Source organism: Streptomyces aurantiacus JA 4570, assembly GCF_000414115.1.
Taxonomy (GTDB): domain Bacteria; phylum Actinomycetota; class Actinomycetes; order Streptomycetales; family Streptomycetaceae; genus Streptomyces; species Streptomyces aurantiacus_A.
In genome coordinates this window covers 1-57,671 of record NZ_AOPZ01000380.1, presented here as the reverse complement: position 1 = coordinate 57,671, position 57,671 = coordinate 1, and the positions used below count along the sequence as shown (strand labels likewise).

Below are 57,671 nucleotides of genomic sequence, written 5' to 3'. Positions count from 1 at the left end.
GTCGAGGAGTCGCCCGTACACGCCGAACACCCCGAGGGCCAGCGGAATCAGGGCGATGACGCCCAGCGACTCCAGCGCGTCCCCGATCCGGCGCAGCCGCACGCGCACATGCTCGGCGGGCCGCACGGCGAGTACGAGGAGCGGGGCGAGCGCGAGCGCGACGAGCAGCGCCAATGGCCCGCCCGCCGCCCCGGAGTCGCCGAGCCACACCCACGCGAGCCGCCCCACGACGGCCGCCGCGGCCGCGAACAGGGCGACGACCTCGACGATGAGCGGGAACGCCCGCGCGCGCAGGGCGAGGACCAGAGCAGCGACCCCCGCGAGCAGCACCGACCACACGGACACGGCACGCAGGGCGAGCACACCGGCGGCACCGGCGGACACGGCGAGCGCCACAGTCGCGAGGGCGAGCCCACGGTGGGTGGCGGCGAGGGCGCTCCCCACGTCGTACCGGCTGACCGAGGCCCCGCCCGACCGCCGGTCGTCGAGCCCGGAGAGCCCGGAGGCCATCAGGGCAAGTCGCGGCAGCACACCGAGACCGACGACGGACACGACCGCGAGCACGGCACCGACGCGATCGACGTGCCCACCGCCCTGAATCCCGAGGACGCCTTCCCACACCACGGCGCACCCGGCAAGGGCACCACCGCCGACAACTCCGCCCCGCCCCAAGGGCGTGAACCACCCGAGCAGCAACAGAGCAACAACAAGGACCCCGACGACACCCGCCAACTGCGCGCCCCCGGACCACCCGTTCGCGCCCCCGAGCGTCCACGCGCCGAAGGCCCCGAGCGCACCCGCGACCCCGATGAGGGTGGCGGCGACGCTCTGCCGCCGAACCCGCCCGAGCACCGCACCACCCACTGCGGCGACGGCACCGACGCCCAAGGCCGCCACCCCCACCCGGGAATCGTCGAACTCCCCCCGGGCAAGCACCGCGGCGACGAGAGCCCACGCCCCCACAGCAACGCCGCACACCACCCGCCGGGCCCCGGCACCCCACCGCCAGGCCCGCACATCCAGATCCCCGGCGGCCTCGTCGGTGACGTCGTGCACCACGGGCGCGGAGGGCGCGTCCTCGGCCCGCACGAGCCGCAGCACAGCTCCATCGGCGACCCCGGCCGACTCAAGCGTGCTGTCCTGCGCGAGCGCGGACCCATCGGCGGCCACGAGATACCGCAACTCGGGCCGCGCGCCCACCCGATCGTCGAGCAGCCGCATCACCTCGGGCAGCAACAGCCCGACCGGCTCCTGAGAAGGCAGTACGAGATCCACCCGCCGCCGCTCCCCCACCAAGGTCACCCGGCTCAACGCCACTCGCCCTTGGCTACGGCTCATTGCCCCCGCAGATATCACAAGTTCGAACCTATCACCGAGAAGTAGCGGACACGGAGGGCGATTCGGACACGCCAAACGGCAAGGAAGTGCGCGCACCGAACGACGAAGACCGAGGCCCATCAGTCGGCGACTCTCCCGGCTTCTTCTCCTCCATCACCCGATGCGAAATGAACGACCATCCCACGCATCCGGCACACAACACAGCGGCGATCACCATCCCCCCGACAAACTTCCCCAACCGCTCATCCCACCCCCGCCGCTGCCGCGCCCCACCAAACACCACCGCATCCCGAAGCCGCCGCCGCCGAACGGAAACGGACTCCAACAACTGACTGTCGTAGTCCTGAGCTGCCACCCCGCTCATCCCCCTTCCGGAGACAGTCAAGCAATCTCTCAGGTCTCGAACTCGCCAAGCCAGCTCCGCTGCAAGAGATGCTTCGGCAGGTAGTCCGACTCGACCTCTACAGCCATGCCTGCGTCGTGAGCAAGACATGCAACGGCCAGTGGGCCAATGGCCACCGCGCCGTCCGTACTTAGCCTGCGATCCTCGGTCTGCGTCCAGTACTCCTTGTGCAGCGTCAATGCTTCCACGAGCGCCGCGTTGAAATTCTCTTGGTCCCTCTTGACGAACTGCAGGAACAGGTTGAGCGGCGGGTAGAGGATTTTCAACATCAGCTCGCGGTCCGCGACGCGAAGGGTCTCGGGGTCAGTGCCGTTGAATGCAGCGATCAGCTTTTCACCCAGACCTGGACGCTCCATCCAGTACGTCTGCAGGGCATCCACCCAAGAGTAGATGTATTCGTCGTAGACGGCGTCAGATTCGCGGAGTAGTTCCACTGGCACGTTCGCCAGCTCGGTCATCCGCCCCTGCTCGCGGCAACTGACAGCAAGCCAGAAGGCGGTAACCCAATTTCCCGCATCGGTAAAGTGCTGGGCACCGGTCGCCGGCAGCACCCACTTCTTGTGCGCGATCACACACTCCACGGAGGCTTGCGTGGTGCTGGCGGCAGCAAACATGGCAGATCCGACCTGCATCGCCGCAACCCAGGCTTCCCAGGTCTCCGATTTACTCACAGCGCCGTCATGAATACAGTGCAGTTGGGCCGTGCTCAACACACTGCCGAAGGTCAGCCCGAACGATTCGGGCGACTCCTGGAGACCTTCAATGTCCTCGAGCGCCGCTTCGTCGCTCATTTCCAGGATCCGCGTCGCGTCTCCACCGGGAAATTCGTGGCGCGCCACTCGTGCAGGCATCACTTACTCCTGGGCTTGCTGATGTTGAACTCCTTCATCTGGTATCCAGCATACTTGCCGTTGCCGGCGGCCTCCGCCTTGACCAGTATGTACTTCACACTGCCTCGCTTCAGGGAATTGCGAAGATCCCGCACGAGCGCCGCCTCCGCGGTATCGTTCTTGGCCTTCGCCCGCTTGTCCATCTCGCGAAGGATCGTTTCGAAGTACTCGCGAGTTCCCTGTTGAACCCGATTGCCCAAGTGACTCGTTCGTTCGCCGAGACCCGCTCGGAGAGAGCCCTTGGCCTCGACGACCACAAAGCTCCCGTCGGGATTCCGATAGACCTGATCGAATCGATTGTTACCAAACTCCCCGTCGTCGACACGCCTGGCATTCGGGAAATGTTCCGGAATGGCATGGCGCTCGGCAACAGCCTCACCGAACAGCTCGCTCTGCCTGCCCTGGTCACCGTGCAGCGGGGAGTGCGCGCTCTCAGCCGCGTCGCGTGCGGCTTCCGTCTCCGCGGTCGGATTCTTCTGGTGCGCACGTTCGGCGTCGGCCAGGTTCTGCTCGGCTTGCCGATCGGCTGCTATGGCATCGTGCCGGAGCCTTGCCGACTTGTCGAGTTCGCCGAGCACATCATCCCCGAGCCGGATTCGGTGGCCTGTTAGGGGGTTGGAGTCGACGTACTTCGCCGGGATGGCGGGGGGCAGATCGGTCTTCGCGATCCACCGGCTCGGGTCGGAGGGGTCGCGCACCAATTGGGGCAATCGCTGCCCCCAGAACTCCCTGTTCGTAACCCGCCGGTATCCATTGGATCTGTAGTGCTCCTTGAACCAGGACGGATCCGAATTGGCTCGCTCCACGTGCCGGCGCAGAATCTCCTTGGGGTCGGGCTCAGTACCACCGGCTCCGGCCCCTCTGCCTCCCGGCTGTCCGGGGACATGGTCACCGGGACCGCCCGTCCCCCCGCCCGCTCGGCCAAGGCCAGTCACACCGTCGACCGATGAGCCGCCCAGGGACGCGTGGCTTCCCGAGGGGCCAGGGCCATGCGAGCCGTTGCCCGGGGAAGTATCTGCCGCACGGCCGACGGGTTCAGCGGCGCCGTCGCCTGCCTTGACCCCCGCAAGAACAGGTTCTCCTGCGGGGTTGCGAGGCGCGGGGGTCTCGTTGCGGACCGCGGTGGCCCGCTCCCGCGCCGAGAGTTCCGGCCGAGCTTGGTCGGACCTCTGCAGGACCGCACCGTTCGAGTCCAGGATCGCCCCCTCTTTCGTGAGGTAGACCGATCCGCCCTCGTTGTCGACGTACCGCACCGCGTCGTCCGGCACAGCCGCAGGACGCGCGGGCATGCCCGCCCCCTCGTCCACCAGGCGGTAGGGCCCGTCCGCCAACCCCACTCGCGCGCCGGCGCCGACGTTCTTCAACGGCACCAGCAGATCCCCCACCTTCGACACCGCGAAGGTAACGCCCTTCGCCGCATAGGTGAACGGATCGATCCCACGGCCCACCCTGCCGGTCACCGAGACGACCTTCGCCATGGCCCCGCCCTTGACCGCGGCCCCCGCGCCACGTGTCGCCACGATGGTCACGGCGTTGAAGCTGACCAAGCCCGCCGCCCGAGCCGGGTTCTTGCCCCACTGGTCGTAGGCGATCAACCCCTTGCCGGTCTCCACCACCGCCCGCCGGGAATCCCGCAGCCAGCCCGGAAGGTGCTCGTCCTTGGCCGTCCAGAAGAGGCCCGCGGCCGGAGACATGGTCAGTGCCAGGCCGGTGCCCAGCTTGGCCAGGTTGGTCCACGCCTCGCCGGCCGCGCCCCAGCCGTCCTTGCCCGCCAGTGTGCCGATCGCCTTGACCGTGCCGACGATGCCGTCCACGACGACGCCCTTGCCGAAGTCCACGGCCTTGTGGGCGAGCCATTCGATTCCGTCGTAGTCCCGCTCGGCCTTGGCGCCCCAGGGCAGTTCTTCGGCCTGGTCGAGGACTTCCTCGGTGTAGCCATACGTACCGCAGCTGGTCTGACCGTCGCTGCTCGGCTTCAGCTGGATCCCGTCCACCAAGGCGGTGATCCTGTTGTGGCAGGCGATTTCGGCCGCCTGGAAGGCCAGGGTGGCGGCCTCGACGTCGTCCATCAGCCGATTGTTGTGATCGACCTTGTCCTGGTCCTTGCGCCATTCGTCATCGGTCGAGACGTCGTCGATGACGAAGGCACTGGCCTCGATCCGCAGCTGCTTGAGCTTCTCCGCCAGCGGCCGCACCTCGGTCGCGTAGTCGTTCAGGGCCTGCGCGACCTTCTCCAACTGGTCGGCGAACGCGTCCGACCGCGTGGCCACCGGCTTGGTCGTCGCGAACAGGTCCTCCGCCTCGGGAGCCTCGTAGAACGCCGAGAGCCCCTGGAAGATGGAGTGCACCTGGCCGCCGCCGAGGCGGAACAACGACGCCTCCATGCTGAGGTCCGTCGCGTCCCGCTCGAGCTGTTCCAGGTTGCCCGTGAACTGCGGTATGCCATTGGGGTCAATGAGCTTGCTGCTCACTTGCCACCGCCTCGCGCGCCACCGCCGGCTCCACCGCCACCGCCGACACCGGGCATGTCGGGCACCGTCATCTCCGCGAGTGCGTTGCCCTGCTTCTTGGCCGCCATGTCCAGGTCACCCTTGATGTACTCCTCGGTGGCCCGGTGGGCGCCGTTCAGCGAACTGCCCGCCCGCTCCGCGATGTACGTGAGGTTCTTCGACCACTGGTTGAAGAACACGCCCAGGGCCGACCCCACCGGCCCCGGGGTCCCCTGCCCCTCGTGTCCACCCTCAACAATGGTGCCCGCGTGCTTGGCCGCTTGCGGCAGCGTCTTCTGCATCTGCTTGCCGGCGGACGCCATGGTCTCGGCCGCAGTGCCGGCCCGCTGGAGCACTCCCCGCACGCCGCCGGGTTCGATGTCCCACGCCGTCATCACACGCCCCCCATAACTCTGGTTACGTTCACGTCTTGATCACACGATGTCGACCCCGTACACCAGGGCGGCGACCGGAGCCCTGGACTCCCTGGCCCCCGCTCAGCGCTCCACAGCGACGGTGTCCGCCGCCTTGTCGTGCAGGCACTGCTGCAGCGGCTTGTCCCAGCAGCACCACAGCGGGTCGAGCAGGCTCAGGACCGGTACGACCATCCCGAGCAACGAGAAGGACTCCCGCCCCATGGCCCGCCAGAATCCGACCGGCCCTCCGGTCTCACGCCGCACGATCCGCACTCCACAGATCCGCTTGCCCAGCGTCGAGCCGAATCGGGCGATGCACACCGGGAAATACAGAACGAGCGAAGTGACCAACCAGACGATCAGCACCACCTGCGACAGTCCACCGCCGGACTCGTCGATCCACACCATGATCGGAGCACCCGGCGCGAAGTAGCCCAAGAGCCAGAAGACCAGGTCGAGCAGGCGTGCCCCGAAGCGGGAACCCCGGTCCGCGAGCACGGGGCCGACAGAGGCGTAGTGCGAGGGCCCCGGATACGGCTGATACGGCTGATAGGGCTGATAGGGCTGATAGGGCTGATAGGGCTGATAGGGCTGAGAAGACGTTGCCTGCGGGTAGGTGGGCAGTCCCTGGCCGGGGCCAGAGCCAGCGTCTCCGCCCGGCGGGGTGGGAGGGGTCGGATAGGACATGGTGCGTGCTCAGCCGATGTTGTTGACAGCGGCCCGCGCGCGGGCGAGCGTCGTCTGCGCCGTGCCGTCGTTCTCCTCCAGCGTGGAACGCACCAGCCGGATGATCTCCCGGACCTCGTTCGCCGCCTTGTTCCAGCGCACTTCCTTGCCGTGGTACTCGTCCGACACCCCGTCGGCCTGGTAGTCGGCCATCGCCGCCTTCACCGCGCGGTCGCGGTCGCCGAGCACGCGCTCGAGATTCCCGATGATGATGTGCAGGCTGCTCTGTACGTCGGCGGAGGCGCCGGTGTCGTACGAACGCCGGTCCTGGTTGCCAGCCATGACAAGACTCCCCGTGTCGAGTGGAAGCGAAGTTGGTGGGCGGGGTTGCCCCCGGAGCCCGTTGGACAGTGGCGGTCAGCCCGAGAAGCGCGCCGCCTGGAAGTTGGCCGCGCCCATGTTCTTGTGGGCGTTGTCGGACTGCTCCTGCGTACCCGTACCGAACGCCTCGTCCATCCCCGCCTGGCCGCCCAGAATCGACGCCAGCGAACTGTTCAACGCCGCCGTGATCTCATCCGCCCGCAGCTTGAACGAGTCGAACGTCGCCTTGCCCGCGCCGTTGAACTTCCCCTCCAACGGCTCCGCCGACTGCACCAGGGCCCGGATCAGCGTCCCCAGGTCGTCACTCGACCCCGCCGTGTTCTTCCCCAACACGGCAAGCGTCGTCTCACCCATGTCGAACTTCACAAGCCACCCCCGCCGAGAACCCCCGTCGGCCAACCGGTAGTTGACCAGCGCAATGACATCACTCCATACGCATGCGGCACTCACGTCACGTAACGCATCGAACATACTCCCCCACAGGACATTGCAGGCGCAACGCAGTTGGGAGCTGGGTCACACAATCCCGCCACCGGTCGCGGGAGCCCGCCCGGCCCGGCCAGTCCAGCCGCGGCCTCCGGAACTCTTCGCCCCTCGCACGCCCCCCGATCAGTGCGGGTACCTGGCCATGATGCGGCACGGTGAGACGGTGCCCGGACCCAGGAACGTGCACTGCCCGCTTCCCGCCACAGGACGCCACTCTGGCCGGAACTGTGCGATCGGAACGGGTCGCCGGGCGACCGGCGGCCTCGCCCACGGCATGGCGGCCACCGGCGCCGGGTAATGCCTCTGCCGTGCTGTCATTACCCGAGTACACCCATGCCCTGCGCGACCGCTTCACCGCCGACGGCTATCTGCCGCTCCCCGCCCTGATGCCCCCGGAATTGCTGACGGTCATCGACAGCGAGGTACGACGACTGGAAAAGCTGTCTGCGCGGCGGGACTTCGCCATGGAATGCACGGATCACTCCCCCCGCCATATGACCACTCTCGGCGGCCACGTCATCGCCCAGGAATCCGTACTGATTCCACAGCTCTACCGGGACGAACATCTCCTCGGACTGCTCGGCCGCATCGCGGGCTTCCGGGCCGTTGCCGTGAGTGACCCCCTCGAACGGCACGTCATCAACAGCCTCCACGAGCAGGGGGACACCCACGGCGCCCACACCGACGACTATCCCCTGGCCCTGGTGCTGTTCATCGAGGCCCCGGCCGACCCCTCCCACGGCGGACTGCTCGAGTACGTCCCCCACATCGCCGACCTCGCCTCGCTACGGACCGACAAGGTCCACAGGGCTCACCACCGCACCGGCGACGGCTACCTGCTCCGCAGTGACACCACCGCCCACCGCGTCACCCCGCTCCGCCACGCGGGCCTGCGCCGCACCGTCCTCAACTTCGCCTACACCACCCCGGACCGGCAACGGGCCGTGACCCCCTCCGCCTCCCAGCTGTACTGATCGCGGCGGAGGATGGCCGCCACCGCGCGGCGCGCGATCGCCGGGCTCGTCACCGACGCGGGCAGCGTGAGGCTGTAGGTGAGGTCGTTGGGGGTTGGCGGGCGGTCCGCTCCTTGCGTATGTACATCGTCCAGCAGACTGTCGGGGCAAGTGGCCGCTGCGAGCAGCGGCATAGTCAACCTCCGGTGAGGGCAGTTGCGTTGAGGGTTGCGCCGCCATCAAGGCGGGCGAGGCCGACCATCTCCTGTGAGCCGCCGCACCCGACTCACGCCGCCTTGGGGTGAAGGTCGCGGCGCCGCGGGACGCCTTCGGTGCCGGGCTCCCGTGCGAGCACCGCTGGCCCGCGCACCGCACCTCCGTCGGCGGCTGAGGCCGGGCGTCAGCGGCCGCCTTCCGCCGAGGGGGCGCTTGCACCGCCCCGCGGGAACGACACCTCCACTCGCCGGTTCTTCTTGCGCCCCTCCTCCGACCCGTTGTCCGCGATCGGATAGTCCTCGCTGTAGCCGCGTACGGCGTACGTGACGTCCGGGCCCAGGTGGTTCGCCAGTTCGTCGTGGACCGCCTCGGCGCGGTCCTTCGACAGCTTCTTGCCGTGGCCGTACGAACCCAGGTTGTCCGTGAATCCGAAGACGCGTACGTCCGTGGCCTTCTGGGTCTTCGCCTCCTCGGCGATCGCCTTGATGCGGGCGCTCGCCTCCGGGTTCAGCTTGGAGCTGTCCTTCGGGAAGAGGACTTCTGCCTGGAGCGCGAACTTCACGTCCGTGTTGGTGTCCTCGCGGCGTTCCTCTCCGCCCATGTCCTCGACGACCGACTTGATGTCCAGGACCTTGGCGGGGGCGAGGGTGGCGCCGTCGGCGAGCTTCAGTCCGGGACTGTTGGAGTCGACCTCGGGGGGTGGGGAGGTGGTGGTGCTGCCCGGGGGCGCGCTGGGGTCTTCGTCGTCGGCCCAGGCCGCGGAGGTGGGGGCCAGGAGGAGGAGCGCAGTGAGGGTGGTGGCTGTGGCGGTGGCCAGGGATCGGCATCGGGAGCGGGTCATGGTTACTCGCCCTCGGAGATTTCGATCGGCGCGGGGGGCATCGCACCGACCTGGAAGGTCATCTCGGTGGTTCCGTCCGGCGGGGCGGGGAACTGTGCGTACCAGTCGCTGGTCTGCCCGGGCTTCACTCCGCCGGTGAACTTCGTGCACAGGCAGCGTCCCGAGGTGTCACGCAGCACGAGGTACCGCTTCTTGCCCTTGCCGTCGACAAGGTTGGCGCCGGCCACGGACGAGCCGTTCTTGTTCAGCTCGCGCTCCTCGCCGCGCCAGTTGGCCGCCGCGAAGAACCGGCTGCCGTTGTTCGTGACGGTGCCGGAGACCGTGACGAAGCCTCCCTCGTCGCGCACCGCCGACTTGACCGTCAGCGTGATGCTCTCCTCGCCCTTGACCTCGGCCAGCACGTCGTCGGAGGACTGCGGCTGCTCCTCCTGCTGTGTCTCCTCACCGCCCTGGTCGTTGTTGGGGGCCGCCGACGACGTGTTCTCCTTCTTCGAGTCGTCGTCCCCCCCGTCCCCGCCGCCGCAGCCGGCCACCGCGAGGACCAGCCCAGTCGTGATCGCCACCGCGGTCATTGCCCTGCGGGCCTTCATGGTGCGCCGGAGTTTCATCGCTACGGCTTCCTTTTCTCTTTGCTCGCTCATCAGTTGGCCAGATGTACGGAGAAGAGTGTCGACGCGTCCGGGAGGTCGTCCAGGTCGAAGTCGTCCGGGTCGATCTCGATGGGGGCATCATCGCCGTCGCAGACGAACTCCACGTCCTTCTCCGGGTCGGCTGACTGAGCCAGCTCGCAACGGGGCTTGATGACGGCGGTCGCGTCGGCCTTCGCGTGCTGGTTCTCGGTGCCCGGGACGATCGAGTCTCCGACGGTGTAGTTGGTGGTGACCTCTACGTCGTAACCCGGGTATCCATTGACCTCGGCCGCCCCGAATCCGCTCACGTGCGCGTCGTTGTCGGCAGCCAGGGCATCGGCCGCTGCCTCAGCGCCCTCGCCGGTCACCATGTCTCCCCCGAGCCAGTCCACCCACTCGGCACCCTCACCCGCGGCGATTGCTTCGCCCAGACCCTCGACCAGTTCGTCGCGCGCGTCCTGCGCGGCCGCCAATGCCGCCGCGTCAGCGGCCGATTGGGCTCCGTTGCGCGCCAGGGCAGCCTGGGCGAAGGCGAAGAACGCGAGTGAAACGAAGAGGAGGATTCCCGTCAGCCAGATGTATATCGGCAGGGTGCTGCCCGCGTCACTGTGGAGGCGGGCCCTTCTCAGCCGCCAATGACGTCGGACACGGCGTCCTGAATGGCTCCGGAGATCTGTCCGTCCAAGCCCAGGCCGTCGATGAGGACGAAGATCCCCGCAATCAGAATCATCAACCCCGCATACTCCACGAACCCCGCCCCCCGGTCCCGCTCGCTCCCCCGCATCCCCCGAGCCCGGGAAGCCACCGTCAGCGTCCACGTCACCCACACTCCCAGTACGCGATCCTTCAGCATGACGGACGACCTTTCTTTCCCACCCGAAACCGACAACTTGACCCATCTGAACCAACTGCCTGATCTGGCCGATCACGCGCACGCGCGCACCGTACGACACAACAACTGCCCCAACAGGCTGTCCGCGCAACCGGCTTGCGCCTGCGCACGCAGGTTGGCGTATTCGCCTCGGTGCGGCCCGCCGCCGCGCAAAGCTCTTCGTGGCGCTCTCCGTGAGTTGCTTCAGCGAAGTCATTGACGACCGTCACCGCCCCAAAATCGACCCGAAGTCGGACCCCGACCCCAAGAACATGCCCGACGCGATCAGGATCATCGTGGCCGGGAGCATGAAGACGAGGGTCACCATCGTCGCCTTGGGGATGGTTTTCGCGGCGCGGCGGCGGGAATTCTGGGCGTCCGTACGGCGCATGTCGGTCGCGAGTTGGATCAGGGTGTCGGCGATCGGGGAGCCGAGTTCCTCGCCCTGTTGGAGGGCGGAGACGAACTGGGCCACCTGCTCCGAGGAGTTGCGTTTGCGCAGTTCGTCGAAGGCTTGGCGGCGGCTGACGCCCATGTCCATCTGGCGGAGCGTGATGCGGAGTTCGTCGGCCCACGGCCCCTCGTACTTCTCGGCCACGCGGTCCAGCGCCTGGCGGAAGCCGAGGCCGGCGGAGACGACCACGGCGAGGACGTCGAGGAAGTCGGGCAGGGTGCGGTCGATGACCTCGCGGCGTTCGCGGATGGCCTGCCAGATCAGGGCGTCCGCGGCCACCGCGCCGAAGACGAAGGTCAGGGCCGCGAAGAGGGGTTGGGAGTTCGTGAGGAAGATCAGGCCCAGGACCGCGCCGAAGACTCCGTAGACCGCGCGGCGAGCGGCGTAGCGGTCGATGGTGAGGCCGCCGGGGTTGCCCGCCATGTCGATGCGGCGGCGTTTGGCCGAGACGCGTTTCGGGCCCATGAGGCGGAGTACGAGTGGCGCGAAACGCATGCCGAGACGGTCCACCGCCCCGCCCGCCACCGAGACGCGTGACGCGCCGACCTCCAGCGCCACGGCCAGGTCGGCCGGGAGCTTCGCCTCCGCGCGGTACATGCGGATGCCCTGCGCGGCACCGGCCACGGCCAGTCCCATCAGTGCGGCGAGCAGCAGAGCGGTCACGTCACACCTCGATCTTTCCGAGGCGCCTGATGACGAAGAAGCCCACGGCGTAGAGGCCGAGAGAGATCAGGATCAAGGTCTGGCCGAGGGGGGAGCCCGTCACGCGCTCCAGGGTGCCCTCGTTCGAGGAGTTGATCAGCAACAGGGAACCGAGCCCCAGGAGGGGGACCGTGAAGGCCGTCGCGTGGACCTCCGAGAGCATCGTGCGGACCTCGCGCCGCGTCTCCTTGCGGTCCTCCAGGGTCTGCGTGAGGTTGCGCAGGGAGTTGACGACGGATCCGCCCGCCTTGTTGGACAGGACCAACGTGGTGACCAGCACTATCAGTTCGCGGGACGGGAGGCGTTGGGCCAGTTCCTCCAGGGTGTCGTCGATGGAGCGGCCCAGGGTCAGCTGGTGGGCGACGTGGGAGAGTTCCTCGCCCGCGGGGGCCTCCAGCTCCTCCGCCGCCATCGCCAGGGACGTGCGCAGGGCCAGGCCCGCCGCCGTCGCGTTCGCGAGGATGCGGGCCACGTCGGGGAGCTGGTTGATGAACGCCTCGATGCGCTTCTGACGCTGCCAGTTGAGGAAGATGACCGCGCTCCAGACCGCCACCACCCCGGCGATGGGGCCGAAGAAGGGCGCGAGGGACGCGGCCGCTATCAGCCAGAGGGCCGCGACGACCGCCATGACGTACGTGAAGAACTCGCCGGGGGTGAGGTCCAGGCCGGTCGCGGACAGGCGCAGCTGGAGTTCCCGGCCGAGACGGGTGCGGCGCAGGCGGCGGTCGACGGCCGTGAAGCGGCGGGCGCGGCCGCCGCCCTCCAGGGCAGGACGGGACCCCTCGCCCGCCAGGCGGTCCTCCAGGGCCCGGCGCTGGGCGCGCCCGGACGCGTACGTCTGGAGCCCGGCGACGGCCAGCGTGCCGGTGAGGAGCGTGGCGCCGAGTGCCAGCGCGGTGGGGTGGTTCATCAGCCGATCGCTTCCCTGGTGTTCAGTACGTCGATGGCCTCGGCCACGCCGTACGCCGGCGGCACCGGCTCCCCCGCCACGTACAGCCTCTCCGCGACCGGGCGCGGCAGCGGCAGATGCTCGAAGTAGCCGTGGACGACACGGTCGGGGCCGGCCGGGCGCGGCACGAAGCGGGTCACGGGCGCGATGCGGAACTGCTGGCGGCCGTGGCTGACCAGGAGCACGATCTCGGCGACCTTGCGGGAGCCGTCGGCGTGCCGGGCGAGCTGGACGACCACGTCCACGGCCGAGTTGATCTGGTCGCGCAGGGCCTCGAAGGGGACCTGGACCTCCGACATCGAGCCGAGGGTCTGGAGGCGGGTCAGGGCGTCCTCGGCCGTGTTCGCGTGCACGGTGGCCAGGGATCCGTCGTGGCCCGTGGACATGGCCTGGAGCATGTCCAGGGTCTCGCCGCCGCGGACCTCGCCGACGATGATGCGGTCGGGGCGCATGCGCAGGGAGTTGCGTACGAGGTCGCGGATCGTTATCTGGCCCTTGCCCTCGACGTTGGGGGGCCGGGATTCGAGGCGGATCACGTGGTCCTGCTGGAGCTGGAGTTCCGCCGAGTCCTCGATGGTGATGATGCGTTCGTGGGCGGGGAGGAGGCCCGAGAGGGCGTTCAGGAGGGTGGTCTTCCCCGAGCCCGTGCCGCCGCTGACGATGATGTTGAAGCGGGCCCGTACGAAGGCGGCCATCAGCATCAGCATGTGCTCGTCGAGCGAGCCGAGGCCGATGAGTTCGGGCAGCGTGTACGCGCGCGGGAAGCGGCGGATGGTGAGGGTCGCGCCGGTGAGGGCCAGCGGCGGGATGATGACGTTGACGCGTTCGCCGGTGGGCAGGCGGGCGTCGACCATGGGGTTCGACTCGTCGACGCGGCGGTTCACGGTGGAGACGATGCGTTCGATCGTCTGCATGAGCTGGTCGTTGGAGGCGAAGCGGAGGGGGAGCTGCTCCACGCGGCCCGCGCGCTCCACGAAGATCGAGTCGGGGCCGTTGACCATGATCTCCGTGATGGAGGCGTCGGCGAGGAGCGGTTCGAGCACGCCGAGGCCCAGCGCCTCGTCGACGACACGGCGGACCAGGTGGGCGCGCTCGGACGAGGAGAGGACCGGGCCCTCGCGGCTGATGATGTGGTTGAGGACGCGCTCCAGGCGGGCGCGTCGGTCGGGCGCCGTCAGGGACGACATCTCGGCGAGGTCGATCTCTTCGAGGAGCTTCGCGCGGTACGTCGCCACGAGGCTGTCGTCGCGGTTGGGGGCGGCGGTGTCGGCGGGCGAGGCGATGCGGGATCGCAGGCTCATGGGGGTCAGCCTCCTGCGTCGGGGTCGTCGTTGGGCATCGTCGCGGACTTCTCGACACTCCAGTCGGTGTCGACGAAGGGGAGGAGGGTGGGGACCTGGACGGTGACGGTGGCGGTGGTCGTCTCGCCGCTTCCGTCGCCGACGCTGACGTCCGCGTCGAGCCCGCTGTCCATCGCCGCGTGCCCCGCCGCCTCGCCGCTGCCCTCCCCCTGCGAGGCCACCCGGGCCGCCGCCCGCGCGCCGGAACCGGCCTGGTTCGCGGCGTAGCCGACGAGGCCGAGCTGAATGGCGGCCAGGCCGATGATGAGGAGGATGGGGAGGAAACCGGCGAACTCCAGCATGGAGACGCCTGCGTCGTCGTAACGGCGGCGCCTTGCGGCACAGGTCCTTGCGGTACGGAGCCTTGCCGTACGAAGCCGTGCCGTACGAAGCCGCGCGGCTCGCCGCAGCCCGCCCCTCACGGCGAGTCCTCCCCCTCACTCGCCGCCCCCGCCTTCGCGTCGACGGACCACCCCGTCTCCACCCCAGGGAAGAACAGCGGCACGTCCACCTTGACGGTGGCTTCCACCACGTCGCCCGCCGGCACACAGGAGATCACGGCGTCCTGCCAGGCCCCGGGCAGATGCTCCTTCCCGGCCGCCTCGCAGGCACCCTGCGCGTCACCGGACACGGCGTACGCGGCCGTGGCGGCCCGAGCCGCCTCGTCCGCCGCGTTCCCGGCCAACGAGTACGTGTATCCGTACAGAGCGCACTGCCAGAGAATCCCGACGACCGTGAGCACCAACGGGAACATCCCGGCGAACTCGACGGTGACCGCGCCGCGGTCGGACTTCCCGAGCCGCCGCGTCCCGCGGCTCCCCTTGCGCGCGTGCCCCGCCGACTCCGGCTCCACAAGGCCCAGCTCCCCCGCGAGCCCCCACAGCGCCTGCTTGACCGTCGACTTGCTGTCGAGGTCCTGGAGGCGGCCCGCGTCGACGGGGGCCTGGAGCTCCTTGGGGGCGTCCGGGACCACACTGCGGGCCTCCCGGGTGCCGGTGACGCGCGCGACGAGGGACGGCTGGATCTCCGTGCCGCGCGCCGCCCGGTTGACGACCGTCACCGTCTCCTCCGCCTTGCGGATCTGGAGCCGGTCCCACAGCCGCACCATGCGCTTGGCGGAGCGCACGGCCACGACGTCCGGGGTCACCAGGAGCACGGCCTGGTCAGCCATCTCTATGGCGGTGGCGGTGGCCGTCGTGACGTACGTACCGCAGTCGACGACCACGACGTCGTACCGCCCGCGCAGCGCGTTGACCGTCTGCCGGGCCACGCGGTCGGTGATCTCCTCGCCGCGCTCGCCGTCGGCGGGCGCGAGGAGCAGGCCGACGCCGGACTCGTGGGCGTACACCGCGTCCTGGACGACGCGCGGCGAGATGTCGCTGATCGAGGCGAGGTCGGCGACGGAACGGCGGAACTGCACGTCCAGGTACGAGGCGACGTCGCCGGACTGCAGGTCCAGGTCGAGCAGGGCGGTGCTGCGGCCGGACGCCTGCGCGGCGAGCGCGAGCTGGACGGCGGTGAGGGTGGTGCCGACGCCGCCCTTGGCGCCGGTGACGGCCACGACCTGCCCGCCGCCGGGCACCGCGGCGCCGGGCCCGCCGCCGTACAGCTCCACGGCCGTGCTGCCCAGGTGCCGCCGCATCCCCGCCGACCAGGCGGACGCGGCCTGTACCCGCTCGGCGAGGGCGTCGTAGGCGAGCGGGAAGGTGACGATGCCGCGGGCGCCGCTGTCCATCGCGGCGGTCAGGAGCGCCGGGCTGGTGTCGGCGGTGACGAGTACGACGCCCACCGCGGGGAAGCGAAGGACCAGGTCGCGGATCAGGTCCAGGGCGGGCACGGGCGCGATGCGTTCGTGTACGAGGACGACCTCGGGCAGCTCGTCGAGGGACTCGGCGGCGAGGCGGGCCAGGGTGTCCAGGAGCACGGTGGAGTCCGGCACGGGCGGGGCGGGTTCGGCGTCCGGCAGCTGCGCGGCGAGGCCGGTGAGGGTGCGTGCCGCGTCCATGTCGCCGACGGCGGGCAGGATTCGGGTGGTCACGCGCGGCCTCCCTCGGCCCGGGGAACGTACATGAGTGGCCCCCTACTCGTGCTCACTTGTCTTCGTCCAAGGTGTACGTGCGGTCGCCGCGCGGCACGTCCGCCTCGCCTCCCTGCCCGACGAGGGCGAGCCGCACGTGCGAGGCGAACGACTCGGCGTACGCGACGCGTTGGGCGTCCTTGGTGTCGAGGGCGAACGTGATCGGCACGGCCTCGCTCTCGCGGCGCCGGGAGCGGTCGTCGCCGGGGTCGGCGTCGAGCGACGTCAGCTTGCCCACGTCGATGACCTTCGCGCTCTCGACGATGACCTTCGACTGGTCGGTGCCCTTCTCGTCCTCGGCCTTGAAGGTGGCGTAGATGTTGACGGTCGAGCCGGGCGTGATCTTTCCGGCGACACCGGTCGCGGCGTCGATCATGATCGCGATCTCCTGCTGTCCCGGCTCCAGTTGGGGCCGCTTCACGATCATGTCGGTCTGCAGCAGCGAGCCCTTGCGCAGCTGCGTGACGGCGATCTTGCCCCGGATCTCCCGAAGATTGGTCACGGCGTTGTCCGACAGCCACCGCTCGGGCATCTCGACCTTCTTGAACTGGTCGGGTTCCAGTTCCTTGTAGGGCGCGACGTCCGTCTTGAGTTCGTACGCCTCGACCTCGGGCCCGACCTTGGAGTTCACGTCGCGGATCACCGAGAGCACGCCGGCGAACGCGCCGAGCGCGCACAGGACCGACAGGACCAGCAGGATGACACCGCGTCGCTGGCGTGAATTCATGGGCCGGACTACCTACCTCGATCGATCGTGCAGCGAGTGCGTGTGGCTACGGACAGTGAGCGGGCTGGTGCGTGAGTCTTCGGATGCGTACGTGCGCGGGGAGGACGTTCTGTCTATGTCGCGCCACGAGGCAGGGCGCGTACTGCTGATTCGGCCGCCGTGTTCATCGGCGCGGCGCAGAAGGCGCAGCGGTCACCGATGAGTTCGAGACCGCACCAGTGGCAGTCCTCCCTCCGCACGGACGACACGAGTTGGTAGAGCACGGAGATGTCCGGGATGGCCGCGGCGAACTCGACGAGTTTGCCGGTGGCCCACCAGCGGGCGGACTCGCCGGGCAGCGGTACGTCCGCGGAGCCCTGCACGTTCCACGCGGGCGCCAGCTCGCCGAGCACCCAGTCGGGCGCCAGCTGCCCCGTCGCGTACAGCAGTTTCGTACTGAACCCGGGCCCTCGCAGCAGCGCGTCGCCGCCGCCGCTCACCTTGACCAGCTCGGGCCGCGGCGTCGCGAGGACCGCGAACTGGGCGCCCGGCACCCAGGACTTGGCGTGCGACCGGAGCGTGACGGGCACGCGGTCGAGCTTGGCGACGGAGCCGAGGAGCGCGCCCGCGTAGATGTAGTGACTGAGCAGCCGGGCGGCGCAGGCCAGGACCCCCGGGCTGAAGTCGCATATCGACAACTGCCGTAACTGGAGGGCGAGGACGGAGAGCCCGAGCGGCGGCAGCTCACTGCGCACGAGCGCGATCCGGTCGCTCTCAAGGACCGACCGGATGGCGTGCAGCCGATGCCGTACGGAGTCCGGGGCGGAGGCCGGGCACAGCACGATCACGTACCCGTGGTACTCGATCAGGGCGTGCATCTCGGTGAGCGCCTCGTCCAGCGAGTACGTCTTCGGCGACTGGACTGCGCTCTGCAGGACGGCGGCGGTGGGGGTGTGACGGTCGGGCGAGGGCAGCACCAGCTCGGGGCTGGTGACGGCTATCGCGGTCGGCATCCGCACACCCCCGGTCCCGGTCCTCACGCCCACGTGGCCGCCCTGCTGGTCGCCGTGGGCCTCCTGCCTGAGCACCATATCCAGGCAGGGGCCACCTCAACACCCAACTTCCCACTGTTCACCTATGGGTTGTCGGGATGGCTATCGCCTCGCGGAGTCCTCCAGCTGTCGCGGGCCTCGATCCCGGTCAGCGATCAACATCGTGCGCGCGCCCGCAGTCAGGGGCTCTGCGGGACGCCGACAGGGGTAACAGGAGGGCGGCAGGGCAGGTCTCAGCGAGGCTACGCCCCGCCTTCCAGCCAACGCGAGAACGGCGTGACCTCCGACAGCTCGGAGTTGACCCCTTGAGCCCTCCAGCGAAGTCTTGGGCCAATTTTGAAAGCATGGCTACTAGCTCGCAAAGCTCAAGGCCCTCGACATCTGGGTCCGCGATCCACTCAGTTCGCGACTCACATCGAATGACTACCCGGCTCTCAATCGGACGAAATATTAGAGTCCTCTCGACGCCCTGCGAATAGAGATCCACTTCGACTTCGCGGCGCTCACGAAGACCTTCCAGAAGCGACGGAAGTTGCTCCATGAAAGCAGAAAGGTCATACGCGACGTCGAGCGGCCACTCATCGCTCCCGAAGCCGCTGACATGGAATCTGAACCCGCCAGCGGCAGAAAGGATTTCACACGCCTCCATGATTACAGTGTCGTAGTCTTCTGCCAATCTCTCCCGAATCACTGATCTGGAGGATTCGACGCCAGGCGCCACAGTCGATTGAAAAGACACAGAAAAGGACATGCCTCCGGCCTTCTACTTCGGACCAACAACTGGAAAGGCAGTCTTGTACAACCCATTTGGACTGGGAACGATAGTAGCCGCTCTAGCCTTAACGACGCTTCCAGCGTGGACGCTTTTCAAGAACTCCGCAGCAGCGTCATAAGCGTAGTTTGCTGGTCCGGTGAAGTGCGTGGGCGTTCGTGGTTGTGCGGGGTTGTTGGCGTCGCTACTGCCGTCAGACGGTTCAGCCCAGGTACGGATTTTCGCGCTGTTCCAGGAAGTGTTGGAGCCTGAGTCGTTGGGTGTGGTGCATCGGCAGCTGCTCAATCTCTTCCGGCGGCACGAACCGGAGCTCGGTGGACTCGTCGGAAAACTCCAGCCGACCGCCGGTGATGCGGGCGGTGAAGCAGACGTTGAACTGTCGCCGGACCTCGCCGTCGGTGTAGGCGATGATGTGTTTCGGGTCGGTGTAGGTGCCGACCAGGCCGGTGATCTCGACGTCGAGGCCGGTCTCCTCTTTGACCTCACGAACGGCTGTGCCTGGCAGGGAGTCGGTGAGGTCCATGCCGCCTCCGGGCAGGGCCCACAGGTCGTTGTCGCGGCGGCGCTGGAGGAGGATGCGTCCGTGGTCGTCGGTGACGACGGCGGAAGCGGCGACAACCATGCTGTTCGGCTTGGGCGCGTTGGGGTCGTCGTAGTACTCGGTGCGGGCCACGGTCAGTCTTCCTCTCGTATGGGGGTTGCGGTCGCCCACACGGCGTCGAAGCTGTCGGCGTAGGTGTCGAACATGCCGCTCTCCTGGTGTCGACGAAGGTGCCACACGGGGGCTGCGTAGGCGTTGACGCCCCAGACGTGTGCGTTGACGAGTTCCTGGTCGTCGGCGCGGTAGAGGGAGTTGTAGAGCGTGGTGCCGTGGGTGCGGACTTCGATGCCGGGGGTGTCGGCGAGCGGCTTGTAGTGCATAAGGGCGAGGCGGCAGCGGGATTCGATGCCGTGGCCGAACCGCTCTTCCTGGCCGCGGGCTTGGACGTTGTCGCTGTCGGGGTCCCCGATCGCGATGCGGACGGTGCAGCCTTCGGCGGCGCGTTCGGTGAGGAGTTCGTTCAGCCGCGGGTACGCCTCGTGGAGGAAGACTGCCGCGTAGACGAGGATGTCGATCCGTTCCCGGGCTTGGGCCATCAGGTCGGTGAACGTCGAGACGGGGATATCGGCCCGCCGTTCGTAGAGCGCGACCAGTTCGGGGCTGACGGCGCGGGCGGGGCGGGCCTGGCGGAGCGCCGGCCAGAGTGCGTGCACGTCTTCTCCCAGGGCCTCGGCCGCCTGGAGGGCGGTGGCACGACGTGGGATTCGCCCGAGGTTCACCCAGCGCTCGACCGACTTGGGGTCGACCTCGACCTGCTGAGCGAGTGCGGCGTACGTCCAGCTCCCGCCGCCATGAGGGCTCGTAGTCTCTCGTTCGGCACGAGTCGCCCCCTTCGTCTCAGGACGGCACCAGGGACGTTCTACACGGTGCAGGACGTCCCGAAGTGGGGTTTGGTGGAGGTTCCTTCCTGCGGCACCAACAGGCCCAGGGGCACGCATCAGCGCCGCCGAGGAGCGTCACCGTGCGAATGAGTGCCACCTCACATGTTCCCGCCCTGCGACTGGACGCCCGGTCCCGCGCCGCCTCGCCGGGGTGGTCACGATGACGGCCCCCAACCCTGATGCCCACGGGCACACCGTCTCGCGCGATGTCGGCGCCCTGGTGGTCGACCGGCGGAGCGGCAAAGTGGGCGTGGTGATGGGGCATGTGGGGACGTACGTGCAGCTTCGGCCGCCGCGCGGTGGCCGGGAGTGGGACGTGTCACCCGAGGACGTACGTTCGCCGACTCCGACGGAGGAGTTGAGCGCGAAGGTGGCCGTGGCCAACCGGAGGTGGGGACGGTGACCCCGCGCTCGGTCCTGCGCTACGAGACCTGGACGCTCCAGCCCGACCGCGAGCCGGACGCGGAGCCGGTCCTTTACGCGATGCAGTGCGCCGTGGACGGAGAGACCTCGCCGACAAGCGAGGACTTCGCCGAACCGCAGGGCTGGGTCCTGCGGCACTGCGGCCAGAACCCGTCCCACCACACCTACCGGGAGATCATCACCCGCCCCTGGCGGACCTGGCGCCAGACGTGACCCGCCTCGCTCGCCCAGGCGCCGCACCGCGCTGACCCACCCGACTCCGTGCGTGCCGTGCTCTTGGTGTGGGGTTCTGGCCTCTGCCACAGAAAGTCAGCCACGACGGCGGGCGCGCCGACCGACCACCCGCCACGTGTGTCTCGCTCAACCCCGCACCGGCATCAGCCCAGTTATCTCCATCGTCACGGCCCCCAGCCAGGCGGGAAACATGGGCCGTCGGGACGGCGCGAGCCCGCCGGGCGGCCTCTCAGGTGCCCGGCCAGTCTGCTGCTGAGCGGTCGGACCGGGGCTTCTGATGGGTAGTCCGGCCTACGCTCCCGGGCTCTGCGCCGAGTGGTCGGCGGCCGTCGCCAGCGGGGCGGCAGACAGGAGCGGACGGCGGTCGCCGACCGCCGGCGCGCGGCGGCCCGCGTCAGCGGGGCGCCCTTGATCAAGTAAGGAAACTCTGAACAGCTCACCCAGTGTCCGAGCTGTCAGACTGGCGGTCGGGGGCGCTGCTGCCGACGCTTTTTCGATTCGGCCAGTGCGGTCTCCAGCTTCTCGCTCGGCGGCATGTCCGGCTCGGCGGCGTCGTCATGGACCCCCGAGCTCCGTTTCCCGTTCCAGCAGCTCGTCATCGCTGAGGTCGGCGAACTCGGTGGCGGCTGCGCGGGCCTCTCGGTCGATTTCCTCCCTCAGCAGGTAGTTCGTGATCGGCCCGTGGTACTTGCCCGGCTCCGGCTCCTGGCGCACGAAGACGCCCCGCCCTTGACGGCATGCACAAGTCCTGCCTGCTTGAGGCTGCGGTAGGCGTTCTGGGCGGTGGAGTTGGCGACTTGGAACCGCTCTTGGATCTCGCGGGCCGGGGGCAGCTGCGAACCGGGAGGGTAGACGCCTTCCACGATCTCTCGGTGGAGGGCGTCAGCCACCTGAACGTACGGCGGCCGGCCGTCTTCGCTACGGATGGCATCGACCGGCCAGTCCGGCTCTCCGGTTTCAGCCTCGTCGTGCTCACTGTCGGTCGGCTCGGCGCTTCCGTTCGCTGACATGCTGACGAAGCTGCCCCGGCCGAGCTGGGAATGGACCAGCCCTTCCTGCTTGAGGACCCGCAGAGCGGTTTGGACAGTGGAGCTGGAGACACCGAGCCTCTCCCCCCAGCACGTTGGCCGAGGGCAGGCGCTCACTGGGGCGGAATTCGCCGTTCAGGATCGCGTCCCGTAGAGCTTCGGCCGCAGCCAGGGACTGACCGCCCTGAACACCAAGACCCTGGCCTCCGAGCGGCGCATCGCCCTCCCCACCGAATGCATCAACTCCCTCGGCCACGCCCACATCGGCGTCACCGCCGGCGTCTACGCCCACGTCCGACTCAAACGACCGGGAGCCCCACCAAGCACGCGCCTGGTGGAGGCTCCCATTTTGTACGCCGCCCCGAATTTAGGTAGTCGGGGTGACCGGTACTTGATGGCGCTGCCGAGAGGCCGCAAGGACTGCCGATCACTCCTATGTCAAGTTATGCCAGGCGTGGCTGCAACTTCCTCGACACTCCAGCTCTCTCCGCCGCGTATCCGCCACGACGAAGGTGGAAAGGAGAACACGAAACGCCTTCACATACTCAGCTTCAGGAAGATTAATAATCTTTCCCATTTGCTGGAGTAGCGGTTCCCTGACAATCAGAACAGCGGGATTCGATGTCGGCTTCACTCCGGATCGCGAAACGCCCTCTCGACCGTCCTCCGCCGTTGCGTGGGCCTGCATGGAATGGCGAACCACTTCATGCAGTACCGCCTTTTGCTCGACCCGCTCCAGGGCAGAGAACCAGCTCACCCCCTGCTCCAAGCCAAGGAGACCCTGGGCAACCTCGTTGATGATTCGCTCCGACGCTTTCAATTGATCACCGACTCCGGGGCTCGAATATGACATAGGGCTTACTCGGGTCCAATTCTGCATAGTCTGGCCGACTTGGATTGTAGTTCTGCCAGAAGTCGCGCCCTCGGCCGCTTCCTTCGCCATCCCCGGTCCCCCTCGGCAGGGAGTTCTGCTGACTATGCCGAGACCTCGACGGGCCAGACAAAATGTAATCCCAGTCCGATGCCGGGTTAGCGCTGCCGTTCGCGCGGCTTCCGACTACGATGACCGGCTGGCCGGCCTTATCGGCAGCATTTTGGATACGCCGCGCATCGTTCGGGCTGATCCCGGCTTGTGATGCAGTTCTGAACCCCGGCCCACACGGGCCGCTCGAATTGTGAACGAGAACCGGCGTCCCGCCCGCCATCACATAGTACGTGTGGACATCCGCAACCGTGAGGTTGTACGTCCGCACCTGCCTGGTGAACTCGTGGTTCTTCGTCACCACGACCGTGTCGCCCTGGTCCGTCCGCAGGGTCATTCCCGGCTTCAGGTTCCTGGCTTCGATCCAGCGGCGTTCGGACGGGGACCAGAAGGGGTGTTCGTGCGTGGCGGTGAGGGTCGCGATGCCGTCGTCCGTGGCGATGGACAGGGTGTTGAAGTACCTGTCGTCGTCGGTGACGATGAGGCGCGTGACCTTGCGGAGGCTGGTCCTACCGGTCTTGGGGTCGGTGGCGACGACCTTGTCGCCGGGGCGGATGTCTTCGATGTCCCTGGTCTTGCCGTCGGCGAGGAGGACGTCGGTGCCGGCCAGGAAGCACTCGCAGTCGGGCCGTTTCCGCCCTCCCTTGCCCTTCTTGGTCGCCTCCAGCCCCTTCGCCAGCTTCTTCCCGAGCTTCTGAGCGAGCTTGGCAGCGCGCCCCCAGGGCATGAGCTCCAGCCCGGTGGCAACGCACTTGCCGCTGCGCCCCCGCTTTTCCACGCATTCCTGCGCCGAGTCCACGTCCGGCCCGAAGAGGTCCATCGCCCCCTTGCCCGCGCCCTTGGTCAGGCCGAGGATCTTGTCCTGGAGCCATGGCGTCGAATCGCTGGGCCCTCGGTTGAAGCCGCAGGGAATGCCCATGACGCTGCACGACTTGGGGCTCGTGGTGTAGCCGACGCTGCTCACGTGCGACGTTCCGCCGCCGCTCGGGTAGTTCTTGTAGGTCGACTCCCAGGTGGCGCCCGACCCGAAGTCCGGAGCGGCGAACGAGTCCTGGAATTCCACTTCGGACCCGCACGACGAGCCACTGCACGTGAACGTCGATCCCATGCCGGACGGATCCGACGCGGTGACGGGGTTGTTCTCCGCGTAGCTGTACCCGTTGAGGCTCCCCGGCTTCGCGGCTTCGAGCAGCGGGTCGACGCTGATGAACTGGCCGGTGGTCGGGTCGTACTCCCGCGCCCCGATGTGCGTGAGCCCGGTGCCCTTGTCGACCGGCTTGCCCAGGAAGCCCTTGTCATCCGGCCATTTCGGCGTCTTCTCGCCGCGCGGCGCCCCGAACGGCGACGTGTAGCGCTTCGTCACCTCGTAGGTCGTCGCGTCCAGGGCGATGCTCGACGTGCCGTGGTGATCGGCGGCCAGGAAGCTGAGTTCCGAGTCCGCGGCGCCACCGGCGGCCGTGCGGACCGCGATCGTCTGGTCGTTGGCGGTGTAGTAGCGGGTGCCGGAGAGGGTCTTCCTCGTGCCCTTCGTCGTCAGGCGGACTTCGGTGGCGCCGAGGTAGAGGACCGTGTCCCCGTCGCCCTTGGCGCGGCGGATGAGCAGTTCACCGTCGGCGTCGTAGAGATAGGAGGTCTCGGCGGTGCCTTCGAGGGTCTTGGCCAGCTTGCCCTCCGTGTTCCACGCCAGGTTCTGCTGGGCCTTCGGCCCGGGCCGCTTCGTCGTGTTGCCGGTCTTGTCGTACTCGTACGTGGCCGCACGGGCCCCGGTGGTCTTCGCGAGAGGGTGCGGCTGGCCCGCGGGGGTGCCGTAGTCGTACTTCGTGGTCTCGTCGCCCGACGTCTTGTGCTGGGTCTCGGTCGCGCGCTGGCCCGCCGCGTTGTAGGTGTACGAGGTCCAGTAGGGGGCCGCTCCATCGATGTTCGCCGTCTTGCGGCCCGAGGCCGCGCAGTCGGCGGTCTTCGGGGTCCATGCTTCGGTCAGGCGGCTGTAGCCGTCGTAGGCGAAGCACTGGTGGTCGGGCTTCTGTGTGCCTCCCTGCGTGGTGGCGTCGAGGATCGACAGGACGTTGCCCGCGTCGTCCTGGGTGTACTTCAGCTCCTGGGGCATGTACCCGTGCACGTCGTCGGTGACGTAGGAGCGGGTGAGGCGGCGCGTGCCCGCCTCGTAGTCGTAGTTGAGATATGCCTTCTTCTCGGAGCTCGCGCCGCTCATGCCCAGGGTGAGCTGGCGCAGGTCGCCCTGCGGGGAGAAGGCGGCGCCGTGCAGGTAACCGGTGAGGCCGTCCATGCCCGTCTGGAGGCCCAGGGCGTTGTACTCGTATCCGGCCGTCTCGGTCTTGAGGCCGCCGACGGCGGGCTGGGTGGTCTGGCTGACGGTGCCGTCGAAGCGGTACCCCGTCGCGAAGGACAGCTTCTTGGGGACACCGGCCGTGACCAGCGGGTCGTCGTCAGGCAGAGTCAGCTCGCTGCCCCTGACCTCGTAGAGCGAGGTGTAGCTGGTGACCTTGCGGGTGTACGCCTTGCCGGAAAGGCCCCCGTCGTAGCGTACGGCCGTGTCCTGCTCGCCCTTGGCCAGGTCGTCGTAGGTCCAGGCGGCCAGCTTGGTGGCGTCCGACTTCTCGCTGTGCCACATGCCGGTCCTGCGGTCCAGGTCGTCGTAGCCGTACAGCAGCTTCCGCTTTTCGACGTCCGTCGTGGTCAGGGTCCGGTCGAGGCTGTCGTACGTCGTGGTCGTCGCGCCCTTGTCCGGGTCGTCGGCGCTGACCTGGCGGCCGAAGAGGTCATAGGAGTAGGACCACTTGGACTTGTCGGGCCCAGTGATCGTCTCCTGCTGTCCGCCCGGTGTGTACGTGAACCGGGTGCTGGTGAAGTCCGTGCCGGTCGGCTTCGGACCGCCGTACTCGCGGCGCAGGACGGTCTGTCCGCGGGCGTCGGTCACCTCGGCCGTGGCCTGACCGCCCTCCGGGGCGCTGCTGACGACGGTGTCACCGGTGTAGGACGTGGTGGTGGTCCACCGGGTCACTCCGAAGTTCTTCGTGACGGACTTCGTGGGGCGGCCCGCCGCGTCGTACGTGGTGTCGGTCTGCGTCGGCGCCTGGCTGCCCTCGGTCTGCACCGGAGTGCTGTTCGGCGTGGACGTCTCGTCCCAGGTCTCGCCCTGGCTGCTGACGGCGAGGCCGCGGTCGTCGTAGAGGGTGATGCCGATGAGACGGCCGCCGACCGGGGTCGGGGTCTGCGTCTGGCGCGGGCGCAGGAGGGAGTCGTAGAACTCGTAGCTGGTGTTGTAGCCGGAGCCGTCGCCCTTGAGGGTGCCGGTGGACACCCAGGACATGGCCTTGCTGGTGACCTTGTAGTCGAAGACGTAGTTGGGTGTCTTGTCGACGCGGAGGCGGTTCGGCAGCCAGACCTGCTTGGTGCGGCCGAGCGCGTCGTACGTCGTCTCCGTGACCTTGCCGTTCGGGTCGGTGATCTTCACGGTGGCGCCGGTGCCGAAGTCCACGTCGGTGGTGGTCTTGTGGCCCTTGGCGTTGGTGACGCTGGAGGAGGTCAGCGGGCCCGCGGCCTTCGGCTCGTAGGCCGTGGTCGCGACCGTCAGGCCATGGGCGTCCTTGGCCTCCAGAGGCCGTCCGAGTGTGTCGTGGGCCGTCGTGGCGGTCTTCTGCCAGGACGCGACGCCGTCGGCGCCGTACGACTTGGCTCGGCCGGACCAGGTCTCGTCGCCCTTGGTCGGCTTCTGCGCGGACGTCCACTTCGTGGCGCCGGGGTCGTCGTACACGACCGCCGTGTCGGAGACGACGTCACCCGGGCGGTCGGAGTCGGCGGGCAGGTCGAGATCCGCCGTGGACGTCGAGCATGCCTTGGCGACCGTGCGGGTGCGAGACACCAGGGAGGTGAGGCCCTGGTCGGCGTTGCGGGCGTACCAGGTGCGGGTGCACAGGGTGTCGCCGGTGACGTCGGCGTCGCCCTGGTCCTCGACCGTCTCGGGCATGCCGTAGTCGTCGTAGCCGGTCTTGGTGGTGCGGACCCGGTCTCGGGGATCGGAGCCGCTGGTGACGCGGGTCCGCTCATGGGTGGCGGCGGTGCGGACGTAGTACGCCTCGGTGTCGGCGTACGACTTGTGCTGCGTGGCCGTGCGCTTGGACCAGGGGTCGTTGACGGTCGCGGACACCTCGGTGTCGCCGTCGTACGTCACCGTCTCCCGGGCGAAGCCGGCGTACTGCTCGGCGTCGGTGATCTTCGCGGCCTTGATGCCGTCGGCCTCGGCGGTCTTCCGCTTGTCGGGGTCGGGCGTCTTGCCGTCGGAGCCCGCGACGCGGTCGCCGTTCATGCCGCGCATGTAGACGTTGACCGTCTTCAGCCGGTCGGTGCCCTTGTCGCCGGTGTAGTGGGTGACCTTCCCGTAGCCGCGCCAGACCGACCAGGTGCGTTCCTTGGCGGGCGTCATCGGGTCGTCGTTGTAGTGCCAGGCGCCGCCGCCGGAATACTCGTACGTGTGCTGCACGGCTTCCGCGCCGCCACGCGGGTCCGTGGTGGACACGGAGGTGACCGGGTACTTCTGGAACCAGTCGAGCTTCGGGGTCTTCTCGCCGTTCGGCGACCAGTACACGGGGTAGCAGCGCCGGGTGTTGTCGTCCGGCTTGGGCATCGTCTGGCCTGCCACGCACTCGGCAGGCTGGTACGAGACGATCGTCTGCGCGCCCGTCTCGGACGTGACCGAGCGCAGTCGCGGCTTGTCCAGGGAGATGATGTCGTCGGACGCTCCGTCGACCCGATTGGGCAGAAAGGCGTGCGTGAACTTCACCGGGTCCAGGGCGATGTCGTCCGCGCCGCGCTTGCCGGTGTGCTGGATCTCGTCCAGCCACAGGGACTGGTCGGTGCTGTCACCGGTGTCCCCCGGGTCGAGGTAGAGGTGCTTCAGCTTCCAGCCGTCGACGGCCCAGTAGGCGGGCTTGTCCACGGCCGCGTTCCAGGCGTACGTGGTGATGCCGGTCATGCGCTTGCGGGTGAAGAAGGACGGGCCGATGTTGCCGGTGCACTTCTTGTCGTCCTTGCAGACGGTGTCGTACGGCACGTCGGGCCAGTTGTCCCGTTTGTCCTCGGTCAGCTCGTCGCAGCCGGTGCCGGTGGCGAGGCAGCGCTCGGCGTAGCTGAAGGTGACCTTGTGGGATGCGGCAGGGGTGGCGGAGAAGAGGGCGTCGGCGCGCTGGCCGTAGCGGATCTCCTTGAGGTGGCCGCCGCGCGTGTAGTCGGTGCCGGTGTTGTCGTCGCCGAGCTTGTCGTAGTTGTTGTGCTCGGCCTCGTACCAGTACGTCATGGCGTTGCCGTGGGTGTCCTCGACGAGGTCGAGGTTCCAGCGCCATGCCTGCTTCTTGTCCCGGTCGGAGAAGCCGGTGCCGTCCGCGTAACCGGGCTCGCCCTCGTCGTCGCCGAAGACCGGGACCGTCCACACCGAGTCGGTGCGGTCGTCCGCGCCCGCGCCCTTCAGCTTGTTCAGGCCGAAGGTGTACGCGGTGCCGTCGCCGGTGGTGACGGTCCAGTACTCACCGTTGTCGTCGCCGTTGCTCGCGCCGGTGTGGCGCTTGACGGTGGAGGCGTCGTCGTTCTTCAGGCGCCACTCGCCGCTGGTGTCGTCCTTGACCAGTTCGGTGGCCTTGCCGTTCAGGACAAGCGAGGCGTTGTCGTACTTCCAGCACTGGTCGGACTTCTTGTCGTGCCCGTCGTCCTCGCAGGAGCCGTACTTGCGCTCGATGTACGAGGAGGTGAGGTCGAAGCCCTCGCCGACGACCGTGCCCTGGTTGTTGGTGGAGGCGGTACGGCCGTCGACGCTCCCGGAGTCGTACGAGATCGTCAGATCGGGCGACGGGCCCGCCGCGGGGGCGGGTGCGCGCAGCGGGTACGCCCACGTGAAGGAGCCCGAGGACCCGCCCGCCTCCCAAGTGGAGGAGGCCGCGAGCGGCGTCGCCTTGTAGTCACCGGAGCCGGACTTGGTGCCCGCGGCCAGGGCGAGGACCATGGTCCGGCCCGCCTTCGCGCCCGACCTCGCGGCGGGGAAAGACAGCGCCGCGTACAGCTGCTCGTCCCTGCGGTCGTTGGTGAACTCGACCGGCTCGCGGGTGCGGCAGTCGGACTTGCCAGGGCTTTCGAGCGCGCAGTCAGGCAGGCGCAGGACCTGGAGGCGCCCGGCCCAGTCGCCGCCGTACGCGGAGGCGAACGCCGAGTAGTCGATGCCCAGTTGGGCCCGGCCGCCCTCTGGTGGTGCCGTGGCCGTGAGCACGACGCCCTTGACACCGAGCTTTCGTGCTTCTCCCTGGTCCAGAACCTCGACCTTGAGCGCCCCGGCGGTCCGGCGCGGCGCACCCTTCACGGCCTTCGGCGCGGAAAGGGTGAGGGGCAGCGACCCGGGGTCTGCCTTCGCCGCACCCGAGTCGGGCAGCTTCAGGGACGCCGTACCGTCCTTGGGCCAGGTCACGCCGCGCCGCTGGTCATCGCGTGCCTTGTCGGCGGCGCGCCGGCCGGCCTCGGCCGACTTCCGCACGACGGCTGCGTTCTTCTCGTTCTTCTCGTTGTTCTCGGCGGTGAACGGCGAGACCTTGGCGGAGCGCGGTGCGTCCAGCTTCGGCCGGCCGAGCGGGTCCGTCGACGCGGACGCCGTATTCGTGAACACCACCGGGGACAGCAGCCCCGGCAGCAGGGCGAGGCCCGTGACGAGCGCGATCCGCCCACTCCATCGGCGTCTCGCTGATCTGCTGGTTCCGGGCAGCCCGGGACCAAGTCGTTTCATTGCGTGTCTCCTCGCGTGGGGTCGCCCGTCGGCGACCCCACGCCGTAGAAATCCAGTGCGGGAGAGAGCGGGAGGAATCCGGCGCGGCCGTGCCGCGCTACGTCGATGGCTCCGCGATCTGGTCGGTGACCTGCTGCCGCGTCATCGCGCCGGTCCAGACCCGCAGCTTCGCGAGATCACCCGGCAGGTAGTGGCCGGACGTGCCCTTCGCGGAGCCGCGCCCCGCCGTCAGGGCTCCGTCGCCCTGCTGGGCCTTGCCGAGGCCGGCGTCGTCCCCGCCCTGCTGCGGGAGCGCGCCGACGTACAGTTGAGCCACACCGAGACGCTGGTGGCCCTCGTCGTCAATGAAGTCCATGCCCACGTCGAAGACCCCGGTCACGTCGACCCAGGTGTCCCACTCCGTCGAGTCGATCGTGTCCTCGGCCTCGACGACCGCGCTGCCGGTGACCTTGCCTGCGGCGTCGACCGAGGTCCGCCCGAACTTCCAGCGGTAGGTGTCGGCACCGGTCTTCTCCACCCACAGCGCCCACGACGACTCCTTGCCCACCGGCGTGGCCTGCCCGGCCACGAGCCCCCGGTAGCCGACGGGCTTGCCCGCGAGCTCGGACTTGGTCAGCCGCACCCGCGCCGAGACCGTGAACGACCCGGTCTCGTCGACGACGGGACCCGCCGCCGAGGCGTACCCGCTCTTGCCGTCCAGGACGAGTGCCGTCGCGTCCTCGCCCGTCAGACGGGCACCGGAGTCCGACAGGTCCATCGCGCCTCTGCGGTACGGGAAGGCCGTGGCGGCCGGGTCGTCCGGGTCCTCCGGGCTCTCGATGACCTGTCCGCCGGAGGAGATGGTGGCGTCCCAGTGGCCCACCAGTTCGTTGGTGGGGGCGCCCTTGCGCTCCAGACGGTTCTCCTCCCGGATCTCCTCCGGCTCCAACGGCCGCTGCCACGTGGCGACCTCATCGAGGCGCCCCAGGAAGTACTCCCCGTAGGAGCCGCCCACCTTGGAGCGCCCGACCATCATGTTCCGGTCGGCGGTCCAGGGGGTGTACGTGGACGCCTCGTCCGCGAGGACCACCGGCTCGCCCTGGGGCCGGCCGTTGACGAAGAGCTGGATCGTGTCGTCCTTCTTGTCGGCGTTGCCCTTGGTGTCGAAGACACCGACGAGGTGCGTCCAGACCTTCAGCGGCGGGTTCTGCGCGTCGGCCAGGGACCGGATGTACTCCGGGCCGTTCTTGTCCTGGTCGGTGCGGTTGAACACCCACTTCTTGAGGGCGGAGGAGTAGTACAGCGTGAAGGCCGAGCCGTGCTCGCCCGGTGCGGACAGCACCACGCGGTTGGCCTTGTCGTCGGTCAGGTACGCCCAGGCGGACACCGTGAAGGAGTCCTGCGAGTTGACCGGCACGCCGTCGGTGGAGGCGTAGCCGACCTGCTTGTCGGGGTCGCTCTGGTTGTCGTTCAGGCGCAGCGCGTAGTCACCGGCGCCGCGTCGGCCCATCGTCGACCAGCCGGTACCGGCCTCTTCGCGGAGCACGACGTCGTGGCGGGTGCCGACCTGGCCGGTGTCGTTCGCGGTGGTCCTGCTGGATCCCGGACCGGCGTCGTCGAAGCGCCACCGCCCGGTCGTGCCGTCGGCCGCGCCGACCTTGAAGACGAACTCGGCGGGCGGGCCCCAGCGGACGCGGCCCTCCTTGTCCTTCTTCAGGTCACTCGCCTCCACGGAGAGGGTCTGCGTGCCCGCCAGACCTGGCTTGATGGACGGAACCATGGCCTGACCGCCGGACTGGGCGTTCACCGTCCTGGTGGCGTCGGCCTCCGAGGTCAGGAACCGCCACCGGTACTGCTGCACGTCCTTGTCCGCCTTGTTCGGCTTGAAGAAGAACAAGCCGCCCGTGCCCGGCCCGCCGTGGGCGGCGCAGTCGTTGGCGGTGCACTCGCGGTACGGAGCGAACGACTCGATCGTCGGCTCCTTGGGTGCCGTCGAGTCGATACGCAGGTAGCACCACTTCGAGTACGGGGAGAAGAGGTCGCCCTTCTTGCCGCCGTAGACCCAGTGCGACTGGGTGCGCGCCTTGAAGCGGTACAGGCCGCCGTCCGCACGCTTGGAGGTGGTCGTCGTCTCCAGGGTGCCGTCCGGATCCCAGCCCGAGTCCGGCTTGTAGTCCTTCCACACGTCCGACCACGAACCCGACGTCGTGTCCGTGCTGGAGCGCTGCATCACGAACTCGGCCTGGAGTGAGCCCTCTTCCTCCCCTTGGTGCTGCTCGACCTTGGTCTGGACGCGGGCCTGGACCTTGGGGGTGTCCACCGTGACGGTCACTGGGTCCTTCGCCGGCCGGCACTGCGCCTTGCCGTTGCCCGTCCCGGGGATGGCGCCGACGGATGTCGGCACCCCCGGCTTGTGCATGTACCAGACTTTGAGCTCCGCGTTGTTGTCGAACCGCTTCCACGCCCGTGGCTCGCCCTCGTCCTTGGCGCGGAGCATCAGCGTGAGGCGCGAGATCTTGCCGCCCGCGAGGGAGCGCACCGTGGAGGTGAGGTTCTCGTCCTTCTCGTCCGGATTGTCGTTGAACTCGATCCAGGAGTTCGGCTGTTCCGGACTGCACAGGTTGCCGCGGCCCGCCGAGACGTACCGGTCGCCCATCTGGTCCAGCCGCTTCGGTCCCGGCCACCGCGTGCCCTCGGAGATGTTGTCGGTGCGCTCGAGGTCGACCCAGTGCGGTGAGCAGTTGAACGACCAGGTCTCGTAGGCCCGGAAGGTGGCGTCCAGGACGTGCTTGCCCGCGAGCTTCGACGCGCCGAACTCGAAGTACATCCGGTCCGTGTAGCCGCCGAGGTCGCAGTAGTATCCGTCGGCGACGCCACACCGGCCCACGCCCTTGGGCTCGCTGAACTTCCAGAACTTGTCGCCGTCCGACGACAGCTTCGTCCACTCCGACTTGCCCAGGCCCACCGACGGGTCGATGAAGACCGGGTACACGGTCTTGTCGCCGCGCAGCAGGTCCAGGTCGGGGGTCACCGACACCGCGCCCTCCGCGACGGACACGGGCAGGTCGGCGGTCACGTCACCCGCGCCGGGCTGGGCCGGGTCCTCGGTGGCGCCTGCCTCGGTGGTGCCGCTCCCGGTCGCCTGCCCTCCCGCGGCAGGCGACCGGGGCCCCTTGCGGGGAGCGGGCCCCGCATCCCCCGCGGAGTCCCACATCTGGCCGGACGGCCCGCGGAAGACGGCGTTGCCGTCGGCGTCGACGGCCCGCAGGCCGCCGCCCTCTCCCGGAACCACGCTCAGCCCTTCCCCCGTGGCGCTGAGCCTGACCTTCTCCAGCTCGGGACGCGCGGCGGCCTCGGCCGACTTGACGACCAGCACCTCGCGGTATCCCTCGGCCGTCGCCGTGAGCTGGAGGTCCACGTCCTCGACGGGCACGTTCGCGTACGTGGCCGTGGCACCGTCGAGGGTCGGCTCGGGCAGGGCGGAAGGCCAGCCCAGCTTGAGCCGCTGCTCACCGGAGCCGAGGCTCAACAGCCCGTCGCCGCTGCCGCCGCCCGAGAAGGCGAGATCCACCACGGCCGACTTCGGCCCGACGGTGCCGTCCGCGCGCTTCTCCAGCGTGACGTCGATGTCCCGCCAGGCCCCCCTCTCGTCCCGGGCGCGCTGCGGCTCGGTGGACTGGGTCAGGACGAAGCTGCCGTCGGGGTTGGCCATGGTCGTCGTGTACTCGGTGCGCTCCGCGCTCACTTCGACCGGCTCGCCGGTCGCCGCCGCCCGCTCCGACGCCGACTGTTCCGTCAGCGGAGACTTCCGCGCCGACGCGTGGGCCTCGCTGCCGGGAACAGCGAACGCGAACGCCGGCAGCAGCGAAAGGAGCAGGGCCGTCGCCGACACCGCCCCGGTCACCCGGCGTGACCCTCTTCGTTTCCGGGCATGACGGTGCCCCCACCCCAACTCCACAGTCCCCACCCCAGAGTCACTAATCCTTCACAGTTTGCAGGCGGAGTGAGTTAACTCGGCACCAGTTCCCCAAGTCAATGTGAAGGGCGACACAATTCCAGGTGTCCAGGGAAGCCTAAGTGCCGAAAAACGGGCGGAACTTGAGCTTCCAGCGCCGGTCGACCGACGTGCGACTCATCACGCAAAGTGAGATCGACGAACAGCCGGAGGCGCGAACGCGCCATTCCGGCGACCGCGCCGCAGCCAGGTTTGCGGCCGTGTCACCGTTACATCGCTTTGCCGACGCGACGGTTGCGATCGACGCGGGGCCGCGCGGGGCCGCACAGAAATCGCCACCTCGGGGGCGCGGAGGATCACTCTTCGCAGTCGGCTCCCGCCCCCCGCCCCGCTCTGTTCAAACTCTTGACAACCTCATTGGTCTGGACCAGCTTGTACGACCAAGCAAACAGCGGTGGCCACCGTTTCCTCCCGGCCTTCACCGGGCCACTCCCCCACATCCCCCCACGGAGGCAGAAGTGGACCGCGCACACATACCCCCGCGCCGCAGGGTCGGCGCTCTCGCCGGTGGTCTTGCGGCTCTCGGGCTCGCCCTGACCGGGCTGTTCACCGCCGGTGCTCCTACGGCGGACGCCGGCGCGCAGGGGCCCGCGGGCAGCCGCGCCGTGCCCAAGCACGCCGTCACCGGCTACTGGCAGAACTTCAACAACGGCGCGACCGTACAGAAGTTGAGCCAGGTCCAGAACCAGTACGACATCATCGCCGTGGCCTTCGCGGACGCCACCGGCACGCCCGGGCAGGTGACCTTCAACCTCGACTCGGCCGGGCTCGGCGGCTACACCGTCGACCAGTTCAAGGCCGACATCAAGGCGAAGCAGGCGGCGGGCAAGTCCGTCATCATCTCGGTCGGCGGTGAGCGCGGCGCCGTGGCGGTGAACAGCTCGGCCGCCGCCACCAACTTCGCGAACTCCGTCTACTCCCTCATGCGGGAGTACGGCTTCGACGGCGTCGACATCGACCTGGAGAACGGGCTCAACTCCACCTATATGACGCAGGCCCTGAAGTCACTGGGGCAGAAGGCCGGCCCCGGGTTCGTACTGACGATGGCGCCGCAGACCATCGACATGCAGTCCACCAAGAACGAGTACTTCAAGACCGCGCTGAACGTGAAGGACATCCTCACCGTCGTCAACATGCAGTACTACAACAGCGGTTCGATGCTCGGGTGCGACGGCAAGGTCTACAGCCAGGGGTCCGTCGACTTCCTGACCGCTCTCGCCTGCATCCAGCTGGAGGGCGGGCTCGCGCCGTCGCAGGTCGGCATCGGCACGCCGGCGTCGACGCGGGGCGCCGGGTCCGGCTACGTCTCGCCGTCCGTGGTGAACAAAGCCCTCGACTGCCTGGCCAAGGGCACCAACTGCGGCTCCTTCAAGCCGTCGAAGACCTACCCGGGCATCCGTGGCGCCATGACCTGGTCCACCAACTGGGACGCGGCCAACGGCAACGCGTGGTCCAACGCCGTGGGGCCGCACGTACACGGTCTCCCGTAGCACCAACGGCCGCCCGTAGCGCTAGAAGAAGCTGCCCCAGTCCTGGTCCGCGATCTGCTTGACGCACAGGATCAGGAACAGCAGGCCCGCGACCGCCAGCATGCCGTTGCTCAGCCAGCCGTTGCGCCACTCGGCCGGAGTGCGCGAGGAGTTGAGGAGCCAGATCAGGGTCAGGGCGAGGAACGGCATGAAGGCGGCGCCCAGCACTCCGTAGATGATGATCAGGCGGAACGGCTGGCCCTCGAAGAGCAGGATCATGGGCGGGAACGTGAGCCACAGCAGGTACGCGCGGAACGGCACCGACTTCTCGCGGGCGCCGGAGGCGACCTCCTCGCCGGTCAGGGCGGTGCTGGCGGCGCCCGCCTTCGCCTTCCGGTAGCGCTCCACGAAGTCCGCGAACATCAGGCTCACGCCGTGCCAGACGCCGATCAGGGACGTGAAGGAGGTGGCGAAGAAGCCGATCAGGAACAGCTTGGCGGTGGCGTTCCCGTACTCCTTCTCCAGGATGTCGGAGAGCTGCACGAGGCCCTTGTCGCCGCTGGCGATCGCGACGTTCGAGGAGTGCAGCATCTCGGCGCCGACGAAGAGCATCGCCACGACGAACACGCCGGTCGTGATGTACGCGACGCGGTTGTCGAGGCGCATCACCTTCATCCAGCCCGAGTTCGTCCAGCCCTTGGCGTTGACCCAGTAACCGTACGCCGCGAGCGTGATGGTGCCGCCGACGCCGCCGATCAGGCCGAGCGTGTTGAGGATCGAGTCCTTCTCGTCCGGTACGACGGGCAGCAGGCCCGCGAAGGCGTCGGCGAGGTTCGGGGTGACGCGGATCGCCAGGTAGACGGTGACGACGAACATGACGCCGACCAGGATCGTCATGACCTTCTCGAACACGTCGTACTTGTTGAACCAGACGAAGGCCAGGCCGACGAGCCCGGTGAGGATCGCCCACCACTTGAGGTCCATGACGTCCGGGAACAGCGCCTGCAGCGGCAGCCCCGACGACGACATCGCGGCCGCGCCGTACACGAAGCCCCAGATCACGACGTACACGACGAAGAACCACGTCGTCCAGCGGCCGAGGCTCGACCAGCCGTCGAACAGGGTGCGGCCCGTCGACAGATGCCAGCGGCCGGCCGCCTCCGCGAGGGAGATCTTCACGACGCAGCCGATGACGGCGGCCCACAGCAGCGTGTATCCGAAGTTGCTGCCCGCGATGAGCGTGGCGACGAGGTCGCCCGCACCGACGCCGGTCGCGGCGACGACGATGCCGGGACCGATGTACTTCCAACTGGACTTGCGGGGCGCCGCGGCGTCGTCCCCGGCTGTGCTGGGTCCACCTTTGGTTTCGGCCATGCGATCAAGAAAGCGCAAAGACCCCTGGTGCACAAGGGGTGCGTAGGCACGTGCGCAGGGACGCGCGGATGAGGGGCCAGGGACGGCTCAAAGGAGCCATTGACCGGAGCATGCCATGCCGCGACCATGGGGCCGCACGGCCTGCCCACCCGGCACCCGTGCACCCGAGTCACCCGCACCTCACATGCGTCGCAGTGCACCACCCCCCACCCCCACAGGAGCATTCATGCGACTTCGCATCCGCGGAAAGAGATCAGCGGCCCTCGCGGCCGTGCTCGCGCTCGCGGTCGCGGCGCCCATCAGCGCCACCGCGTCCGACTCCTCGTCGCCCTCGGCCAAGAAGGCCGCACAGCGGGCGGCGGCCGCCACCGCGGCCGACGAGGACGTCCGCCAGTACTCCATACCGGGTCCCTCGACCCCCGCCGCGCGCACGGCGGTCGCCGCCACCGGCGTGTCCATCGACGAGGCCGACGACCACGCGGTCGTCGTCACGGCGGACGCCGCCCAGGCCAAGAAGCTGCGCGCGCTCGGCTACACGCTGAAGGTGCTGCCCGCGCCGCCGGCCCGCACCGACGGCAAGCGCGCCGAGGTGCGGGACTTCCCGCCCGCCGACTCCCGCTACCACAACTACGCGGAGATGACCGCGGAGATCGACCAGCGGCTCCAGCAGTACCCGGGCCTGATGAGCAAGCGCGTGATCGGCAAGTCGTACCAGGGCCGCGACATCGTCGCCATCAAGATCAGCGACAACGTCGGCACGGACGAGGCCGAGCCCGAGGTCCTCTTCACCCACCACCAGCACGCCCGTGAGCACCTGACGGTGGAGATGGCCCTGTATCTGCTGCGCGAGCTGGGCTCCGGCTACGCGGCCGACGCCCGCATCAAGAAGATGCTCGACTCGCGCGAGATCTGGATCGTGCCGGACATGAACCCCGACGGCGGCGAGTACGACATCGCCACCGGCTCCTACCGGAGCTGGCGCAAGAACCGCCAGCCCAACTCCGGTTCGGCCAACGTCGGCACCGACATGAACCGCAACTGGGCCTTCAAGTGGGGCTGCTGCGGCGGTTCCTCCGGCTCCACGGGCTCCGAGACCTACCGCGGCACGCGGGCCGAGTCGGCCCCCGAGGTCAAGGTCGTCGCGGACTTCGTACGCAGCCGGGTCGTCGGCGGCAAGCAGCAGATCAAGGCCGCGATCGACTTCCACACGTACAGCGAGCTGATCCTGTGGCCGTACGGCTACACCTACGCCGACACCGCTCCCGGCCTCACCCAGGACGACCGCGACGCCCACGCCACCGTCGGCCGGAAGATGGCCGCGAGCAACGGCTACACCCCCGAGCAGGCCAGCGACCTCTACATCACCGACGGCTCCATCGACGACTGGCTGTGGGGCGACCAGAAGATCTTCAGCTACACCTTCGAGATGTACCCGCGCTCCGGCGGCGGCGGTTTCTACCCGCCCGACGAGGTCATCGAACGCGAGACGTCCCGCAACAAGGACGCGGTGCTGCAGTTGCTGGAGAACTCGGACTGCATGTATCGGTCCATCGGGAAGGAGCAGCAGTACTGCTCCGGTAGCTGACGGTGGTTGACGGCAGCCAGGGCTACACGGCACGGCGAGGGGTGTCTTCTTGACGGCCTCTCGCCGTGTCGAGCCGAATCAGCCGAAGCGCGGTGATCACTCACAGGGGGTGAATCCGGGCGTCCGGCGCATATCCGTGCAGGCAGAGCGCAGTCTCTCCGCGAATGAACCGACGAGCGGACCGCCCGCTCACCGGGTGGAGAGGAAGCCCTCTGTGGCCACTGTGAATTCGATCGTCTCGAAGTTCGACCTGTCCGACCTGACCGAGCCGACCGACCTGACCGACCTGACCGGCTCGATGGCGACCCATCTGCCGCCGCGTTCCTCGCGGCGCACCACTGCCTTCGCCGTCGGCGGGGTTCTGACCGGCGCCCTGCTGGCCCTGGCAGCGTGCGCCGTCAAGGTGGCCAATGCCAACCACCTCGTCCACGAAAGGCGTTGCGGCGACGTCCGTATCTCTCGTGCGCTGGAGCGCCTCCGCGACGTCCTCCCACGCCGCCGCTGAGCGGCACCCGGCAGGAGTCGGGGTATCCGGCAAGCCGGACGCCGGTTACCCCGACTCCGTGGCGATGAGTTTCTCCCGCCCGGAGAGTCTCACCACCGTTGTCGCCAATCCAGGTGTCGCCAACCCAGGAGGAACACGTGGCTCAGCAGCTACTGAGGGTCCAGAACTTCAACGTCTCCAGTGACGGGATCGGGGCCGGTGAGGACCAGACCCTTGAGCACCCGTTCGGCCACGCCATCGATCCCGGGAAGCTGTTCGCCTGGGCGGGTGCCACCGCGAGCTGGCCCATGCGTACGGACCCTGGCGGGAGCCGTGGCCTCGACGACTACCTCACGCGGGATTACGACCGCAACATCGGCGCCGAGATCATGGGCCGCAACAAGTTCGGGCCCCTGCGCGGGCCTTGGAACGACCATGAGTGGCGCGGCTGGTGGGGGGACGAGCCCCCGTTCCGGACCCCGGTGTTCGTCCTGACGCACCACAAGCGTCCTTCGTTCACGCTGTCCGACACCACGTTCCACTTCGTGGACGGCGACCCGGCCGCCGTCCTGGCGCAGGCGCGGGAGGCGGCTCAGGGCAAGGACGTCCGGCTCGGCGGCGGGGTCACCACCATCCGGGAGTTCCTCGACGCCGACCTCGTCGACACCATGCACGTGGCGGTCTCGCCGGTGAAGCTCGGGGCCGGACTGCGACTCTGGGAGTCCCCCGACGAACTGCTCGACCGGTTCCATCTCGACGTCGTGCCCAGCCCGAGCGGCGTGACACACCATCTGTTCTGGCGGAAGTGTCGTCCGTGAAGGCGGAGTTCGACCTGTCTAGCCCGACGCGGCGCGGACCTGGGTGGCCGGCGGCATCCCGGCCCCCGTCTCCGGGCGGTCCCCGGCCAGCAGCCAGCCGCCGGAGTCCGTGCGCTCGAAGGTGAGGGTGTGGGACAGCGCGTACTCCTCGGTCGGGGCGTCGGCCTGGTCGGCCGGGGGGAGGAGGTCGGTGTCCTCCATGACCTCGAGGGTGACGGTGTCGCCCCGCCTCGTCGCCGCCCGCGCGACGGTGTCGACCTGCGCGCGCCCGTAGCCGCCGTCGACGCGCTGGAGTTGGCGGCCGCTCTCGGCGAGTTTGCCGAGGTCGTGGGCGGTTCGGCGGGCGAAGGCGGGTGTCAGGTGCGCGGGTGGCGGCAGCGGGCCGGTGTCGCGGGCCACCGCGGTCACCGCGTCGGCCCGGCGCTGGAGGTACGCGTCGGCGATCGCCGTCAGCCGCGCCGTCTCCGCCCGCGGGAGGCGGTCCCCGCCGTCGGCCCCGCCCCCGGAGCACGCCGCGAGCAGCGGCGCGCACAGCAGGGCGGCAGCCGCTCCCAGCACCCACCCGCCCGGCGAACTCCACAGCCGTCGCCTCAGTTGCCGCCCCCGCGCCATGAAACCCCTCCCCCGGTCCCCCAATACGCCCACTGTATGCGGCAGTTAGGGCACCCGACCCGACAGCCGGGCTCCCCATCGGCGTACGTACGAGGACGAGGCCCCTCTACCATGATTCATTCGCAGTGCTCCGGCCTTCAGGCCGGAGGTGAAGCGAATCTCGTGACCGTGCCGCGGAGCGGCACGGAAACAGGAGGCCGCAGGCGCGGAGCGGCTGTACTCGCGTCCCGGCGAAGACGGAGAACGCTCCCGGTCCGTCGGGGGCCGGGATGAGGCAGGGAACACATGTTCCCTGTTCCCGCGTGTGTGCCCTGTTCGTACGATCAGCGGCATGCAGCTCCGGTACGCGTTTCGCCTGTACCCGGAGCCCGGCCAAGCCCGTGCGCTGGCGCGGGCGTTCGGGTGCGCCCGCGTCGTCTACAACGACGCCGTGCGCGCCCGCCGTGACGCCCACGCCGAGAACCTTCCCTACCCCTCGCTTGGCCTGCTCTCCCGAGCGCTGGTCACCGAGGCGAAGAAGCGCCCGGAACGAGCGTGGCTCGCGGAGGTCTCCTCCGTGGTGCTCCAGCAGTCCTTGCGTGACGTTGAGTCGGCGTACCGCAATCTCTTCGCCTCGCTCAAGGGCGACCGCAAGGGAGCGAAGACCGGACACGCAGCGCATGCCCGCCACCGACCAGAGCACCGGCATCGACCTCGGCCTCACCCACTTCGCCGTCCTGTCCGACGGCACGAAGATCGACTCACCGCGGTTCCTGCGCCGCGCGGAGAAGAAGCTCAAGAAGGCCCAGCAGGACCTGTCCCGCAAGCAGAAGAGATCCAAGAACCGCGAGAAGGCCCGCCGGAGGGTGGCGCGCACCCACGCCCAAGTGGCCGACGCCCGCCGCGAGTTCCTCCACCGGTTGTCCACAAAGCTGATGCGCGAGAACCAAGCGATCGCAGTGGAAGACCTGACGGTGAGCGGACTCGCCCGCACCAGGCTGGCGAAATCGGTGCACGACGCGGGCTGGGGCTCATTCCTCGCGATGCTCGACTACAAAGCCCGCCGGTACGGGCGCACCCTGATCACGATCGGCCGATTCGAGCCGACCAGCCAGATCTGCTCCGTCTGCGGGCACCACGACGGGCCCAAACCCCTGCACATCCGGGAGTGGACCTGCCCCGCCTGCGGCACCGTCCACGACCGCGACACCAACGCCGCTCGTAACGTCAAAATGGCCGCCGGACTGGCGGTATCAGCCTGCGGAGCGCCGGTAGGACCAGAACCCGTTCTGGCACAGCGCGAAGAAACAGGAAGCCACGGAACCCCCACCGGTGACCGTGCCGCGTAGCGGCACAGCAACCGGCAGGGACGGCCAAAATCCCCACCCCTCAGGGTGCGGAGCAAGTCAAACGAACAGGCTCACCACCGCCGCCACCGCGAACCCCGCCACCGAGAGGACCGACTCCAGGACCGTCCAGGTCTTGAGGGTGTCGCGTTCCGAGATGCCGAAGTACTTCGCGACCATCCAGAAGCCGCCGTCGTTGACGTGCGAGGCGAAGATGGAGCCCGCGGAGATGGCCATGATGACCAGGGCCGTGAAGGCGTTGGAGTAGTCGCCCTCGGCGAGGAGGGGGGCGACGATGCCCGCGGTCGTGACGATCGCGACCGTCGCCGAGCCCTGGGCCACGCGCAGGACGACGGAGATCAGATAGGCCAGGACGATGATGGGCAGGCCGACGTCGTGGAAGGTGTCGGAGAGGGCCTGGGCGACACCGCTGCCCTTGAGGACCGCGCCGAAGATACCGCCCGCGCCGACCACCAGGAGGATGTTGCCGACCGGCTTCAGGGATGAGGTCGACACCGTTTCCAGGGACTTGCGGGACCAGCCGCGGCGGATGCCGAGCAGGTAGTACGCCATCATCAGGGCGATCGTCAGGGCGACGAAGGGGTTGCCGAAGAACTCGATGACCGAGCGGGCGGTGGACGGGTCGAAGGCGATGGAGGAGAACGTCGCCAGGAGGATCAGGACCAGCGGCGTGCCGATGATGAGGAAGACGGTCGCGAGCGGGACCGGCTTCTCCTGGGGCTCACGGCCCGCCGCCCGCTGCTCGGCGGCCACCGCCGCCTTCGCCTCCGCCGCCGCCTCGACCATGTCCTGCGGCACGGCCACGAAGATGCGCTTGCCGATCCACGCCGAGAAGACCCAGGCGGCGAGGACGGCCGGGGCGCCGCAGACGATGCCCATGAGGATGACCCAGCCGAGGTCGACCTTCAGCAGGCCCGCCGCCGCCACCGGTCCGGGGTGCGGGGGCAGGAACGCGTGGGTCATCGACAGGCCCGCGAGCAGCGGCAGGCAGTAGAGCAGGATCGACTTGCCGCTGCGCTTGGCGGCGGCGTACACGATGGGCGCGAGGACGAAGATGCCCACGTCGAAGAAGACCGGGATGCCGAAGATCAGGCCCGTCAGGCCCATGGCCAGGGGGGCGCGCTTCTCGCCGAAGAGGCCGAGCAGGCGCGAGGCCAGGACTTCCGCGCCGCCGGACACTTCGAGGATCGCGCCGAGCATCGTGCCGAGGCCGATGATGATCGCCACATGGCCGAGGATGCCGCCCATGCCGGACTCGATGAGCGAGACGGCGTCCGACTTCTGGACGGTGCCGAAGAGTTCGGTGACCGACAGGCCGGCCGCCAGGCCGACGGCTATGGAGACCGCGAGGAGCGCGACGAACGGCTGCAGCCTGACTTTGATGATCAGGAAGAGGAGAAGGAGGATGCCGAGGGCCGCGACGGTCAGCAGGCCCGCCGTGCCGTCGATCAGGGCCATCAGGCCGCCGGTGTGGGGCGGGACCTCTGGTGGTGGGGCGGTGGCCGCGAGCATCGCGGAGGGGGACGGGGACATCGTTGACCTCGTACTCGTACTCGTACGTGTAAGTGCATGGGGCTTTCTGAGCAGGGGGGATCGCGGCGCGGCGGCCCGGGGGGTGTCGGGCGCCGCGCCGTGACGACGTGCGGCTTGCGTGCGGGGGTGGGGCGGCAATCAGCCGCGTACGACCGTCAGCCGAGTACGGCCAGCGCGTCGATCTCGATGAGCAGGCCCTTGGGCAGGCCGACGTACACCGTGGTGCGGGCGGACGCCGGGGCCTTGAGGCCCTGCTCCTCGAAGTACTGGTTGTAGATCTCGTTCATCTCCGCGAAGTGGTCCACCTCAGTGAGGTAGACGCGCATCATCATCACGTCGTCCCAGGTGGCGCCGCCCTCTTCGAGGATCGCCTTGACGTTGGCGAAGGTCTGCAGGGTCTGCTCGCGCAGGGTGGGGCCCGCCGGGGTCGGCGCCTTGCCCTCCTCGGCGGGCAGGAAGCCGACCTGGCCCGCGACCTGGAGGATGTTGCCCTTCTTGACGCCGTGCGAGAACTTCGCGGGCGGGGCGGTGTGCGTGGCGGGGGTGATGGCGGTCTTCTCGCTCATGAGCTTGCCTTCTCGGTAGGGGTGTTCACAGGGCGTTCCGGGCGTCCGGTACGGCGCCCGAGTACTCCCTGCTGATGGCCTCCGCCGTGCGCCGCACCAGCGGAAGGAGTCTGAGGAGTTCCTCGGCCGTGACGACGACGTTCGGCGCGGACACCGACATGGCCGCGACGACCCGGCCGTCCGCGCCCCGGATGGGCGCGCCGACGCAGTTGATGGACTCCTCGTGGCCGCCGAGGTCGGTGGCCCAGCCCTGTTCGCGCACCAGCGCCAGTTCCTTGAGGAAGGCGGCGGCGTTGGGTGTCGAACGGGACGTGTACGCGGGATAGTCGAGCTTCTCCGCGACGGCGCGCCGCTCGGCCTCGGGGAAGTCGGCGAGCAGCAGCTTGGCGACGGCGGCGACGGTGATCGCGACGGGCTTGCCGATGCGCGAGTACATCCGTACCGGGTAGCGGCTCTCGACCTTGTCGATGTAGAGGACTTCCTGCTCCTCGTACACCGCGAGGTGGACGGTGTGCCCGCACTTCTCGTTGAGCGCGAGGAGGTGGGGGTGCGCGATCTCGCGTACGTCGAGGTTCTCGACGGCTTCCTGCGCGAGGGCGAAGAGCCGGGCGCCCAGGCGGTAGCGCTGGTCGGACTGGCGGAAGACCAGGCCGTGTTCGTGCAGGGTGCGCAGCAGGCGCAGGGCCGTGGACTTGTGGACGCCGAGGCGGTCGGCGACCTGGCCGAGGTCGGCGGGGCCCTCGGCGAGCAGCGGCAGGATGGACAGGGCTCGGTCGACGGTCTGGCTCATGACGTACGTACCTCCTCGGAGGCCGCGGCTGTGGTCCGGGCAGGGTGGTCGGCCGTCCAGCCGGGGCCGAGCCGCAGTCTCTCCCAGGCGGGGGCGTCCAGGGCGGCGAGCGCGTCGGCGTGGTCGCGGGAGGGCGGCGTCGCGAGGTCGCCGGGGACGGTGAGGGCGGCGGCGGCCATGAGGTGGCCGTGCCGGAGGCGGCGCTCGGCGGACAGGCCGCGCAGGGTCGCGGAGAGGAACCCGGCGGCGAAGGCGTCGCCGGCCCCGACGGGCGCGACGACGTCGACGCGCAGGGCCGGCACGAAGGTGATGGTGTCGCGGCCGGTGGCGTGGTCGGCGGCGAAGACCGTGGCGCCGTGCGCGCCCTGCTTGACGACGAGCACGGCGGGCTCGGGCAGCGCCGCGCGCAGGGCGGCCGGGCCGCCGGTGACGCCCCAGGCGGTCGCGGCCTCGTCCTCGCCGACGAAGACGAGGTCGGCGCCGCGCGCGAGATCGAGCAGCACCTCGGCGCCGTCGCCGTCGCCGTCCCGCCACAGTCGCGGCCGGTGGTTGACGTCGAAGGAGACCAGCGAGCGGCGGCCGGGCTTGCGGTCGCACAGGTCGCGGACGAGGGCGAGGCAGTCGGCGGAGAGGGCGGGCGTGATGCCGGAGAGGTGCAGCAGCCGCCCCGACCACAGGGCGTCGGGCGGCATGGTCGCGGGCGACATCGCGGAGGCGGCGGAGCCCGCGCGGTAGTAGACGACCTCGTGGGCGTCGGTTTCGCGGTCGTCGGCGGTGCGGAAGTAGATGCCGGTGGGGCGGTGCGGGTCGCGGCCGACGGCGGAGGTGTCCACGCCGTACCGCCCGATCGCCTCGACCAGGTGGTCCCCGAACCCGTCGGCGCCGACGCGGCTGACCCAGCGGGTGCGGTGCCCCGCGGCGGCCAGGGCGCAGGCGACGTTGGACTCGGCGCCGCCGATGCCGCGCTCGAAGGACGGCACGTCGGCGAGCCGGCCCGGGCGCGACGGCAGGAAGGTCACCATGGACTCGCCGAGCGCCACCACGTCGGTGTCCAGGGAGTTCGCGTCTCCGCCGCCGCCTGCTCGGGTCACGTCGGTGTCAGCCTCTCGCTCGCTTCTCTCGCGCTCCGGATCCGTTGACCCGGCGTTGGCTCGGATGTTAGACAGCAGTAAGCGACATACGCAATGAACGTTGCATATTCTGCAACGCGCTCGTTGGAGGGCGTTGCGCCGGGACCGAACAGCCGAGGAGGCGCCTCATGGCCGCCGAGAAGCCCGCCCCCGCCGACCGCCGCACGAGCGCCCTCGCGCGGCTGGCCGACGAGCGGATCGACCACCGCTTCAAGGCGCTCCCGCCGGACGCCGCCGGCCTGACGGTCGGTGAGCTGGCCGCCGAGCGCCGCAACCTGTTCACCGGCGGCTTCACCACGCCCGTCCTCGCCCTGTCCGCCGAGCGCCTGGAGCACAACCTCGCGCTCATGGAGGAGTACGCGACCCGCCACTCCCTCGCCTTCGCGCCGCACGGCAAGACGTCGATGGCGCCCCAGCTCTTCGAGCGGCAGCTCGCGCACGGCGCGTGGGGCATCACCCTCGCGGTCCCCCACCAGGTGCGCGTGGCGCGGGAGTTCGGCATCGAGCGGATCTTCCTCGCCAATGAGGTCGTCGACGCGGCGGCGCTGCGCTGGCTCGCCGCCGAGCTCGACTCCGACCCCGGGTTCCGCTTCATCTGCTACGTCGACTCGGTACGCGGCGTGGAACTGATGGACGCGGCCCTCCGCTCGGCGGGCGCGCGCCGCCCCGTCGACGTGGTCGTCGAACTCGCCGCCGGTGACGGCGCCCGCACCGGCGCCCGCACCGAGGCCGACTGCGCGGCCGTCGCCGACGCGGTCGCCGCCGTGGGGACGCTGCGGCTCGTCGGGGTCGCCGGGTACGAGGGCGAGGTGCCGGACGCCACGCCCGAGCGGGTGCACGCGTGGCTGCGGCGGCTCACCGCGCTCGCCGCGGAGTTCGACGCGGCGGGGCGGTTCAAGTCCGGCGCCGTTCCCGGTGCCGTCGACGAGATCGTGGTCAGCGCGGGCGGCTCCGCGTGGTTCGACGCGGTGGCCGACGAGTTCGCCGCCCTGCCTCAACTGTCGCTTCCCGTGCTGAAGTTGCTCCGTTCCGGTGCGTACGTCTCGCACGACGACGGGCACTACAAGGCGCTCACGCCCTTCAACCGCGTGCCCGAGGAGGGGGCCCTGCATCCCGCCTTCCGGCTGTGGGCGCAGGTCGTGTCCCGGCCCACGCCCGAGCAGGCGTTCGTCAACGCCGGGAAGCGGGACGCGGCGTACGACCTCCACCTGCCGGCGGCGCAGGTTGTCCGTCGGGCCGACGGGACGGAGGTGGCTGCCGAGGGGGTCGACGTGACCGGGCTCTCCGATCAGCATGGGTGGCTGCGGGTCGCCTCGGGCGCCGAGGTGGAGGTCGGGGACTGGGTGGGGCTCGGGCTCTCCCATCCCTGTACGTCCTTCGACAAGTGGCAGTTGATCCCTCTCGTCGAGGCGGACGGGACGGTCACGGATTACGTCCGCACGTATTTCTGACCGCTTGCGCGACACCCCAACCCCGCCCCTTCCCGTAACCAGGGGGCTCCGCCCCGGTCTGGGGGCAGAGCCCCCAGTTTCGGGAAGGGGTGGGGTTGGGGAGCCCCCGGCAGGGCCCCACCCGCACCCCAGAGAGGCACCCCATGGACCTGCTCATCCGCGGCGCCCGCGTCATCGACGGCACGGGCGACGCCTCGTACAGAGCCGACGTAGGCATAACAGGCGGCCGCGTCGCCGAGATCCGGCGGGAGGGCGAGGGCCCCCGGCCGACGGGCGCGAGGACGATCGAGGCGGACGGCCTCGCCCTGGCGCCGGGCTTCATCGACATGCACGCCCACAGCGACCTCGCACTGCTCCGCGACCCGGACCACAGCGCGAAGGCGGCCCAGGGCGTCACCCTGGAAGTCATCGGCCAGGACGGCCTGTCGTACGCCCCGGTGGACGACCGCACCCTCGCCGAGGTCCGCCGGGCCATCACGGGCTGGAACGGCGACGGGAGCGACATCGACTTCGACTGGCGCACCGTCGGCGAGTACCTGGACCGCCTGGACCGGGCGCACGGCGGCCGCGGCATCGCGGTGAACGCGGCCTACCTGATCCCGCAGGGCACGGTCCGGATGTACGCGGTGGGCTGGGACGACCGCGAGGCGACGCCGGCCGAGCTGGAGCGGATGAAGCGGCTCGTGGCCGAGGGCATGGAGCAGGGCGCGGTCGGCATGTCGTCGGGGCTGACGTACACGCCGGGCATGTACGCCAAGGACGCCGAACTCACCGAGCTGTGCCGGGTGGTGGCGGCGTACGACGGCTACTACTGCCCCCACCACCGCAGTTACGGCGCCGGCGCGCTGGCGGCGTACGAGGAGATGGTGGAGCTGACGCGCTCCGCGAACTGCCCCCTCCATCTCGCCCACGCCACCATGAACTTCGGCGTGAACAAGGGCAGGGCACCCGACCTGCTCGCGCTGCTCGACGACGCGCTGGCCGCCGGGGCCGACATCACCCTCGACACGTACCCGTACACGCCCGGCTGCACGACGCTCGTGGCGATGCTGCCGAGCTGGGCGAGCGAGGGCGGGCCCGACGCGATTCTGTCCCGTCTCCAGGACGACGGGACGGCCGCGCGGATCCGGCACCACATGGAGGTCGTCGGCGCGGACGGATGCCACGGCGTGCCGATCGAGTGGGACACGATCGAGATCTCCGGCGTCTCCGACCCCGGGCTCGCCTCCTGCGTGGGCAAGACGATCCAGCAGTCGGCCGACATGCGCGGCGAGGAGCCGTGGGTGACGGCACGGCGGCTGCTGATCAACGACCGGCTCGGCTCGACGATCCTGCAGCACGTCGGCCACGAGGAGAACGTGCGGGCGATCATGCGGCACCGCGTCCACACCGGCGGCAGCGACGGCATCCTCCAGGGCTTCAAGCCGCATCCGCGGGCGTACGGCACCTTCCCGCAGTATCTGGGCAAGTACGTACGGGAGTTGGGGGTGCTGTCCCTGGAGGAGTGCGTCGCGCACCTCACCTCGCGGCCCGCGGCCCGGCTGCGGCTGCCCGACCGCGGCCTCGTCCGCGAGGGCTACCGCGCCGACCTCGTCCTCTTCGACCCGGACACGGTCGCGGCGGGCTCGTCCTTCGAGGCACCGCGCACGCTCCCGGTCGGCATCCCGCACGTCCTCGTCGACGGGAAGCCGGTGATCGAGGACGGCCGGCGCACGGACGTCCTCGCGGGACGCGCCGTGCGCCGGACCGCCTGAGCCACCGGGGGGTGGGTCAGGGCTTGGGCAGCGTGCAGCCCGGACGGTTCAGGTCGATCTTGTTGCCCGCGCCGACGCACGGGACGATGGTGTAGGTCTGCTGGCCGTAGTTGATGCCCTGGCGGACGGTCACCTTGCCGTTCTCGTCCACCTCGCACGGGTTGTTGTCGGTGCAGCGCCCGCCGTCCTCATTGCCGGTGTTGTTGACGGCGACGACCTTGCCGGTCGCGTCGTCGATCACCGGCGAGCCGGACGTGCCGCCGATCGTCTGGCACGCGGAGGTGTAGCGGACCGAGTCCTTCCAGGTCCAGCGGCCTTCCTTCAGCCGGTACGCGAAGCCGTCGATGTTGCACTTGTACATCCGCTTCCAGTAGCCGGACGCGACCGTGATGGCCTTGCCCTGCGCCGGGCGCGCGGAGTCGAGTTCGAGGGCCTTGATGCCGTACCGGCTCTCGATGTCCTTGTACGTGCTGGTCAGCTGGTAGAGCGAGACGTCCGTGTCGGTCATCGTGCCGTACGCGATCTTGCTGGCACGCACGGTGCCCGCGTTGCCGCCGCTCGCGTTCAGGAGCGTGAAGCTGCGGGTGGACGCGCGGTCGACGATGACCTGTCCTGGCGCCGGGAAGCCGGTCTCCAGGCAGTGCCCGTTGGACATCACGAGCGCGGGGTCGGTCGGCTGCGAGGACGGTACGCGGACGACGGAGCCGGAACAGTTGCTGAGCGCCACGGTCCCGGCGAAGGTCACGGCCTTGGCCTTCGCCTTGGCCGCGGGCTGCACGGCCGCCGTCTGCTTGTCGGGCGCGGGCGCGTCACTGCTCACGGCCGCCGCGGGCACGCTCGCCGCGCCGATGAGTACGGCGGCGAGCGCGGCTCCGACGAGAGGCTTGTTCATGTGGGGGTCCCCTCTGGATGACTAAGTAACCGAAGGTCCTTCGGTTTTGTCATGCGCATTGTTGGGGCAGTCGGGCACCACCACAAGACCGCGTACAGCCAAGTCCCACCCGAGGGATGTACGGCAAGGGGCGCGGGGAACTGCGCGACCAGCCCAGAACAACCCGCACCCGCCTACCGGCCGAAGTGACCGAGCTCTCCCCGCGAAAGGCGCCCCCGCCCGAGTACGCTCGGGGGATGCAGGTGATCCAGTCGACCAAGCTCGCCAACGTCTGTTACGAGATCCGGGGCCCGGTCCTCGAGGAGGCGATGCGGCTGGAGGCCGCAGGCCACCGCATCCTCAAGCTCAACACCGGCAACCCCGCAGCCTTCGGCTTCGAGTGCCCGCCGGAGATCCTGGAGGACATCCTCCGCAACGTCGGCGACGCGCACGGGTACGGCGACGCGAAGGGCCTGCTCGCGGCGCGCCGCGCGGTCGTGATGCACAACCAGACGCTCGGCATCGAGACCGACGTCGAGCACGTCTTCATCGGCAACGGCGTCTCCGAGCTGATCGTGATGGCCATGCAGGGCCTGCTCGACGACGGCGACGAGGTGCTCGTACCCGCGCCGGACTACCCGCTGTGGACCGCCGCGGTCTCCCTCTCCGGCGGCACCGCCGTGCACTACCGCTGCGACGAGCAGGCGGACTGGATGCCGGACCTCGCCGACATCGAGCGCAAGATCACCGACCGCACCAAGGCGCTCGTGATCATCAACCCGAACAACCCGACCGGCGCGGTGTACGACGAGGCGATGGTCCGCGCCCTGACCGACATCGCCCGCCGCCACAACCTCCTGGTCTGCTCGGACGAGATCTACGACAAGATCCTGTACGACGGCGCGACGCACACGCCGACCGCCGCCGTCGCCCCGGACCTGCTCACGCTCACCTTCAACGGCATGTCGAAGGCGTATCGCGTGGCCGGTTACCGCGTCGGCTGGATGTCCGTCTCCGGGCCGAAGGCGCACGCCGCCTCGTACATCGAGGGCCTGACGATCCTGGCGAACATGCGCCTGTGCGCGAACATGCCGGGACAGCACGGCGTCGTCGCCGCGCTCACCGGGCGGCAGACCATCGGCGACCTGGTCCTGCCGGGCGGGCGGCTGCTCGAACAGCGCGACGCGGCGTACGACCTGCTGACTCAGATCCCCGGCGTGACCTGCGTCAAGCCCAAGGGCTCGCTGTATCTCTTCCCGCGCCTCGACCCGAAGGTCTTCAAGGTCAAGGACGACCGGCAGCTGGTCCTCGACCTGCTCCGCGCCGAGAAGATCATGGTGGTCCACGGCACGGGCTTCAACTGGCCGGAGCCCGACCACTTCCGGATCGTGACGCTGCCGACGGCGTCGGATCTGACGGAGGCGGTCACCCGGATCGGAACGTTCCTGGACGGCTACAGCCAGCCGTAGGTCTCCGCGGTCTCCGCCAAGGCTTCAGTCAACTTTAGACAGAATCTAATGTAGGATGGCTTTCAAGCAACCCGCTTGGAGGCCATCCCATGTACGAGCCGATCCGCACCAAGTCGGTCCATGCCCTGGCCGACCCGGGCGACTTCCCGCACCGCTCCCGCGAGGAGGAGCTGGACATCCAGCTCGCCGGTCACCTCGCCGCGTTGCTCGCCGTGACCGACGAGCTGCGTGCCCTGTCCGCCGAGCCCGGTCTGGACGCGGCCGCCGAACAGCTTGCCGCGCAGGTGGCGCGGCTGCGCGGGGGGCTGCCGCCGGTCCGCGCCTCGGTCGCCACCGCCATCCACGAGCCGCATGTGGCCGCGCTGCATCAGCGCGCGCATGCCCTGGCGGGGCGGGCGCTGGTGGTGGCCGCGTCCCGCGCGGACACCGGCGCGGCGATTCTGGCGGCCCGCCGCATGGAGGCCCATGCGGAGGCCGCCCACTTGGTTCCCGCCGCCTAGCCCTATGGGGGCTGCGCCCCCTCTCCCCCCTTTTCGGCCCTGCCCTCCGGGCCTCGTCCTCAAACGCCGGACGGGCTGATACCTCGCCGGACTGTTCCGGTAGGTAGTAAGGGCGGGCGGGTGGGAAAAAACCGCGCCGCAGGCGCGGTGTCCCCCCACCGCGCCGCAGCGGAGAATCGAAGGCTCAGCCCAGGCGGGCGACCAGCGCGCGGTATTCGTCCCACAGCTCCTTCGGGGTGTGGTCCCCGAAGGTGTTGAGGTGCTCGGGCACGAGCGCAGCCTCCTCGCGCCAGACCTCCTTGTCGACCGTGAGCAGGAACTCCAGGTCGGCGGCGGGCAGTTCGAGGCCGTCGGTGTCGAGGGACTCCGGCGTCGGGAGGACGCCGATCGGGGTCTCGACGCCGTCCGCACGGCCGTCGAGGCGGTCCACGATCCACTTCAGGACGCGGCTGTTCTCACCGAAGCCGGGCCAGACGAACTTCCCGGCCTCGTTCTTCCGGAACCAGTTCACGTAGTAGATCTTCGGCAGCTTCGCGGCATCCTTGTCCGCGCCGACCTTCACCCAATGGGCCATGTAGTCGCCCATGTTGTAGCCGCAGAACGGCAGCATCGCGAACGGGTCGCGGCGCAGCTCGCCGACCTTGCCCTCGGCCGCGGCGGTCTTCTCGGAGGCGACGTTCGCGCCGAGGAAGACGCCGTGGTTCCAGTCGAAGGACTCGGTGACCAGCGGCACGGCGGAGGCGCGGCGGCCGCCGAAGAGGATCGCCGAGATCGGCACGCCCTTGGGGTCCTCCCACTCGGGCGCGATGATCGGGCACTGGGAGGCGGGGACCGTGAAGCGGGCGTTCGGGTGGGCGGCCGGGGTCTCCGAGTCCGGCGTCCAGTCGTTGCCCTTCCAGTCCGTGAGGTGCTTGGGCTGCTCCTCGGTCATGCCCTCCCACCAGATGTCGTTGTCGTCGGTGAGGGCGACGTTGGTGAAGACCGAGTTGCCCCAGAGCGTCTTCATCGCGTTGGCGTTGGTGTGCTCGCCGGTGCCGGGCGCGACGCCGAAGAAGCCCGCCTCGGGGTTGATCGCGTAGAGGCGGCCGTCCTCGCCGAACCGCATCCAGGCGATGTCGTCGCCGATGGTCTCGACGGTCCAGCCGGAGATCGTGGGCTCCAGCATGGCGAGGTTCGTCTTGCCGCAGGCCGACGGGAAGGCGGCGGCGACGTACTTGGACTCACCGGTGGGCGGGGTGAGCTTCAGGATCAGCATGTGCTCGGCGAGCCAGCCCTCGTCGCGCGCCATGACGGACGCGATGCGCAGGGCGTAGCACTTCTTGCCGAGCAGGGCGTTGCCGCCGTAGCCCGAGCCGTACGACCAGATCTCGCGGGACTCCGGGAAGTGCGAGATGTACTTCGTGGAGTTGCAGGGCCAGGGGACGTCCGCCTGGCCCGGCTCCAGCGGGGCGCCCAGGGTGTGCACGGCCTTCACGAAGAAGCCGTCGGAGCCGAGCTCGTCCAGGACCGGCTGACCCATGCGGGTCATGGTGCGCATGGACACGGCGACGTACGCGGAGTCGGTGATCTCGACGCCGATCGCGGACAGCGGCGAGCCGAGCGGGCCCATGCAGAACGGCACGACGTACATGGTGCGGCCGCGCATGGAGCCCCGGAAGATCCCGCCCCGGCCGTCTTCACCGCCCTCACCGGTGAAGATCTTCCGCATCTCGGCGGGGGCCTTCCAGTGGTTGGTGGGCCCGGCGTCCGCCTCCTTCTCGGAGCAGATGAACGTGCGGTCCTCGACGCGCGCGACGTCGGTCGGGTCGGAGGCCGCGTAGTAGGAGTTGGGCCGCTTGATCGGGTCCAGCTTCTTGAAGGTGCCCTTGGCCACGAGCTCCTCGCACAGGCGCTCGTACTCGGCCTCGGAGCCGTCACACCAGACCACCCGGTCCGGCTGCGTCAGTTCGGCGATCTCGTTCACCCAGGAGACGAGCTCCTGGTGGTCGGTGGGGACGGTGCCCACGGACGTCGCTGACAGGGGAGCCGCGATATCGCGCGCCACGATTGCTCCTATACGAGGGTTTTTGTGGTTGGGGCCCCGTGGGGGCTGCGACCCGGACGCTTCACTGCTTCGAACTCTTTGGCGCTCATCCGGTGCCGACCGCACTCATTTGATCATCCGACGCGTTTGCGCATCTGTCCAGAGTGCCTCACACCTGAGCGGCGTGAGCATTGCCACTCGCTGTTCCCGCATCCGGGCGCGCTCACACCCGTGACCGTGAGGCTCGCCACTTGTAGCCTTCTGGTACGTCGGCCTTGATACCTAACTTACGGTTCCGTAGGTACGATGCCGGTCATGACCGCACCCGTCCCCGACGCGATCGTGAACTCCTCCGCAGGCGTCCCGGATCCGGCCGCGGCCGGCGCGTCCGGACCCGCGCCCCTGCCCGCGCTTCCCGCGAAGCCCAAGCTGCGCGGCTGGCTGCACGCCGGCATGTTCCCGGCGGTGCTGATCTCGGGCGTGTTCCTCACCGCCCTCGCGGACTCCACGCGCGGCCGCATAGCCTGCGGGATCTACGTCCTCACGGCCTGCCTGCTGTTCGGCGTGAGCGCGCTCTACCACCGCGGCGACTGGAGTCCACGCGCGGACGGGGTGCTGCGCAGACTCGACCACGCCAACATCTTCCTGATCATCGCGGGCACGTACACCCCGCTGACCCTGCTGCTCCTCCCCGACGCCAAGGGCCAGTGGCTGATGTGGGGCATCTGGGCGGCCGCCGCGGCGGGCATAGTCTTCCGCGTCTTCTGGGTCGGCGCCCCCCGCTGGCTCTACACCCCCTGCTATCTCGCGATGGGCTGGGCGGCCGTCTTCTTCCTGCCCGACTTCCTGCGCACGGGCGGCCTCGCGGTCCTCGTCCTGGTCATCGTCGGCGGCCTCCTCTACAGCGCGGGCGGCGTGGTGTACGGCTTCAAGCGCCCCAACCCCTCCCCCCGCTGGTTCGGCTTCCACGAGGTCTTCCACTCCTTCACACTCGCGGCGTTCGCGGTGCATTACGTGGGGATCTCCCTGGTCGCGTACCAACACGGCTGACGCCCCCAGGGGGGGCGGTTTCACTCACGGTTTCCTCCGGGGCCGCGGCGTACGCCGCGGCCCCCTTTTTTGTTGGCGGCGGAACGCGCGCCCCGAAGGGGCGCGGGGCTGTGACATCGGCGGCTCCGCCGCGGGGCGCGACCAGCCCAGAACAACCCGCACCCGCCGAACAACAGGACCAATCGAGCTCTAAGGCGATATTGACAGCGAGCACCTTTTGAGAGCTACTCTCAATTCATGCCCACTGTCACCTCGCCGGACGGCGCACGGCAGGACCCCCGCCGCTGGCTGGCGCTCGGCGCCCTCGTCGCGACCATGCTCGTGCTCGGCTTCGACATGACGATCCTCAACGTGGCGCTGCCGACGATGGCCGACCAGCTGGGCGCGAGCACGGGTGAGCAGCAGTGGATGGCCGACGCGTACGTGGTGGTGTTCGCGGCGCTGATGCTTCCCGCGGGGCTGCTCGGGGACCGGTTCGGGCGGCGCCGGATGCTGATCACCGGGCTCGGGATCTTCCTCGTCGGCTCGCTGATCGGGACGCTCGTCGGCTCCGTGGCGCTGGTCGTCGTGGCGCGCGCCGTGATGGGCCTGGGCGGCGCGCTCGTGATGCCGCTCGCGATGGCCGTGCTGCCCGCGCTGTTCGGTCCCGGCGAGCGCACCAAGGCGGTCGGCATCGTCACGGCGGCCTCCGCGCTGGGCCTGCCCCTCGGGCCGATCGTCGGCGGCTTCCTGCTCGACCACTTCTGGTGGGGCTCGATCTTCCTCATCAACGTCCCGATGGTCGCCCTCGGCATCACCGCGTGCGCCCTGCTGCTGCCCGAGACCACCGACCCGTCCGCGCCGAAGGTCGACGCCCTCTCCACCGCGCTCGTCGCGTCCGGCCTCGCCGCGCTCGTCTACGGGATCATCGAGGCCCCCGGCCGTGGCTGGTCCGACCCCCTGGTGCTCGGCGCCGAAGCCTCGGCCGTCGTCCTGATCGGGGCGCTCGTACTGCGCGAGCGCCGCGTCGCGCGGCCCATGCTCGACCTGTCGCTCCTCGCGCACCGCGGCTTCCTGCTGAACACGCTCGCGGCGACGCTCGTGATGTTCGTGCTCGCCGGCCTGATGTTCGTGCTGCCGCCCTACCTCCAGGCGGTCCTCGGCAACGACGCCCTCGGCACCGGCCTCCGGCTGCTGCCGATGATGGGCGGGCTCGTCGTCGCGGGCAGGGCCACCGAGCCGCTCGTACGCCGCTTCGGCTCGCCCGCCGTGATCAGCGCGGGCCTGACGGTCCTCGCCTTCGCCGCGATCCTCGGCAGCCGCACGACCGCCGGGTCCGGCTTCGGCTTCACGGCGCTGTGGCTCTCGATCGCGGGGCTCGGCTTCGGCTTCGGGACCGTGCCTGCCATGGACGCGGCGCTGGGAACGCTGCCGGTGGACCGGGCCGGTTCGGGTTCCGGGCTGATCATGACGGTACGTCAGGTGGGTGCCGCGGTCGGCATCGCGCTGCTCGGCTCGCTGCTGTCCGGCCTCTACACCGACCGGCTCGACACCGGCGGGCTGCCGGACCCCGCGGCCGGCGCGGCGGGGGATTCGGTGGTGGCCGCGCACATGGTGGCCGAGCGCACCGACGCGCCCGGCCTGGTGGCGTCCGCGAACTCCGCGTACGTACACGGGATGGACGTCGTCCTTCTGGTCAGCGGCATCGCGGCACTGGTGGCCGCGCTGCTCGTGGCCGCGCTCCTGCCGCGCGCCGTGCGCGACGCGGCGACCGGCACCGGCATGGCCCCCGCCCCCACGGATGTCCGACAATGACGCCATGACGGCCGCACGCACCAAGACCCCCGAGCCCTCCGCCGCCCCAGACTCCCGGGCCACCTCCCCGGCGGCCCCGGCGCCCGGTCCGGCCGGCACCGCAGGGATGGGGCTGCGGGAACGCAAGAAGCTGAAGACGCGGATCGCGATCCGGGACGCGACGTACCGGCTGATCCGCGAGCAGGGGTACGAGGCGACGACGGTCGAGCAGATCGCGGAGGCGGCGGAGGTCTCGCCGTCCACCGTGTTCCGGTACTTCCCGACCAAGGAGGACATCGTCCTCACCGACGAGTACGACCCGCTCCTGGAGGAGGACCTGCGCGCGCGGCCCGCCGACGAGCCGATCGTGGAGTCCCTGCGGCAGGTGCTGCGCCGGGCCGTCCGCCTCGGCCCCGCGGAGGAGCCGGAGATCTCGCGGCTGCGCACCAAGCTGATGGTCGAGGTGCCCGCGGTGCGCTCGCGGATGCTGGAGAGCATGTCCGTCACCGGCCGCATGCTGTGCCGCGTCATCGCCGAACGCACCGGCCGTGACGCCGGCGACCTGGAGGTCAGGGCGTTCTCCATGGGACTGATCGGCGCCCTCACGGAGGTGTCGGCGTACTGGGCCGAGCACGACCACCAGGACGACCTGGGCGATTTGGTGGACCGCACGCTGGACATGCTGTCGACCGGATTCAGGGCCTGACCGGGCCCGTCGAGGGGCGCTGCCCTCATATCCTGGCCGCATGAACGGTCCGGAGATCCTCGTCGACTTCGCCCCCGGCCTCGCGCTCTTCGTCTCGCACCAGCGCCGGAAGGGGCCCACCACGGCGGTCACCGACGGCGCGTCCACGCTCGGACACGTCGTCGAGTCCCTCGGCGTGCCGCTCACGGAGGTCGGCGCGCTCGTCGTGGACGGACGCGAGGTGCCGGCCGCGCATGTGCCCGCCGCCGGGCAGCGGGTCGAGGTGCGGGCCGTGCCCCGGCCGCAGCGGGTGCGGCCCGACGAGGCCCCCGAGGAGCCGCTGCGCTTCCTCCTCGACGTCCATCTGGGCACGCTGGCGCGGCGGTTGCGGCTGCTCGGCGTCGACACGGCGTACGAGAGCACGGACCTGGGCGACCCCGTGCTCGCCGCGAAGTCCGCCGCCGAACGGCGGGTGCTGCTCAGCCGGGACCGGGGGCTGCTGCGGCGGCGCGAGCTCTGGGCGGGCGCGTACGTCTACAGCGACCGGCCCGACGAGCAGCTCAGCGACGTCCTGGAGCGGTTCGCGCCGCCGCTGCGGCCGTGGACGCGGTGCACCGCCTGCAACGGCGCCCTGCGGGCGGCCCGCAAGGAGGACGTGGCCGAGCGGCTCGAAGGCGGGACCCGGGGGACGTATGACGTGTTCGCGGAGTGCGGGGCCTGCGGCCGCGTGTACTGGCGGGGCGCCCACCACGAACGGCTGCAGTCCATCGTGCGGGCCGCTGTGGCGGGCGCCGAATCGCGCTGACGCGCTCATCCTCAATCGCCGGACGGGC

At 69.5% G+C, this 57,671-nt stretch carries 48 protein-coding genes and 1 pseudogene (1 of these 49 running past the window's edge); 16 read left to right on the top strand and 33 right to left on the bottom strand.

Annotated features, from left to right (window positions below):
* The 7 genes from eccD to STRAU_RS31450 form a co-directional block, all read right to left on the bottom strand.
* Positions 1-1,338: the 5' portion of a type VII secretion integral membrane protein EccD gene (gene eccD / locus STRAU_RS31480; protein ID WP_037663133.1), read on the bottom strand. 12 nt of this gene lie to the left of the window's left edge; the window shows 1,338 of its 1,350 coding nt (coding positions 1-1,338); the start codon lies at positions 1,336-1,338; its stop codon lies off the left edge, out of view.
* A 393-nt stretch (positions 1,339-1,731) separates the two neighbouring features.
* Positions 1,732-2,592: an immunity 49 family protein gene (locus STRAU_RS31475; RefSeq protein WP_037663130.1), complete on the bottom strand. Its 861-nt coding sequence runs from the start codon at positions 2,590-2,592 to the stop codon at positions 1,732-1,734.
* Complete coding sequence (locus STRAU_RS31470; RefSeq protein WP_016644460.1) at positions 2,592-5,102, bottom strand: hypothetical protein; 2,511 nt, start codon at positions 5,100-5,102, stop codon at positions 2,592-2,594. Before STRAU_RS31470 ends, STRAU_RS31475 begins: the two co-directional genes overlap by 1 nt.
* The gene (locus STRAU_RS41865; RefSeq protein WP_052029364.1) at positions 5,099-5,515 is read right to left on the bottom strand and encodes a DUF6507 family protein; all 417 of its coding nucleotides are present in this window, start codon (positions 5,513-5,515) and stop codon (positions 5,099-5,101) included. Before STRAU_RS41865 ends, STRAU_RS31470 begins: the two co-directional genes overlap by 4 nt.
* Positions 5,516-5,617: 102 nt before the next feature.
* Entirely contained in the window at positions 5,618-6,034 is a 417-nt protein-coding gene (locus STRAU_RS31460) for an RDD family protein (RefSeq protein WP_016644458.1), read from the bottom strand.
* 198 nt (positions 6,035-6,232) lie between these two features.
* Positions 6,233-6,544, bottom strand: coding sequence for a pore-forming ESAT-6 family protein (locus STRAU_RS31455; RefSeq protein WP_016644457.1), 312 nt, complete (start codon positions 6,542-6,544; stop codon positions 6,233-6,235).
* Between the two features lie 75 nt (positions 6,545-6,619).
* The gene (locus STRAU_RS31450) at positions 6,620-6,949 is read right to left on the bottom strand and encodes a hypothetical protein (RefSeq protein WP_016644456.1); all 330 of its coding nucleotides are present in this window, start codon (positions 6,947-6,949) and stop codon (positions 6,620-6,622) included.
* Between the two features lie 428 nt (positions 6,950-7,377).
* Here STRAU_RS31450 and STRAU_RS31445 point away from each other — a divergent pair, with 428 nt between their 5' ends.
* A complete protein-coding gene (locus STRAU_RS31445) occupies positions 7,378-8,043 on the top strand; it encodes a HalD/BesD family halogenase (RefSeq protein ID WP_016644455.1) in 666 nt (221 codons plus the stop codon).
* Positions 8,044-8,422: 379 nt separating this feature from the next.
* Here the strand turns inward: STRAU_RS31445 and STRAU_RS31440 are convergent, their stop codons facing one another.
* From STRAU_RS31440 to STRAU_RS31380, 13 genes are all read right to left on the bottom strand, one after another.
* Complete coding sequence (locus STRAU_RS31440; RefSeq protein WP_016644454.1) at positions 8,423-9,079, bottom strand: OmpA family protein; 657 nt, start codon at positions 9,077-9,079, stop codon at positions 8,423-8,425.
* 2 nt (positions 9,080-9,081) lie between these two features.
* The gene (locus STRAU_RS31435) at positions 9,082-9,687 is read right to left on the bottom strand and encodes a hypothetical protein (protein ID WP_016644453.1); all 606 of its coding nucleotides are present in this window, start codon (positions 9,685-9,687) and stop codon (positions 9,082-9,084) included.
* A 32-nt stretch (positions 9,688-9,719) separates the two neighbouring features.
* On the bottom strand, positions 9,720-10,271 hold the full coding sequence (locus tag STRAU_RS31430) for a pilus assembly protein TadG-related protein (protein WP_472980059.1): 552 nt from the start codon (positions 10,269-10,271) through the stop codon (positions 9,720-9,722).
* A 62-nt stretch (positions 10,272-10,333) separates the two neighbouring features.
* Positions 10,334-10,561: a hypothetical protein gene (locus STRAU_RS31425; RefSeq protein WP_016644451.1), complete on the bottom strand. Its 228-nt coding sequence runs from the start codon at positions 10,559-10,561 to the stop codon at positions 10,334-10,336.
* 244 nt (positions 10,562-10,805) lie between these two features.
* A complete protein-coding gene (locus STRAU_RS31420; RefSeq protein WP_016644450.1) occupies positions 10,806-11,696 on the bottom strand; it encodes a DUF5936 domain-containing protein in 891 nt (296 codons plus the stop codon).
* Between the two features lies 1 nt (position 11,697).
* A complete protein-coding gene (locus tag STRAU_RS31415; RefSeq protein WP_016644449.1) occupies positions 11,698-12,645 on the bottom strand; it encodes a type II secretion system F family protein in 948 nt (315 codons plus the stop codon).
* Positions 12,645-13,985 carry a TadA family conjugal transfer-associated ATPase gene (locus STRAU_RS31410; protein ID WP_016644448.1) on the bottom strand — a complete coding sequence of 447 codons (1,341 nt, stop codon included), beginning with the start codon at positions 13,983-13,985 and terminating at the stop codon, positions 12,645-12,647. The genes STRAU_RS31415 and STRAU_RS31410 overlap by 1 nt, the downstream gene beginning before the upstream one ends.
* A 5-nt stretch (positions 13,986-13,990) precedes the next feature.
* Entirely contained in the window at positions 13,991-14,326 is a 336-nt protein-coding gene (locus tag STRAU_RS31405) for a TadE/TadG family type IV pilus assembly protein (RefSeq protein WP_016644447.1), read from the bottom strand.
* Between the two features lie 116 nt (positions 14,327-14,442).
* Positions 14,443-16,062 carry a P-loop NTPase gene (locus tag STRAU_RS31400; protein WP_016644446.1) on the bottom strand — a complete coding sequence of 540 codons (1,620 nt, stop codon included), beginning with the start codon at positions 16,060-16,062 and terminating at the stop codon, positions 14,443-14,445.
* Positions 16,063-16,114: 52 nt separating this feature from the next.
* Entirely contained in the window at positions 16,115-16,828 is a 714-nt protein-coding gene (gene cpaB, locus STRAU_RS31395) for a Flp pilus assembly protein CpaB (protein ID WP_016644445.1), read from the bottom strand.
* A gap of 113 nt (positions 16,829-16,941) precedes the next feature.
* Positions 16,942-17,820 (bottom strand): hypothetical protein, encoded by an 879-nt coding sequence (locus STRAU_RS31390; protein WP_052029367.1) that lies wholly within the window; start codon positions 17,818-17,820, stop codon positions 16,942-16,944.
* A gap of 1,013 nt (positions 17,821-18,833) precedes the next feature.
* The gene (locus STRAU_RS31385) at positions 18,834-19,304 is read right to left on the bottom strand and encodes an NUDIX domain-containing protein (protein ID WP_016644443.1); all 471 of its coding nucleotides are present in this window, start codon (positions 19,302-19,304) and stop codon (positions 18,834-18,836) included.
* Between the two features lie 2 nt (positions 19,305-19,306).
* Positions 19,307-19,885, bottom strand: coding sequence for a hypothetical protein (locus STRAU_RS31380; RefSeq protein ID WP_016644442.1), 579 nt, complete (start codon positions 19,883-19,885; stop codon positions 19,307-19,309).
* 379 nt (positions 19,886-20,264) lie between these two features.
* Between STRAU_RS31380 and STRAU_RS31375 the strand changes: the two genes are divergently transcribed.
* Complete coding sequence (locus tag STRAU_RS31375; protein ID WP_016644441.1) at positions 20,265-20,516, top strand: hypothetical protein; 252 nt, start codon at positions 20,265-20,267, stop codon at positions 20,514-20,516.
* Complete coding sequence (locus STRAU_RS31370; protein WP_016644440.1) at positions 20,504-20,749, top strand: DUF7848 domain-containing protein; 246 nt, start codon at positions 20,504-20,506, stop codon at positions 20,747-20,749. The genes STRAU_RS31375 and STRAU_RS31370 overlap by 13 nt, the downstream gene beginning before the upstream one ends.
* Positions 20,750-21,325: 576 nt before the next feature.
* Here STRAU_RS31370 and STRAU_RS44095 read toward each other — a convergent pair.
* The 5 genes from STRAU_RS44095 to STRAU_RS31350 all read right to left on the bottom strand — a co-directional run bounded on the left by STRAU_RS44095 (position 21,326) and on the right by STRAU_RS31350 (position 33,444).
* Complete coding sequence (locus tag STRAU_RS44095) at positions 21,326-21,484, bottom strand: hypothetical protein (RefSeq protein ID WP_016644437.1); 159 nt, start codon at positions 21,482-21,484, stop codon at positions 21,326-21,328.
* A complete protein-coding gene (locus tag STRAU_RS44785) occupies positions 21,427-21,915 on the bottom strand; it encodes a GntR family transcriptional regulator (protein WP_078621639.1) in 489 nt (162 codons plus the stop codon). Before STRAU_RS44785 ends, STRAU_RS44095 begins: the two co-directional genes overlap by 58 nt.
* A 316-nt stretch (positions 21,916-22,231) precedes the next feature.
* Complete coding sequence (locus tag STRAU_RS42605; protein ID WP_259300030.1) at positions 22,232-22,651, bottom strand: DUF5958 family protein; 420 nt, start codon at positions 22,649-22,651, stop codon at positions 22,232-22,234.
* Positions 22,623-29,561 (bottom strand): polymorphic toxin-type HINT domain-containing protein, encoded by a 6,939-nt coding sequence (locus STRAU_RS31355; protein ID WP_016644436.1) that lies wholly within the window; start codon positions 29,559-29,561, stop codon positions 22,623-22,625. Before STRAU_RS31355 ends, STRAU_RS42605 begins: the two co-directional genes overlap by 29 nt.
* Positions 29,562-29,658: 97 nt before the next feature.
* A complete protein-coding gene (locus STRAU_RS31350) occupies positions 29,659-33,444 on the bottom strand; it encodes a laminin G domain-containing protein (RefSeq protein ID WP_016644435.1) in 3,786 nt (1,261 codons plus the stop codon).
* A gap of 569 nt (positions 33,445-34,013) precedes the next feature.
* Here STRAU_RS31350 and STRAU_RS31345 point away from each other — a divergent pair.
* Positions 34,014-35,045, top strand: coding sequence for a chitinase (locus tag STRAU_RS31345; protein ID WP_016644434.1), 1,032 nt, complete (start codon positions 34,014-34,016; stop codon positions 35,043-35,045).
* A 21-nt stretch (positions 35,046-35,066) separates the two neighbouring features.
* On the opposite strand, the gene STRAU_RS31340 is transcribed toward STRAU_RS31345, so the two are convergent.
* Entirely contained in the window at positions 35,067-36,398 is a 1,332-nt protein-coding gene (locus STRAU_RS31340) for an Nramp family divalent metal transporter (protein WP_016644433.1), read from the bottom strand.
* Positions 36,399-36,624: 226 nt separating this feature from the next.
* Between STRAU_RS31340 and STRAU_RS31335 the strand changes: the two genes are divergently transcribed.
* The 3 genes from STRAU_RS31335 to STRAU_RS31325 all read left to right on the top strand — a co-directional run bounded on the left by STRAU_RS31335 (position 36,625) and on the right by STRAU_RS31325 (position 39,285).
* Positions 36,625-37,983, top strand: coding sequence for a M14 family metallopeptidase (locus STRAU_RS31335; protein WP_037663125.1), 1,359 nt, complete (start codon positions 36,625-36,627; stop codon positions 37,981-37,983).
* 214 nt (positions 37,984-38,197) lie between these two features.
* Positions 38,198-38,488, top strand: coding sequence for a hypothetical protein (locus STRAU_RS31330; protein ID WP_037663124.1), 291 nt, complete (start codon positions 38,198-38,200; stop codon positions 38,486-38,488).
* Between the two features lie 137 nt (positions 38,489-38,625).
* Positions 38,626-39,285 carry a dihydrofolate reductase family protein gene (locus STRAU_RS31325; protein WP_016644430.1) on the top strand — a complete coding sequence of 220 codons (660 nt, stop codon included), beginning with the start codon at positions 38,626-38,628 and terminating at the stop codon, positions 39,283-39,285.
* 18 nt (positions 39,286-39,303) lie between these two features.
* On the opposite strand, the gene STRAU_RS31320 is transcribed toward STRAU_RS31325, so the two are convergent.
* Positions 39,304-39,897: a hypothetical protein gene (locus tag STRAU_RS31320; protein WP_158692170.1), complete on the bottom strand. Its 594-nt coding sequence runs from the start codon at positions 39,895-39,897 to the stop codon at positions 39,304-39,306.
* A gap of 331 nt (positions 39,898-40,228) precedes the next feature.
* Here STRAU_RS31320 and STRAU_RS31315 point away from each other — a divergent pair.
* A pseudogene (locus STRAU_RS31315) lies at positions 40,229-41,225 on the top strand (RNA-guided endonuclease InsQ/TnpB family protein).
* A gap of 57 nt (positions 41,226-41,282) precedes the next feature.
* Here STRAU_RS31315 and STRAU_RS31310 read toward each other — a convergent pair.
* The 4 genes from STRAU_RS31310 to STRAU_RS31295 form a co-directional block, all read right to left on the bottom strand.
* On the bottom strand, positions 41,283-42,776 hold the full coding sequence (locus tag STRAU_RS31310; protein WP_016644427.1) for a GntP family permease: 1,494 nt from the start codon (positions 42,774-42,776) through the stop codon (positions 41,283-41,285).
* Positions 42,777-42,931: 155 nt separating this feature from the next.
* Entirely contained in the window at positions 42,932-43,342 is a 411-nt protein-coding gene (locus STRAU_RS31305; RefSeq protein ID WP_016644426.1) for a RidA family protein, read from the bottom strand.
* A 25-nt stretch (positions 43,343-43,367) separates the two neighbouring features.
* Positions 43,368-44,132 (bottom strand): IclR family transcriptional regulator, encoded by a 765-nt coding sequence (locus tag STRAU_RS31300; protein ID WP_016644425.1) that lies wholly within the window; start codon positions 44,130-44,132, stop codon positions 43,368-43,370.
* On the bottom strand, positions 44,129-45,223 hold the full coding sequence (locus tag STRAU_RS31295) for a sugar kinase (protein WP_016644424.1): 1,095 nt from the start codon (positions 45,221-45,223) through the stop codon (positions 44,129-44,131). The genes STRAU_RS31300 and STRAU_RS31295 overlap by 4 nt, the downstream gene beginning before the upstream one ends.
* A 167-nt stretch (positions 45,224-45,390) precedes the next feature.
* On the opposite strand from STRAU_RS31295, the gene STRAU_RS31290 reads away from it, so the two are divergent.
* Both STRAU_RS31290 and STRAU_RS31285 read left to right on the top strand, forming a co-directional pair.
* Positions 45,391-46,713, top strand: a complete 1,323-nt coding sequence (locus STRAU_RS31290; RefSeq protein ID WP_016644423.1) for an alanine racemase — start codon at positions 45,391-45,393, stop codon at positions 46,711-46,713.
* A gap of 143 nt (positions 46,714-46,856) precedes the next feature.
* Positions 46,857-48,467, top strand: a complete 1,611-nt coding sequence (locus STRAU_RS31285; protein ID WP_016644421.1) for an N-acyl-D-amino-acid deacylase family protein — start codon at positions 46,857-46,859, stop codon at positions 48,465-48,467.
* Between the two features lie 16 nt (positions 48,468-48,483).
* Here STRAU_RS31285 and STRAU_RS31280 read toward each other — a convergent pair whose 3' ends face one another.
* Positions 48,484-49,359, bottom strand: a complete 876-nt coding sequence (locus STRAU_RS31280; RefSeq protein WP_016644420.1) for a S1 family peptidase — start codon at positions 49,357-49,359, stop codon at positions 48,484-48,486.
* A 236-nt stretch (positions 49,360-49,595) separates the two neighbouring features.
* Here STRAU_RS31280 and STRAU_RS31275 point away from each other — a divergent pair, with 236 nt between their 5' ends.
* The gene (locus tag STRAU_RS31275; protein ID WP_016644419.1) at positions 49,596-50,807 is read left to right on the top strand and encodes a pyridoxal phosphate-dependent aminotransferase; all 1,212 of its coding nucleotides are present in this window, start codon (positions 49,596-49,598) and stop codon (positions 50,805-50,807) included.
* 89 nt (positions 50,808-50,896) lie between these two features.
* Positions 50,897-51,307, top strand: coding sequence for an SCO4983 family protein (locus STRAU_RS31270; protein WP_016644418.1), 411 nt, complete (start codon positions 50,897-50,899; stop codon positions 51,305-51,307).
* A gap of 184 nt (positions 51,308-51,491) precedes the next feature.
* Here the strand turns inward: STRAU_RS31270 and STRAU_RS31265 are convergent, their stop codons facing one another.
* Entirely contained in the window at positions 51,492-53,351 is a 1,860-nt protein-coding gene (locus STRAU_RS31265; protein WP_037663119.1) for a phosphoenolpyruvate carboxykinase (GTP), read from the bottom strand.
* A gap of 294 nt (positions 53,352-53,645) precedes the next feature.
* Here STRAU_RS31265 and trhA point away from each other — a divergent pair, with 294 nt between their 5' ends.
* The 4 genes from trhA (at position 53,646) to STRAU_RS31245 (ending at position 57,643) form a co-directional block, all read left to right on the top strand.
* Positions 53,646-54,380, top strand: coding sequence for a PAQR family membrane homeostasis protein TrhA (trhA, locus tag STRAU_RS31260; RefSeq protein WP_037663134.1), 735 nt, complete (start codon positions 53,646-53,648; stop codon positions 54,378-54,380).
* A gap of 237 nt (positions 54,381-54,617) precedes the next feature.
* Positions 54,618-56,174, top strand: a complete 1,557-nt coding sequence (locus STRAU_RS31255) for an MFS transporter (RefSeq protein WP_016644415.1) — start codon at positions 54,618-54,620, stop codon at positions 56,172-56,174.
* Between the two features lie 4 nt (positions 56,175-56,178).
* The gene (locus tag STRAU_RS31250; protein ID WP_016644414.1) at positions 56,179-56,859 is read left to right on the top strand and encodes a TetR/AcrR family transcriptional regulator; all 681 of its coding nucleotides are present in this window, start codon (positions 56,179-56,181) and stop codon (positions 56,857-56,859) included.
* Between the two features lie 40 nt (positions 56,860-56,899).
* Positions 56,900-57,643, top strand: a complete 744-nt coding sequence (locus STRAU_RS31245; RefSeq protein ID WP_016644413.1) for a Mut7-C RNAse domain-containing protein — start codon at positions 56,900-56,902, stop codon at positions 57,641-57,643.
* The last annotated feature ends 28 nt before the right edge of the window (positions 57,644-57,671 follow it).

What these genes read in the sequence shown, in the direction of transcription:
- STRAU_RS31475 (WP_037663130.1), bottom strand. Translation starts at nt 2,592, where the DNA reads ATGCCTGCACGAGTGGCGCGCCACGAATTTCCCGGTGGAGACGCGACG.
- STRAU_RS41865 (WP_052029364.1), bottom strand. Translation starts at nt 5,515, where the DNA reads ATGACGGCGTGGGACATCGAACCCGGCGGCGTGCGGGGAGTGCTCCAG.
- STRAU_RS31455 (WP_016644457.1), bottom strand. Translation starts at nt 6,544, where the DNA reads ATGGCTGGCAACCAGGACCGGCGTTCGTACGACACCGGCGCCTCCGCC.
- STRAU_RS31440 (WP_016644454.1), bottom strand. Translation starts at nt 9,079, where the DNA reads ATGACCCGCTCCCGATGCCGATCCCTGGCCACCGCCACAGCCACCACC.
- STRAU_RS31435 (WP_016644453.1), bottom strand. Translation starts at nt 9,687, where the DNA reads ATGAAACTCCGGCGCACCATGAAGGCCCGCAGGGCAATGACCGCGGTG.
- STRAU_RS31425 (WP_016644451.1), bottom strand. Translation starts at nt 10,561, where the DNA reads ATGCTGAAGGATCGCGTACTGGGAGTGTGGGTGACGTGGACGCTGACG.
- STRAU_RS31415 (WP_016644449.1), bottom strand. Translation starts at nt 12,645, where the DNA reads ATGAACCACCCCACCGCGCTGGCACTCGGCGCCACGCTCCTCACCGGC.
- STRAU_RS31410 (WP_016644448.1), bottom strand. Translation starts at nt 13,985, where the DNA reads ATGAGCCTGCGATCCCGCATCGCCTCGCCCGCCGACACCGCCGCCCCC.
- STRAU_RS31405 (WP_016644447.1), bottom strand. Translation starts at nt 14,326, where the DNA reads ATGCTGGAGTTCGCCGGTTTCCTCCCCATCCTCCTCATCATCGGCCTG.
- cpaB (WP_016644445.1), bottom strand. Translation starts at nt 16,828, where the DNA reads ATGAATTCACGCCAGCGACGCGGTGTCATCCTGCTGGTCCTGTCGGTC.
- STRAU_RS31390 (WP_052029367.1), bottom strand. Translation starts at nt 17,820, where the DNA reads ATGCCGACCGCGATAGCCGTCACCAGCCCCGAGCTGGTGCTGCCCTCG.
- STRAU_RS42605 (WP_259300030.1), bottom strand. Translation starts at nt 22,651, where the DNA reads ATGTCATATTCGAGCCCCGGAGTCGGTGATCAATTGAAAGCGTCGGAG.
- STRAU_RS31355 (WP_016644436.1), bottom strand. Translation starts at nt 29,561, where the DNA reads ATGAAACGACTTGGTCCCGGGCTGCCCGGAACCAGCAGATCAGCGAGA.
- STRAU_RS31340 (WP_016644433.1), bottom strand. Translation starts at nt 36,398, where the DNA reads ATGGCCGAAACCAAAGGTGGACCCAGCACAGCCGGGGACGACGCCGCG.
- STRAU_RS31335 (WP_037663125.1), top strand. Translation starts at nt 36,625, where the DNA reads ATGCGACTTCGCATCCGCGGAAAGAGATCAGCGGCCCTCGCGGCCGTG.
- STRAU_RS31320 (WP_158692170.1), bottom strand. Translation starts at nt 39,897, where the DNA reads ATGGCGCGGGGGCGGCAACTGAGGCGACGGCTGTGGAGTTCGCCGGGC.
- STRAU_RS31310 (WP_016644427.1), bottom strand. Translation starts at nt 42,776, where the DNA reads ATGTCCCCGTCCCCCTCCGCGATGCTCGCGGCCACCGCCCCACCACCA.
- STRAU_RS31305 (WP_016644426.1), bottom strand. Translation starts at nt 43,342, where the DNA reads ATGAGCGAGAAGACCGCCATCACCCCCGCCACGCACACCGCCCCGCCC.
- STRAU_RS31300 (WP_016644425.1), bottom strand. Translation starts at nt 44,132, where the DNA reads ATGAGCCAGACCGTCGACCGAGCCCTGTCCATCCTGCCGCTGCTCGCC.
- STRAU_RS31290 (WP_016644423.1), top strand. Translation starts at nt 45,391, where the DNA reads ATGGCCGCCGAGAAGCCCGCCCCCGCCGACCGCCGCACGAGCGCCCTC.
- STRAU_RS31285 (WP_016644421.1), top strand. Translation starts at nt 46,857, where the DNA reads ATGGACCTGCTCATCCGCGGCGCCCGCGTCATCGACGGCACGGGCGAC.
- STRAU_RS31280 (WP_016644420.1), bottom strand. Translation starts at nt 49,359, where the DNA reads ATGAACAAGCCTCTCGTCGGAGCCGCGCTCGCCGCCGTACTCATCGGC.
- STRAU_RS31275 (WP_016644419.1), top strand. Translation starts at nt 49,596, where the DNA reads ATGCAGGTGATCCAGTCGACCAAGCTCGCCAACGTCTGTTACGAGATC.
- STRAU_RS31270 (WP_016644418.1), top strand. Translation starts at nt 50,897, where the DNA reads ATGTACGAGCCGATCCGCACCAAGTCGGTCCATGCCCTGGCCGACCCG.
- trhA (WP_037663134.1), top strand. Translation starts at nt 53,646, where the DNA reads ATGACCGCACCCGTCCCCGACGCGATCGTGAACTCCTCCGCAGGCGTC.
- STRAU_RS31255 (WP_016644415.1), top strand. Translation starts at nt 54,618, where the DNA reads ATGCCCACTGTCACCTCGCCGGACGGCGCACGGCAGGACCCCCGCCGC.
- STRAU_RS31250 (WP_016644414.1), top strand. Translation starts at nt 56,179, where the DNA reads ATGACGGCCGCACGCACCAAGACCCCCGAGCCCTCCGCCGCCCCAGAC.
- STRAU_RS31245 (WP_016644413.1), top strand. Translation starts at nt 56,900, where the DNA reads ATGAACGGTCCGGAGATCCTCGTCGACTTCGCCCCCGGCCTCGCGCTC.